Here is a 56,027-nt window from a genome sequence, read left to right on the forward strand (position 1 = left end):
CCAGCTGTCGCTGTAGCGGTGTTCTTGCAGGTTTGGCGTCGGGCCGATCCGGTCGATCACCGCAAACAATCCGGGGGCGTGCAGCGGGGTCAGCACCCCATGCCAGACGCCGCACCGCAGGTTGATGCCCTGCGCGCCATTGGTCAGGAAGGCGAGCGGCGTGGCATCGGGGCCATCGGCTACGATCACCAGAAACGGGTGCTGGGTCATCGGGACAAAGGCCTGCGAGCCGTCGGGGTGACGTTCGATCAGGTCGAACGTATAGGGCAGGGCGCGGGGGGTGGCCTGAAACACCGAGATCCCGGCGCGGCCTTCGGGTCCGAAATCGAGGCTGGCGCGGTCGTGGTGGCGTTGGCACATCCCTTCGTTGATCAGCCGGAAATCGCCGGTGGCGTCGAGGATGTCGCCATAGGGGGCGAAGGCCGTCGCGGTGAGGGGGGCCGGGGTGATGACCTGCATCGGGTGCGCCTTTTGGCTGATGGAGGCTGGGGGGCAGCCCCCTAGCCAGTGGTTTCTTGGACGGATGGCGTAACGACCGGCTGCCGCATCCTCCATCGGCGGGGTCAGCGCGGGCTGCCGAAGGCACCGGGGCCACGCAGTCTGGCGTGGCGGTTCACGTCCTTGTAAAGAAGATAGCGGAACGGGCCGGGGCCTGCGGCATAGCAGGCCTGCGGGCAATAGGCGCGCAGCCACATGAAATCGCCGGCTTCGACCTCGACCCAGTCCTGATTGAGTTTGTAGACCGCCTTGCCCTGCAACACGTAAAGCCCGTGTTCCATCACATGGGTTTCTTCAAACGGGATGGTGCCGCCGGGCTGGAAGGTCACGATATTGACATGGGCATCATGGCGCAGATCAGCGGGGTCGGCAAAGCGGGTGGTGCCCCAGACGTTGTTGGTGTCGGGCATGAAGGACACGGGCACATCGCGTTCGTTGATCAGGATCGGATCAGGCTTTGCGACGCCGGGGGCGGGTTCGTACAGCTTGCGCAGCCAGTGAAAGCGGGCGGGCGTATTGCCCTCGGCCAAGAGGGTCCAGCGGCGGCCTGCGGGGATATAGGCATAGCCGCCCGCGTCCAGCTCATGCCCCTGTCCGTCGATGGTCAGGGTGGCAAGGCCATCGGTGAAGAACAGCCAGTGCTCTGCGCCTTCCTCGGGGTCTGGTGCGTCAGAGCCGCCGCCGGGTGCGACCTCCATCACATATTGGCTGAAGGTTTCGGAAAATCCCGACATTGGCCGCGCGATCAGCCACAGCCGGGTGCGGGTCCAGCCGGGCAGCGCGCTGGTGACGATGTCGGAAAAGCACCCTTTTGGGATAAAAGCATAGGCCGGGGTGAACACCGCGCGCCCGGTCATCAGCTGGGTTTGCGGCGGCAGGCCACCGGGGGGGGAATAGTATTGGGTCATGGCAGGGTATCTTTCAGCCGCAGGAAAGCGATGCGTTCCACCTGTGCGCAGGCGGTGGTGAATTCGGTGGCGGTGTCATTGGCGATGCGCGCGGTGAAGGCCGCGAGGATGCTGTCCTTGTCATGATCGCGCACGGCGATGATGAAGGGAAAGCCGTGTTTTTCGACATAGTCGGTGTTCAGCTGCTGAAACGTCGCGCGCTCGGTATCGGTCAGCGCATCCAGCGCGGCACTGGCCTGTTCAGCGGTGGACTCCGGCGTCAGCCGCTTGGCGGCGGCAAGTTTGCCGGCCAGATCGGGGTGGGCGGTCAGCACCGCCAGCTTTTCCGTGGGGCTGGCGCTGCGGAACATCCGGGTCAGGGCAGAGTGAATGCCAATGGCGGAATCATGCGCCGGGCCGAGTTCGAGGTCATGGGCGCGTTCGGCGATCCATGGCGAATGTTCGAAGATCCCGCCGAAACGCGCGACAAAGCGCGCGCGGTCCATCTGGCTGGGCCGCTCGAAGCGCTGGTGCGGATGGGTCGCCGCCCAGTGCCGGGCGATGTCGATGCGGCGGGGGAACCAGACGCCCGCGTGCCCCTGAGCATAGTCGAGGAAGCGTTGCAGACCCGCGATCTTGCCCGGTCGCCCGACCAGGCGGTTGTGCAGCCCGATGGAAAACATCTTGGCCCGGCCCTCGGTGCCTTCGGCATAAAGGGTATCAAAGCTGTCCTTGAGATAGTCAAAGAACTGGCCGCCGGTGATATAGCCCGGCGCTGTGGCAAAGCGCATGTCATTGGCCTCCAGCGTGTAGGGAATGACCAGTTGGTCATGCTCGCCCACCTCGCGCCAGTAGGGCAGGTCGTCGTCATAGGTGTCGGAAATCCACGCCAGTTTGTGGGTCTCTGCCGTCAGGCGCACCGTGTTCATTGAGCAGCGCCCGGTGTACCAGCCTTGTGGCGGGGCTCCGGTCAATTCTTCATGCAGGCGGAAGGATTCGGCGATCTGGGCGCGCTCCTCATCCTCGGGCATGTCGCGGTGATCGACCCATTTCAAGCCGTGGCTGGCGATTTCCCAGCCCGCTGCCTGCATCGCCGCCACCTGCTCGGGGTTGCGCGCGAGCGCGCTGGTGACGCCGTACACGGTGACCGGCAGGTCGCGCCCGGTGAACAGGCGGTGCAGCCGCCAGAACCCGGCGCGTGCGCCATAGTCATAGATCGATTCCATGTTCCAGTGCCGCAGCCCCGGCCAGGGCGCGGCCCCGGCGATGTCGGACAGGAATGCCTCGGACTGGGCATCGCCGTGCAGCAGGTTGTTCTCGCCGCCCTCTTCATAGTTCAGCACCAGAGAGATGGCGATCTTTGCGCCGCCCGGCCACCTTGCATCGGGGGCGTCGGGGCCATGGCCGCGAAAATCTCGGGGGTAGCGGTTCACCGGGAAACCTCACTTTCAAGCATTGCCGCAGGATAGGCGGTAAATTACCCGCGTTTTATCAAGAAATTCGCGAAAGACATATTCTGTGATGACATGGTCGTATCGGCCCCCGTTTCGTGCTGTGATGCAAGCCGGAACCGATCAGGGAGTGGACGATGGGGCGGCTTTCAACACATGTGCTGGATACGGCATTGGGCAAACCGGCGGCAGGGGTGAAAATCTGGCTCTACCGGGTCAGTGGCAATGCGCACATGAAGATTGCCGAGGTTGTGACCAATGCTGACGGGCGCACCGATGGGCCACTTCTTGCCGGTGATGCGCTGAAGACCGGCACTTATGAGCTGGTGTTCTTTGCGGGGGATTATCTGCGCGCGTCCGGGCAATCGACGGGTGAGGTGTTGTTTTTAAACGAAATTCCGATCCGGTTTGGCGTGCCGGATGCCGATCAGCACTATCACGTGCCGCTGCTGATTTCGCCCTTTGCCTATTCCACCTACCGGGGCAGCTGACCCGGGTATCTGAAACCTGACCTTGCGCTCGGCGGTTAAAAGCGGTTTTGTCGCGCAATAACGACAGCAGTTTTCCGGGAGAGTTGGATGCTCAGGACCAATGTATTGATGACAGCGCCGGTGATGGCGTTTTTGATGTGTGGCACGGCGCAGGCGGCCTTGACCGTCGATCAGGTCTGGGCCGATCTGCAGGCCGCCGCCGTTTCCGGCGGGATGAAGATCACGGTGGCGACCGAAGTGCCGGGGGATGGTGAACTGACGCTGAATGGCGTGACCATCGCGCCCGACGGCAAGCCCGCCATTGCCACGATTTCCGAAGTGTCGATTGTCGAGCAGGACGACGGCAGCGTCGCCTTTTTCCCCGGCGAGATCAAATTGCAGAACACCGGACCGGCCAATGTGGTGATCAACCACGAAGAGCTGTCGGTCAGCGCGTTCGAGGATGCGGGCGGTCTGGGCTATGGCCTTGATGCCGACAGCCTGAACGTGGTGGTCAATGTCGTTGACGGCGACAGCACCTTTGACGGCGATTTCAGCCTGATCTCGGTCGGCGGGCGTTACACGCGCGGCGTTGACGCGCTTGGGATGGAAATGTCGGTCGATCAGCTGGTCTATGACATCAAGCAAAAAGACCCGGCGCTTGGCATCGACGGGGCGCAGACCAGCGACACCGCCGATCTGGTGATGACCGGCGAGCTGACGCTGCCCGAAGGCATCGACCTGATGTCGCTGCAAAACACCGAAGCCTTTGTTGCAGCGGTGCGGGCCGGTCTGGGGGTGACGCTGGAGGCGACGCAAGGTGTCTCCAAGGGCGACATGACCGACAACAACCCGATGCTGCCGATGAGCATGGTCTTTGTGGCAGAGCCGGGTGTTACCTCGGTCACCATGAATGCCGATGAATTCGATGTTGCCACCAGTGTCGAAGGCATGGAGCTGACCCTGCGCCCGCCAATGGTGCCGACCCCGGTGAATGCATCGACCGGGGCCTTTGTGCTGGGCCTTGGCATGCCGATTGTCACCGGCGACGAGGCCGGGGAGTATGGCCTTGAGCTGAAGCTTGAAAATCTGGTGGTGGATGAAGCCGGATGGGGCATGATTGACCCGACTTCCGTGCTGGAACATGGGCCGCTGGATCTGGCGCTCGATCTGGGCGGTGAGGCAAAGATCGACATGCTCGATCTGATCGTGGCCGGTGAGGCCGGCACCGAGCCAGCCGCGATGCCAGAGCTTCTGACGCTTGATATCCGCGCGCTGTCGCTCAAGGCGCTGGGGGCGGTCGCGACCGGCACCGGGGCGTTCACCTTTGACAACTCGATGGTCGCCGCAGGTGGCCCGCCGCTGCCAATCGGCACCGCCGATGTGCGGCTTGAAGGCGGCAACAAGGTGATCGACGCGATGATCAAACTGGGCGTCATCACCGAAGAGGATGCCATGGGCGCGCGGATGATGATGGCGATGTTCGGCAAGCCCGAAGGCGATGATGTGCTGACATCGAAGATCGAGGCGCGGGAAGGCGGGTCGATCTTTGTGAACGGCCAGCAGATCCAGTAACCGGCTCTTTGTGCTGAAACGCCCGCGCCAGATGGCGCGGGCGCTTTGCGTTTCTGCGGCCGCCCGGATCAGCCGTCAATCGCGCGGCGCAGCTCTTCCTTGATCTTGGCCGCCATGTAATCGGTGAACAGCCGCACCTTGGGGTCTTTCAGCCGGCGGTGCTGGCTGAGGCTCGACAGTTGCACCGCAATCGGCGGGGTGGCCACCGCCACCGGCACCAGCGTGCCCGCCCGCAGGTGGTCGGCCACTTCAAACTGCGGCTTCATCACGATCCCCCGCCCGCTGAGCGCCCATTGCGTCAGCACATCGCCATCATCGGATTCGTAGGGGCCGGAGATTTCAAACCGGCGCGGGCCTTCGGGGGTGGTCAGGGTCCACTGAAATTCCTTGGCCCCCGGATAGCGCAGGTTCAGGCAATCATGCCGGTCAGCGACCAGCGCCGCGCCATCGGTCGGCATCCCCCGCCGCGCGATGTACTCAGGGGCGGCGCACAGGATGCGGTGGCAATCGGCGATCAGGCGGACCTTGAGCGTGCTGTCCTCCAGTATCCCCAGATGAAACGCCACGTCGATGCCTTCGCTGACCACATCGACGCCGCGGTCCGACAGGCGCAACCGCACCTCGATCTGCGGATAGAGGTCCTTGAACGTCGGCACATGCGGCGCGATGAACCGCCGCCCGATGCCCAAGGGGGCCGCGACAAAGATCGTGCCGCGCGGGTTCTGCGTGACATCCATCACCGCAGATTCAGCATCCTCGATCGCCTCCAGTATCCGTACCGCGCCTTCGTAAAAGATGCGCCCGTTCTCGGTCGGTTGCAGGCTGCGCGTGGTGCGGTTGAACAACCGCACGCCGAGGTGCTTTTCCAGTTCCGAGATTCGGGCCGAAGCCACAGCGGGCGAGGTGCGCTGATCGCGCGCCGCCCCGCTCATGCTGCCCAATTCATAGACACGGACAAACATGCGGATGGTATTGACGTAGGACATCTGGGCACATCCCATTATATTGCCGGATTTGAAAGTGATCCGGCATTTCGCAGGATTAACAGAAGATGCCCGGGCGGTATAGCGTTTGTGCCAAAGGGCAGACGAGGGGACTGACGATGTATGATCTGGCGGTGATGTGGGAATGGGTCGAGATCGGCGTGCGCTGGCTGCATGTGATCACGGCCATCGCCTGGATCGGATCTTCGTTCTATTTCGTGGCGCTCGACCTGGGCCTGCGCAAGACCCCCAGCCTGCCGCCCTTGGCGCATGGCGAGGAATGGCAGGTCCATGGCGGCGGGTTCTACCACATCCAGAAATATCTGGTCGCCCCCGAGATGATGCCCGAGCATCTGACCTGGTTCAAATGGGAAAGCTACGCCACCTGGCTGTCGGGTTTTGCCATGCTGGTGCTGGTTTATTATCTGGGGGCCGAGATGTTCCTGATCGACCCGCAGGTGATGGAACTGGCCGTCTGGCAGGCGGTTCTGATCTCGCTGGCGTCGCTCGCCTTTGGCTGGCTGGTCTATAACACCCTGTGCCGGGTGTTCGTGAATGCCGATCAGACCGTGCTGATGGTGGCGCTGTTCGTGGTGCTGGTGGGCATGTCGTGGTTTTATACGCAGGTGTTTTCGGGCCGTGCCGCGCTGCTGCATCTGGGGGCGTTCACCGCCACGATCATGAGCGCGAATGTGTTCATGGTCATCATGCCCAATCAGCGGATCGTGGTGGCCGACCTGAAAGCCGGGCGCAAGCCGGACCCGAAGTACGGCAAGATTGCCAAGCAGCGCAGCACGCATAACAACTATCTGACGCTGCCGGTGATTTTCCTGATGCTTTCGAACCATTACCCGCTGATCTTTGCGACTGAGTATAACTGGATCATCGCGTCGCTGGTGTTCCTGATGGGGGTGACCATCCGGCACTGGTTCAACAGCCAGCATGCGCGCAAGGGCAATCCGCACTGGACATGGGGCGTCACCGCCATTCTGTTCCTGCTGATCGCATGGCTCTCGACCGCGCCGCTGCGCACGGTTCCGGAGCCAGAGGCCGCGCTGTCGGGGGCAGCGGTGCAGCATGCGGCGGCAGCGGGGTTTGACGATGTGGTGGGCATCGTGCAGGGCCGTTGCAGCATGTGCCACGCGGCGGAGCCGTCGTGGGACGGGATGCTCTGGCCGCCCAAGGGCGTGGTGCTGGAAACGCCGGCTCAGATCGCGCATGAGGCGCGGCGCATTTACATGCAGGCAGGGGTCAGCCACGCGATGCCGCCGGGCAACCTGAGCTATATGGAACCCGAGGAACGCCTTGCCATCATCCGCTGGTTCCGCGCGACGGGGCAGGGCGGGGTCGAGGGGTAAGTCCTTACCGATGGGGCCGGGTGCAGACCCGGCCCCTTTGCTCTCGGCAAGACGCGTGCGTCAACCGTTCAGGCAGGCCACGAGGTTGGTTGCCAGCGCCCGCATCAGGGCGTCGTAAGCCTTTGGGCCGGGCTCGATGGTGCTGCCCTCGGGGTCCAGCGCTGCGCCGATCCGGGCCGGGGTGCCATCGGCCATCTGCGTGACCAGCGCCGGGTCATGCTGGGTTTCGGGGAACAGACACAGCGCGCCATTGCCCGCAACGGTCTGCGACAATTCCCGCAGCCGCGCCGCACCGGGCGAGCTGGCATCGCCCAGTGCCACCGACCCGGCCACGGTCAGCCCGTAATGGCTGGCGAAATAGCCGTAGGCATCGTGATAGACGACAAAAGGTTTGTCCGCGATCGGGGCGAGGGTGGCCGCAAGCTCGCCGTCCAGTGCGGCAAACCGGGCTTTGGCGGCCTCGGCATTGGCTGCATAGGTCGCCGCGTTCTCCGGGTCCAGCCGCGACAGTTCGGCCGCGATTGTGCTGGCCCAGACCGAGGCATTCGCCGGGTCAAGCCAGGCATGCGGGTCAACCCCGGAGTGGGAATGGCCGTCGTGGTCGTCATGATCATGCCCGGCGTGGTCATCGGCCTTTGCCTCTTCGGCATGACCGTGGTCGTCTTCGCCATGGTCATGCCCGGCGTGATCGTCGGCGTCATGATCATGACCTTCGGCATGATCGTCCGCGTGGTCATCGTGTGCGTGATGATCTTCGCCGTGGGCTTCTTCGGCATGATCATGGTCATGACCTTCATCGCCATGATCATGGGCGCTGGTGTCGCCATAGTCCTGACGGTGCGTGCCCTTTGCCGCGAGCAGCCCAAGGCGCGGCACATCGGGTGACAGCCCGTCCAGTGCGCGCTCCATCCAGGGGGTCATCTCCGGCCCGATCCACACGACCAGCCCGGCATTGGCCAGACTCGCGGCCTGGCTGGGGCGCAGCTGATAGCTATGGGCGTTGGCGCCGCGATCCAGCAACAGCTCGGGCTGGCCCAGATCGCCCATGACCTGCGCCGTAATGGAATGCACCGGCGGGATGTCGGTCACCACCCGCGGCACCTCGGCCATGGCAGGCAGGATGGCGGCGGGCAGGGCGGTGCTGGCCAAGAGAAGGGATATGATATAACGCATCGGATAGGCCTTTCTGAACGTCTCTGTGCGCCTTATCTATGTTATATCATAACTGGTCAACCCGAGAGGAGTCCGCTGTGCCGCATGACCATGCAAAGGGCGATCATTCCCATGGACCTGCCGGGGATGACTGCCCCGGCTGCGCCACGCCCGATCTGGCCTTTGCCAGCCATGACCACGCGCATTGCGCGGCGGATGTGCTGGAGCGGGCCGAAGCTCTGGCCGTGGCCTCTGGCGCGCGGATGACCCCGGTGCGCCGCCGGGTGCTGGAGATTCTGCTGGAAAGCCACAAGGCGATGGGGGCCTATGACGTGCTGCAACGGCTGGCGGCTGACGGCTTTGGCAACCAGCCCCCGGTTGCCTACCGGGCGCTGGAGTTTCTGGTGGAACAGGGCTTTGCCCACCGCATCCGCCGCCTGAATGCTTTTGCCGCCTGCATGCATCCGGGCGAGGCCCATGCTCCGGCCTTTCTGATCTGCAAATCCTGCGACATGGTGGCCGAGGCCCCGGCGGCAGCGGTGCGGTCGGCGCTGGATGCCGCCGCCGCCGACATCGGGTTTGTGGTCGAGCGGTCGAACATCGAGGCGCTGGGGCTGTGCCCCGCCTGCCGCGTGGGGGCATGATGGGGCTGATCCGCGCTGACAATATCTGCGTGCGCTTTGGCGGGGCAGAAGTGCTGCATGATGTCACCATGGCGGTAAAGCCGGGCGAGATTGTCACCATCGTCGGCCCGAACGGCTCGGGCAAGTCCACGCTGTTGCGGGCGTTGCTGGGCATCGTGCCGGTGGCGCAGGGACGGGTGCAGCGCGCAGCGGGCCTGCGCATCGGCTATGTGCCGCAGCGTCTGGCGCTGGACCGCAGCCTGCCGATGACCGTCCGCCGCTTTCTGTCGCTGCCGGTCCGTGTCAGCGATGCGGCGGCGAGCCGGTCGCTTGCGCGGGTTGGCGTGCCCTCGGTTGAAGCGCTGCAGATGGCCAGCCTGTCAGGCGGCCAGTTGCAGCGCGTGTTGCTGGCCCGTGCCCTGCTGTCCGACCCGCAGCTGCTGGTGCTGGACGAACCGACGCAAGGGCTGGACCAGCCGGGCGAGGCCGGGTTCTACCAGCTGATCGAGGATGTGCGCGCCACCAGCGGCGTGGCGGTGCTGATGGTCAGCCATGACCTGCATGTGGTGATGGCGGCCAGCGACCGGGTGATCTGTCTGAATGGCCATGTCTGCTGCGAAGGCACGCCGCATGTGGTGTCATCAGCCCCGGAATACCGCGCGCTGTTCGGTCTGGGGACCAAGGGCGCGCTGGCGCTGTATCAACACGTCCATGACCATGATCACATGCACGATCATGACCACAGCCACGACCACAGCCACGACCATCCCCCTCACACACACGATCACAGCCATGTTTGACGATTTTCTGACCCGTGCCGCCCTTGCCGGGGTGGGCCTGTCGCTTGCCACCGGGCCTTTGGGATCATTCGTCGTGTGGCGACGGATGGCTTACTTCGGCGATGCAACGGCCCATGCGGCCATTCTGGGCGTGGCGATGGCGCTGGCCACCGATCTGCCGGTGGGCTTTGGCATCATGGTGGTATCGCTGGCCATGGCCGTCACCGTCGCCACGCTGGCGGCCAAGGGCTGGGCGATGGATACCACGCTGGGGGTGCTGGCGCATTCGGCGCTGGCCTTTGGTCTGGTGGCGGTGTCGTTCGTGCCGGGGGTGCGCACCGACCTGTCGGCTTGGCTGTTCGGTGATATTCTGGCCGTCAGCCGGGGCGATCTGGCCTTTGTCTGGGGCGGGGCGGTGGTGGTTCTGGCGCTGCTGGCCTGGCGCTGGCAAGCGCTGCTGACCGCCACTTTGAATGAGGATCTGGCGCATGCCAGCGGGCTGAACCCGGACCGCGAACGTTTGGTGCTGACCGTTGCATTGGCAATCGTGGTTGCAGTGGCGATCAAGGTGGTCGGTGCCTTGCTGATTGCCGCGATGCTGATCGTGCCCGCCGCTGCCGCCCGGGGGTTGTCGCGGACGCCCGAGATGATGGCGGGCCTTGCCATTCTGATCGGCGCGGTTTCGGCGCTTGGCGGGCTGCAACTGTCGCTCTGGCAGGATACGCCTGCCGGTCCGTCGGTGATTGTCGTCGCCGCCCTGATCTTTGCCGGCACCACAGCACGTGGGCGCAAGTTGACGGGCTGACGGTATGAAAAAGGGCGGGGTGGTTTTCACCACCCCGCCCGGCACTCTTAATCTACTAACCTGCAGCGGAGGATCAGCCCTGATATTCGGGCAGGGTTTCCAGCTGTTCCTGCGTCATCGTCACGCGGAAATAGTCGATCGTGCCACCAGCATTGCGCACAATGCTCAGGGCTTCGGAGCCGAGGGCAACACGACGTTCGCCGATCCCGAGGAAACCGCCAACATCGACCACGGCACCTTCGATGGCACCATCGGCAGCGATCGCAACGGCGCTGATTTCGCCGACATCCTCGTCATTCAGCCCGACCACACGCATACCGATCAGATCGGATTCGGTCATCGTGCTGAGATCAACCATCTCGCCATCGGCGACCATGCCATCGGTGGCCATCGTGCCGTCAGCAACGGTGCCGTCGGTCGCCATCGTGCCATCGGCAGCTGTGCCATCGGTGGCCATCGTGCCGTCAGCGGACGGGGTCAGCGCCGGATCGGTTGTTGCAGTACCATCGACAGCCATGCCATCGACCGGGGCCATCGGCGCGGTTCCGTCAGCCGGAGCCATGGTGGCGTCAACCGGCTCGGCTGCGAACACCATATCCGGGTTGAACTCTGGCGCACCTTCCAGTTCGGCACGGGAGCCGTGGAAGACGATGAAATAGTCATCTGCGCTGCTCGAGTCCGGTACCATCACCAGATCGTCCATCGACAGGGCAACGGTCTTTTGACCGATCCCGAGGAAGCCACCGAAATCTGCCAGCACGACCTGAGTTTCACCGTCGAGGGTGATGATCATGTCAGAAATCTCACCGGCGTTTTCCCACGCCGCATCCGCCGCAGCAAGCGCTTCAACCGGCATGGTCGAAGTGTCCTGTTCGGTCACGTAAATGGTCTTGCCGATGAAGTCAGAGGCACGGACACCATTGTTGACGCCTTCAAGGTAGGGCGAAGAGGTATCCATCGCGCCATCCGTTGGCATGGTTTCAGCCGGTGCAGTTTCCGCAGGCATGGTTTCGGCTGGCATGGTCTCAGCAGGCGGGGTTGTGGCGTCTTGCGCAAAGGCCGGCATGGCCATAGCCATCACGAGCGCGGATGTTCCAAAGAGCTTTTTCATGGTCGTCTCCTGTTCATGCGTAGACAGCAGCGGATTGGTCATTTGGGCGACCCTCTCTGCCGTCGGTATGAACAACAAACACCCCACACCGCGATGTGTTCCAGAAATGGTGCCGATTTTGTTTTTGTGCCCCGCACGGAACCCAAAGGGACCAATTGCGTTCGCGCCGGGTTTCAGAGTGCGGATCAGATCCGGACAGGGGGCTTGTCAGACTTCTGCAGCAGCCCCTGCGCGGATGCCAACCGTGCCCTGTCATCCACCAATGTCGTTTTCGTCTGTCAAAGGTCGGGGGATATTGCCCGCCCGCGCCGTGATCGGGCATTGATGGCTTGAAACGTCATTCCCGGAGTCGCCCAATGAAAACTCATGTCAAAGCGCTTGTTGTCGGTGGCGGTGCCGTCGGAAACGGCATCGCCTATCATCTGGCAAAGGCGGGTTGGGATACGATGCTGGTTGAACGCGACGAGCTGACGGCCGGGTCAACATGGCACGCGGCCGGGTTGCTGCCGCTGTTCAACATGTCTTATGCGACAACCCATATCCACAAATACTCGGTCGATCTGTACAAGGCGCTGGAGGCGGAAACCGGCCTGAACGCGGGTTTTGCCGTGGTCGGCAACCTGCGGATGGCGCAGCATCAGGCGCGGATGGACGAATACATGCTGTATTCCTCGGTGGCCGAAACCGCCGGGGTCTACCACGAATTTCTGACGCCCGCGCAGATGAAGGACCGCTGGCCGCTTTTGAATACCGAAGATCTGGTCGGCGCGCTCTATCATCCGCAGGACGGCTACATCAATCCGGCCGATGTGACGCAGGCCATGGCCAAAGGCGCGCGGCAGTTCGGGGCCACGATTGAGCGGAAGGTTCAGGTCAACGGCTATCGCTGGACCGGGTCGGAGTGGATCGTCACCTGTGCGCGCATGGTGGAACAGGGCGGCAATCTGGTCGCCAGCGATGAGACGTTTGAAATTCACGCCGAGCACGTCGTCACCGCCACCGGCAACCACGCGCAACGCACCGCCCGCCTGTTGGGCGTGAAACTGCCCGCGATCCCGGTGGAACACCAGTATATCGTCACCGAACCCGACCCGGCGCTGGTGGCCTGGCGCAAGGCGGGCAACCCCGAACACCCGGTCCTGCGCGACGCTGATGCCAAGTGGTACGTCCGCGAAGAGCGTGGCGGCTGGATTCTGGGGCCGTATGAGCGCAATGCGCCCGCCCGCTTCCTCTATGACGTGCCGCAATCGTTCCGCGCCGACCTGTTCCCGCTGGATCTGGAGCGGATCGAGGCGGAATACATGTCGATGATCCACCGGCTGCCGTCGTCGGAAACCGTGGGGCTGAAGGATGATTTCAACGGCCCGATCTGTTATACCCCCGATGGCAACCCGCTGGTCGGCCCGGTGCCCGGCCTGCGCAACATGTGGATCGCCGAAGGCTTCAGCTTTGGCATCACCGCCGCAGGCGGCACCGGCCACTACCTCGCGCAGCTGATGACCGAAGGTGAAGCCGAGATCGACATGGCCAGCCTTGACCCGCGCCGCTATGGCCAATGGATCACCACCGAGTATTCGGCCCGCAAGAATGAGGAATGCTATGAGCATGTCTTCATCCTGCACCACCCCGATGAAGAACGCGAAGCCGCCCGCCCGCTGCGCACCGCCCCGGTCTATGACCGGCAAAAGGCGCTTGGCGCGCAGTTCGGGCAAGTGAACGGCTGGGAACGCCCGATCTATTACGGCCCCAAGGACGCGCCGGAAGATTTCGACCACAACGCCCGGTCGTTCCGGCGTGGCGCGTGGTGGCAATATGCGGTGGACGAGGCCAGGGCGATCCGCGAAACCGCCGGTCTGATCGACGCCACCGCCTTTACCAAACATCTGGTGCGCGGGCCGGGGGCGACGCAGTTCCTTGACTGGTTCACCTGCAACAAACTGCCCGCCGTCGGTCGTATCAACCTGACCTATGCGCTGACTCCTACCGGCACCACCCGCACCGAATACACCATCGTGCGGCTGGCGCAGGATGAATACTATCTGGTGTCAGCGGGCGCATGGACCGATTACGACAGCGATTACCTGCGCAAATGCGCCGAGGATAAAGCGCCGGAGTTCGGCCATATCGACATCCACGATGTGACCACCCAATGGGGCGTGTTTGCGCTGGCCGGGCCAAACGCCCGCAAGATCCTGCAGGAGATTGTGAAGGACTCCGCCCCGGAAACCGTGCTGTCCAACAAGCGCTTCCCCTGGCTCACGATGCGCAATATCGAGCTCGGCATGGTCCCGGTCCGCGCCATTCGCGTGGCCTATACCGGTGAGCTGGGCTGGGAGCTGCACCATCCGATCGAGATGCAGCGCCACCTGTGGGAGCTGTTGCTGAAAGCGGGCGAAAAACACGGCATGAAACTGGTCGGCGCGCGGGCACAAAACTGGCTGCGGCAGGAAAAATCCTACCGCGCCTTTGGCAACGAGCTGGGCCGTGACGCCACGCCGCTGGAGGCCGCGCTCGACCGCTTTGTTGATCTGTCGAAAGAGTTTCAGGGCAAAACCGCCATGCTGGCCACCGGCATCCGCTCAAAATGCTGCACCCTGCTGATCGACGGCCCCGAAGACTGCGACCCATGGGGCAAAGAGGCGCTGCTGCTGAACGGCGAGAAGATCGGGCGTCTGACCTCGGGCGGCTATTCGGTGGCCTTTGGCAAGCAGATCGGCATGGGCTATGTCCGCCCCGATCTGGCCGAGGTCGGCACGAAGCTCAAGGTGAAAATGATGCTGCAGGAATGGGATGCCGTGGTGGTCGAGGACAGCCCCTTCGATCCCGCGAACGCCCGCATCCGGATTGATGGCTGAACCCGCCGGGGGCCAGCCCCCCAGCTCATCGGTTTCTCGGACCGATGGCGAAACCGATGAGCTACCCGGGATATTTGAACCAAGATAAAGGCCCGATCCGCTTTTATCTTGGCAAAAATATCCCGGGGTCTGGGGCAGAGCCCCAGGGGTTGGGCAGGGTTCAGCGATGGGCGCGCCGCGCCAGCCAGTCGCGCCACTCGGCGGCATTGCCTGAGAACACATTCAGGTCGCCATCGCCCGCTTTGCCGGGAATCTGGCCGGTGCCGGAATATTGCCAGAACGTCCAGCGCGTGCCCGGATAGACCTTTGACGGGTGGTTCGCGACCGAGCGGACCCAGAACTCCACCCCGCGCAGCCGCCACAATTCCCGCGCATGAAAGATGTCGGGGCTGACATAGACCAGCGGCATCTGGCCATAGTGCCGGGCCACGGTGTCGATGAACACCTGCGCCTCGGCCAGCAGTTCGGCCTGCGGCGGGCGGCGGGTGCAGGTCGGCGAAAACGGTGTCCATTCCAGATCGAGCACTGGCGGCAAGGCTCCTGCAGCCTTTGGTACCCGCCGGATGAAATTCTGCGCCTGCGCCCGGCCCGGTGCGCAGTGATACCAGAAGTGATAGGCCCCTGTCGCCACCCCGGCCGCGCGCGCGGCAGTCCAATGCTCGCGGAACATCGGGTCGGCATCGTCGGCCCCTTCGGTCGCTTTGACGAAGGTAAAGTTGACCCCGTTCGCCCGCGCCGTGCGCCAGTCCACCGGCGGCTGATAGCGGGAGGTGTCGGTGCCATGAACCGCATAGGCCGATGGCGCGCGCCCATCCCACGGATGCGGCTTGCGGTCGCCGAAATTGGGGGAAATGACCGCCCCGGCAGGCGGCGGCGGGCCCGCGTCACGCGGGGCAGAGCGGGGACCGCCACAGGCAGCGAGCGACAGGGCGAGGAGCAGGGCAAGGATTGGTTTCATCGGGCAAAGGTGCCGGAAATCCGGCGTGGTGTCACCAGAGGAAATGCGCGCAGGCCCGATCCGGTCTGGCAAAACTCCGCCGGGGCGTTTTGGCGCGTGACGGATCGCCCCGTTACGCGCCAAAACGCGCCGGCGACAGCGCTTGCACCAGATCTGCCGCCAGGTCAGGTGCGCGCCCGAGGATCAGGTCGGCTGCCAGCTGGCTGGCAGCGGGGCAGGACTGAAACCCCTGTCCGCCCTGTCCCCCCAGCCAGAAGAACGACGGCTCCCGCAGATCCGCCCCGATCACCAGACTGCGGTCGGGGGCAAAGGTGCGCAGGCCCGCCCAGCTGGACAACAGCCGCGTCACCGGCGCGGTCACCATCTGTTCATAGCGCGCCAGCCCTTCGGCCAGCACCATATCATCGGCCCAGGCGTCATGCGGCGCGGCCGCGTGCTCTTCGGCGGGGGACACGATCAGCGCCCCGGCATCGGGTTTGGCATACCAGCTTTCGCCCGCGCCAAAGATCATCGGCCAGCGGGCCACATTCATGCCATCCAGTGCCGGGATGCGCGCCATCGACCGGCGATAGGGCGTAAAGCCCAAGGGCCGCACCCCCGCCATCTGCGCCACCCGGTCCACCCAGGCCCCGGCGGCATTCACCAGCACGCGGCCCGTGACCGGACCCTGCGCCGTGGTCAGCTGCCACAGCCCGCCGCGACGGCCAATCGCTGTCACCGGAGCCCCCGTGCGCAGAACAGCCCCCGCTGACCGGGCGGTGCGGGCAAAGCCCTGCAACAGCCGGTCGGTGTCGATGTCCCAGGCATCGGGCGAAAAGGCCGCCAACGTCACCGCCGCCGGGTCCAGCACCGGCACCATGGCGCAGGCCTCCGTCACCGTCAGCGGTTCGAGCCCCATGGCTGCCGACTCGGTGGCAAAGGCAGCGGCATGGCCCGCGCCGCCCACCATCAGCAACCCGCGCGGCGACAGGATCCCCTCGGCCTCATGGAAAAACCCGCCTGAGGCCAGCGACAGCTCGACCACCGCCGGGCTGCCATAGCGCGGCTCGTACAGCGCCGCCGACCGGCCAGAGGCGTGGTGCGCCAGGACAGGTTCGGCCTCCAGCAGCAGCACCGAGGCGAAGGGCGCCAGCCGCGCCGCCAGCGACACCCCGGCAATGCCGCCGCCAATGATCACCACATCTGCATCCATCGCCCGTATCCCCCTAAAACCAGTCCAGTCGCACAGATACCGGGCACACGCGCCAAAGGGCATACCCCCGGCGACATTTTACCGGGGAAACCGGCCCGGATGCATCAAAACCCGGATGCACAGAAAAAGGCCCGCGCACAGCACGGGCCTTTTCAGCATCAGATCACAAGATCACTTCGGAATGTCGCCCGAAATGCCCTCGACAAAGAAGTTCATGCCCAGCAGGTCGCCATCCGGTGCAACCGCGCCTTCGGCCAGCCATGCGGTCCCGTCCTGCTTGTTGATCGGCCCGGTAAACGGGTGATAGGTGCCCGCTGCAATCGCATCGCGCATCGCCTCGGCCTCGGCCTTCAGCTCGGCGGGGATCGCATCGGTGATCTCGCCGATCTCGACCTCGCCTTCGGGAATGCCGGCCCAGCTGTCGACCTGTTCATAGGTGCCATCCAGCAATTGCCCAACCCGCTTCACGTAGTAAGGAGCCCAGTTGTCGATGATCGACGACACCCGCGGGCTTGGCTTGTAATCGGCCATGTCCGACGCCTGACCAAAGCCGATCACCGCGCCATTGGTCTTTGCAGCTTCGGCCAGCGGTGCGGTCGAATCGGTGTGCGACGCGATCACATCAACGCCCTGATCAATCAGCGCCTTGGCAGAATCGGCCTCTTTTGCCGGATCAAACCAGGTAAAGGCCCAGACCACCGACAGCTCGACATCGGGGTTCACCTTTTTGGCGTGCAGGTAATAGCTGTTGATGCCCATCACCACCTCGGGGATCGGGAACGAGCCGATGTAGCCGATCTTGTTGGTTTTGGTCATCTTACCCGCGATATGGCCCTGAATCGCGCGGCCCTCATAGAAGCGGGCGTTGTAGGTCGACACGTTGGCATGGTCGCGCTTGTAGCCGGTCGCATGTTCGAACTTGATGTCGGGGAATTTGGCCGCGACCGTGTTGGTCGGGTCCATATAGCCGAACGAGGTGGTGAAGATGATGTTGCAGCCTGACAGGGCCATCTGGGTCAGCACCCGTTCGGAATCGGCGCCTTCGGGCACGTTTTCCTGATAGGCAATCTCGACCTTGTCGCCATAGGTCTCGACCAGTTCCAGCGCGCCCTGATGGTGCTGATAAGTCCAGCCAAGATCGCCGATCGGCCCGACATAGACAAAGCAGGCCTTGACCTTGTCCATGCCCTGCGCGCTTGCGGCACCGCCAAAGGCAAGGCCAAGACCCAGCGCTGCCGTGGCGAGAAGTGTTCTGCGATTCATTGTCGTCTCCCTGAAGGGTGCCGTTGTCTGGCCCCGGTTTGATATGTGCCCCTAGCGTGAGGCGTGGAAATTCTTGCCCAGACTTGCGGGGGCACTCAACGCCGCCTTGCCACGACCGGATGACATGATGACCAACACCAGAATGGTTATCAGATACGGTGACATCGACAAGTATTCGACCGGAATACGCGCCCCAGCCGCCTGCAGATTAAGCTGAAGCACCGAGATTCCGCCAAAAAGATAGGCACCCACCAGCGCCCGCCACGGACGCCATGCGGCAAAGACCACAATCGCCAGCGCAATCCAGCCCGCCCCTGAGGTGATGCCATCGGTCCACTGCGGCACCCGGACCATGCTGATATAGGCCCCGCCCAGACCGGCCATCGCGCCACCAAACAGGATCGCCAGCATGCGGATCCGGCGCACCTTGTAGCCAAGCGCATGCGCCGCATCATGGCTCTCCCCAACCGCCCGCAGGATCAGCCCGGTGCGCGTGGTTTTCAGCACCCACCATGCCGCCGCGACCGAGGCGATGGAGGCATAGACCACCCAGTCATGGCTGAACAGCACCCGGCCAAAGAACGGGATATCCGCCAGCGGGCCCAGCGGCACCGCCCCGGTGGCGGGGGGGCGGATACCGACAAAGCTTTGCCCCATCAAGGACGACAGCCCCAGCCCGAACAGCGTCAGCGCAAGGCCCGAGGCCACCTGATTGGCCAGCAGAAACTGCGTCAGCAGCCCGAAGATCAGCGCCATCGCCGCCCCGCCCAGCGCGCCGCCGACAAAACCCAGCACCGCGCTGCCCGACTGGACCGAGACGATAAAGCCGCAGACTGCGCCCATGATCATCATGCCCTCGACCCCAAGGTTCAGCACCCCGGCGCGCTCCACGATCAGCTCGCCGATGGCGGCCAGTATGATCGGCACCGAAGCCACCATCAGCGCCGAGATCAGCAGCGCCGGATCAATCCCTCCGAACATCAGATAGCCTCCTTTTTCAGGGCAGGGCGAATGCGGTAATTGCTGAGCAGATCAACGGCCAGCAGGAAGAACAAGAGCATCCCCTGAAACGCCTGAATGGCCGCCGCAGGCAGACCCAGCATGAACTGCGCCAGCTCGCCGCCGATATAGGTCAGCGCCATCAAGAGCCCCGCCAGCAGAATGCCGATCGGGTTCAGCCGCCCCAGAAAGGCCACGATGATCGCGGTAAAGCCATAGCCCACGTTGAAATCAATGCTGATCTGCCCCGCAGGCCCTGCCACTTCGAACAGGCCCGCAAGCCCGGCCAGCGCCCCGGAAATACCCATGCACAGCAGCACCAGCCCGGTCGGGTTCACCCCGGCATAGCGCGCCGCCCGCGGGGCCTGCCCGGCCAGCTTGATGTGAAAGCCAAGGATATGGCGCTGCAGCAGGATATAGGCCGCGATCACCGCCATGAACGCCGCAATCACCCCCCAGTGCAGGCCGGTGCCGGCAATCAGCTCGGGGTTGGACGCGGCAGGGTACTGGCTCAGGTTCCGGCTGCCCGGAAAGCCGCCGCCCTCGGGGTTGCGCAGCAGGCCCAGCGACATCGACGACAGGAAGTTCTGCGCGATATAGACCATCAGCAGACTGACAAGGATTTCATTGGTGTTGAACTTCGTGCGCAAAATCGCCGGGATCATTGCCCAGATCCAGCCCCCGAACGCCCCCGCCACCACCATCAGCGGAAAGATGAACCAATGCTCGGCGGGGTAAAATGCCAGTCCCACACCCGCGCCAAACAGCGCGCCCATGATGTACTGACCCTCGGCCCCGATGTTCCAGATCCCGGCGCGGAAGCCCAGCGACAGGCCGATCGCGATCAGGATCAGTGGCCCGGCCTTGACCAGCAGCTGCGGCCGCGAATAGCTGGCGAACTGTGGATGAAACAACGGATCCCAAAAGATCGTGCGGATCGCCTCGAACGGGTTCTTGCCCAGCGCGGCGAACATCAGCCCGCCCGCGATCATCGTTAGCACCACCGCCAGCACCGGGGTCGCCCCTTGCCAGAACCGGCTGGGCGAGGGCCTCTTTTCAAGCCTCAGCATGGACCCGCCCTTTCATCTTGGCAAAAATACTCATCTTTCCTCCGACTGTGTCCGTGCTGTCACTGCCCATGATGCGCCACCTCCATGCCATGCGCGCCGCCCATCATCAGCCCGATCTCGTCAATGGTCAGACCGGCCACCGGGCGAGGGCTTGTCAGCCGCCCCTCGTTCAGCGCGGCAAAGCTGTCGGCAATCTCCAGCAGCTCATCCAGATCCTGAGAGATCACCACCACCGCCGCCCCCCCGGCGGCACGGTCCAGAATGGCCTGCCGGATGCTCGCCGCCGCCGCCGCATCCACGCCCCAGGTCGGCTGGTTGATCACGATGATCGTCGGCGTCTGGCTCAGCTCGCGCCCGACCACGAATTTCTGCAGGTTGCCGCCCGACAGGGCGCGGGCCGCTACATGCGTGCCCGGCGTGCGCACGTCGAAATCCTTCACGATTCCGGCGGCAAACGCCTCCGTCTTCCCCCAGTCGATGAACCCGTTCCGCGTCAGCCCCTTGCGCAAGGCTCCCGACAACAACGCATTCTCCACCAGAGACATATCGGGTGCCGCCGCATGGCCCAGCCGTTCCTCCGGCGCCGCTACCAGACCCAGCGACCGGCGCTCGTTCGGCCCGGTGTGTCCCACGCCCGCGCCGTCGATCTTCACCGCCGCCTGCGCCGCCCGCACCTCGCCCGACAGCGCCAGCAGCAATTCGTCCTGCCCGTTGCCCGCCACCCCGGCAATACCCAGCACCTCGCCCTTTGCCACCGTGAAGCTGACATTCTTCAACGAGGTGCCAAAAGGGATGGGTGAGGCCACCGACAGATCAACCACCTCCAGCGCCGTGGCACCTTTGGTCCCGCCCGCCCGTTCCGGCGGCGTCAGCGTGGCCCCGATCATCAGCTCCGCCATCTCGCGTGCTGACCTCTCGCGCGGGGTGCAGGTTGCCACCACCTTGCCACGCCGCAGGATCGTCGCCTCGTCACACAGGGTGCGGATCTCCTCCAGCTTGTGGCTGATGTACAGGATCGCGGTACCCTCGGCTGACAGCTGCCGCAGGGTGCGGAACAGGATATCCACCTCCTGCGGGGTCAGCACGCTGGTCGGCTCGTCCATGATCAACAGCTTGGGGTCCTGCAGCAGGCAGCGCACGATCTCCACCCGCTGCCGTTCGCCCGCCGACAGATCGCCCACCATGCGGGCCGGGTCCAGCGGCAGCCCGTATTCCTCGCTCACCGCCTTGATCCGGCTGGCCAGTTCTTTCATCGGCGGCGGGTTCTCCATCCCCAGCGCCACGTTCTCGGCGACATTCAGCGCCTCGAACAGGCTGAAGTGCTGGAACACCATCGCCACGCCAGAGGCCCGCGCCGCCCGTGGCTCGGCGGGGGTATAGGCCGCGCCGCGCAGGGTCATCCGCCCGGAATCCGGCTTCACCAGCCCATAGATCATCTTGACCAGCGTGGATTTGCCCGCGCCATTTTCGCCCAGCAGGGCGTGAATTTCCCCCTCGGAAATCGCAAAAGACACGTCAGAGTTGGCAACCACGCCCGGATAGGCCTTGGTCACCCCCTCGACACGCAGCAGTTCGGGGCGCAGCAGTTCGGGCCGTGTCATAGGGCTGTCTCCTTCAGCAAAGGGATGGCTTTGTGCGAAAGCACGGCCTGCGCCACGCCGATGGCAATGGCTTGCGGATGTTTGCCCAAGGCGGGGTCACCGATCGGGCAGGCGATGCGGGCAATCTCCGCCGGGCCATGGCCAAGGGCGGCCAGCCGCGACCGGAACCGCGCCCATTTCGTGACCGAGCCGATCACCCCGGCGCGGGCAAAGCCATGCGCCAGCAAGCGGTGACACAGGTCCAGATCCAGCGCGTGGCTATAGGTCAGCACCAGATGCTCGGCCCCCTTGGGCGCATGCGCCACCAGCCGCGCCGCATCGGCGCAGGGCAGGGCGGTCACGCCCGCGGGGATGGTATCGGGAAACCGGTCCGCCGCCACATCGACCCAAGTGATCCTCAGCCCCGGCACCGGGGCCAGCACCGCCACCAGCGCCCGACCGACATGGCCCGCGCCCCAGATCCACAGATCGCGCGCCGGGGCAGCCACCGGCTCGACAAACCACCCCTGAAGCAACTGAGGCGCCGGGCAAACGCCCTGACCCCGCGCCCGGTCCAGCAGGCGCTTCACCGCCAGCGGCATCTCGCGCCCGTCCACGCTGCGCGCCACCACCCCGGCCTCGGCCAGCGGCAGGCAGTCTGCGTCATACACCTCGGTCAACAGCGTGACGGCCCCGCCACAGCACTGGCCTAAGGCCGGACCAAGCGGCACGCGCCGCACGCGCCGACCGCCAGTCGCAAGCATCGCCCGCGCCTCGGCTGCCGCCTCATATTCCAGCGCACCGCCGCCGATGGTGCCCGATTGCCTATCCGGCCAGACCAGCATCGCCGCCCCCGCCTCGCGCGGGGAGGAGCCGTCGTGTGCCGCAATCACCACGCGCGCCACGGTCCCATGTGCGGCAACCGCTGCCGCCAACGCATCCAGATCAAACATCGCCGCGCACCCGGCCCACCGCTGCCAGCACCCGCTCGGCCGTTGCGGGCGCGTCCAGCGCCGGATACCCCGGTCCGCAGGCCGCCACCGCATCCGACAGCGCGTAGAGCGCCGAGATGCCCAGCATGAACGGCGGCTCGCCCACCGCCTTGGACCGGCCGACCGTGTCCTCGCGGTTGGGCCGCCCCCAGAGGGCGACGTTGAACACATCGGGCCGGTCCGAACAGGCCGGGATTTTGTAGGTGCTGGGCGCATGCGTGGTCAGCCGGCCCTTGCCATCCCAGACCAGTTCTTCCGTCGTCAGCCAGCCCGCGCCCTGCACATAGGCGCCCTCGATCTGGCCGATATCCAGCGCCGGGTTCAGGCTGTTGCCGGTGTCATGCAGCAGATCGGCGCGCAAGATCCGGTTCTCGCCGGTCAGCGTGTCGATCACCACCTCGGTCACCGCCGCCCCATAGGCAAAGTACAGAAACGGCCGCCCCTTGCCGGCCTTGCGGTCCCATTGCAGCTTGGGCGTGGCATAAAACCCGGTCGAAGACAGGCTGACCCGCGCCTGATAGGCCCACATTGCCACCCGCGCAAAGTCATAAACCTCACCCGCCACCTTCACCATGCCATCCGCAAACCGTACCGTCTCCGGCTTGACCTGATGCTTGCCAGCGACAAATGCCGCCATCCGGTCGCGGATGGTCACGCAGGCCGCCTGCGCGGCCATGCCGTTCAGGTCAGACCCGGAACTCGCCGCGGTCGCACTGGTGTTGGGCACCTTGGCGGTATCGGTCGCGGTGATCTTGACCATCGACGGATCGACGCCGAACACCCCCGCCGCCACCTGCGCCACCTTCTGGAACAGGCCTTGCCCCATCTCGGTGCCGCCATGGTTCAGGTGGATCGATCCATCCTGATACACATGCACCAAGGCCCCGGCCTGATTGAGATGCGTCAGCGTAAAGGAAATCCCGAACTTCACCGGCGTCAGTGCAATCCCGCGCTTCAACACCGGGCTGGTCGCATTCCACTCGGCAATCGCCGCCCGCCGCGCCGCGTAATCCGCAGACTCCACCAGCGCCGCGACCAGCTCATGCCCGATGAAATCCTCCACCGGCATGAAGAACGGCGTCGTCTGCTCTGCCGTATTCATCTTGGCAGAAGTACTCCGGGGGTCCGGGGGCTGGCCCCCGGGGGTTGCCGCAATCGCCCCGCGTGAGGTCAGGTCGATCTCATCATCCACCGGCGGGCGGTCCGGGGCCGTGTCGGCGGGTGCAGCGTCGCCCGCCGGCAAAGCCCCACCGACCATTGCGGTATAGAAATTCGCCCGCCGCACCTCCAGCGGATCGCGGCCCAGCACATGCGCCACATGGTCCATCACCCGCTCGATCCCGACCATGCCCTGCGGTCCGCCAAAGCCGCGAAAGGCGGTGGCGCTTTGGGTGTGGGTCTTCAGGCGGTGGCTTTCGATGCGGATGTCGGGCAGGTGATAGCAGTTGTCGGCATGCAGCATGGCGCGGTCGGCGACCGGCAGCGACAGGTCCTGCGCCCAGCCGCAGCGGAACAGATGGGTGAAGTCCACCCCGGTCAGCTTGCCCTGATCGTCGAACCCAGCGCGGTAGAGGATGCGCAGATCATGGCGCTTGCCGGTGATCATCATGTCATCATCGCGGTCATAACGCATTTTCGCGGGGCGCCCGGTGCGGGCCGCCACCACAGCGCAGGCGATGGCAAGCGCGTTGCCTTGGCTTTCCTTGCCGCCAAAGCCACCGCCCATGCGGCGCACCTCGACCCGCACCGCGCTCATCGGCAGATGCAGGGCGTGGGCGACCTTGTGCTGGATCTCGCTCGGGTGCTGGGTCGAGGAATGCACCAGAAGGTCGCCGCCTTCCAGCGGCAGGCAGGCCGCGACCTGACCTTCCAGATAGAAATGCTCCTGCCCGCCGACCTCAAACCTACCCTCGACCACATGGGGGGCGGTTTGAATCGCGCGGGCGGCATCGCCCTTGGACCAGATCACCGGCCCGTCCTCGAACCGGCTGTTGGCGGCGAGGGCGTCGTCCACCGTCAAAAGCGCAGGCTGTTCGGCATAGCTCACCTTGGCCAACCTTGCGGCCTTGCGCGCGGCCAGATGGCTGGTGGCCGCCACCAGAAACAGCGGCATGCCAAGGTAGAACACCGCGCCGGTCGAGATCAGCGGCTCGTCATGCGCCGAAGGGCTGCAATCGGGCACCTCGGTAAAATCGTCCGGCCCGTAGACCGCCACCACGCCGGGGGCGGCGCGCACGGCAGCCAGGTCAAGGCTGGTGACAGTGCCATGCGCAATGGTGGACAGGCCAAAAGCCAGATGCAGCGCATTGGCGGGCAGCGGGATGTCATCGACATAGCGCGCCTGTCCGGTCACATGCAGCGGGGCCGCGTCATGCGGCAGGGATTTGCCCATGCTCATGCCCGCACCTCCAGCACAGATACCGGCACGCCGGCCAGATCATGCACGTAGCGCCGCAGCATGTTCTGCGCGGTCTGCAGCCGGTACCCGGCTGAGGCCCGCATATCGGACAATGGCGTGAAATCCTGCGCCATCAGCGCCGCCGCCGCATCTGCCGTCTCGGGCGTCATCGGTTTGCCGATCAGCGCCGCCTCGACCGCCGCCGCCCGTTTCGGCGTGCCCGCCATGCCGCCAAAGGCGATGCGGGCCGAGGTGATGAGGCCGTCTTCAACCCCCAGATTGAAGCAGCCGCAGACCGCCGAGATATCCTGATCGAACCGTTTCGACAGCTTGTAACAGCGCAGGTCTGGCGCGTAAGCCGGGATCGTCACCGCCTCGACAAATTCCCCCGGCTGCCGGTCCTGCTTGCGGTATTCCAGAAAGAAATCCTCCAGCGCCATCCCGCGCCGCGCCTCGCCCCGGCGCAGGTGCAGCACGGCCCCCAACGCGATCAGCGCCGGTGGCCCGTCGCCGATCGGCGAGCCATTGGCGATGTTGCCGCCGATGGTGGCGGCATTGCGCACCTGTTCGCTGGAATAGCGCCGCAAGAGCTCACCCAGCGACGGAAAGCGCGGGGCCAGCGCATGGCGCAGGGCGGCAATGGTGACGCCCGCACCGATGCGGATGGTGTCGCCCTGATCCTCGATCTGCTGCAGATCGCTGACGCCTGACAGAAACGCCACCGGCGACAGCGCCCGCAGCTGCTTGGTCACCCAAAGCCCGACATCGGTCGCCCCGGCGATCAGCGTGGCGTCGGGGTTGGCCTGATACCACGCCGCCAGCTCATCGCTGGTGCGCGGGCGGAAGCCGGGCAGGGGGGGCTCCGCCCCCCATCGGCCTGCGGCCTCACCCCCCTGGAGTATTTTTGCCAAGATGAAATCCCGGTCGGTCTTCATCCACTCCGGCACCGGGGCGGCCTCAGCCGCTTTGGCCGCGCGGATGATGGGGGCGTAGCCCGTACAACGGCACAGGTTGCCCGCCAGCTGGTCATCGTGATCGGTCGCCCCGTTCAGATGCGCCGTCGCCATCGACACGATGAACCCCGGCGTGCAGAAGCCGCATTGCGCGCCGTGATGGTCGATCATCGCCTGCTGCACCGGATGCGGCTGACCCTCTGGCCCTGCGATCCCCTCGACCGTGCGCACCGCCTTGCCGTCCAGCTGCGGCAGGAACAGGATGCAGGCGTTCAGCGCGCGGCTGCCGGTGGCATCGGTGACCATCACCGTGCAGGCCCCGCAATCGCCCTCGTTGCAGCCTTCCTTGGTGCCGGTCAGGCCACGGGTTTCGCGCAGCCAGTCCAGAAGCGTCCGGTCAGGGGCTTCATCGGACACGCGGACAGGCGCTCCGTTCAGGTGAAACGCAATCTGCGACATTGTGTTCGTCCGCCGCCTTCTCCCCGTTCGAGGTTTTTCGCATACCCGCCCGATGCGGCGTAAAACGGGCATGCACCCCCAGATTTTTATCAGCTTGTCCCTGTCAGATCATCAAGCAAGGCGATGCGCCACAAGGCAAGACAAATATCCGGCCCCGCATTTGAAGCACCATCGGGATTTGCCGAAGAATGAGGCACCCTTTCCCCGGACCGGATGCTTCGCTAGGCTGGGACAATGTCAAAAGCACCGCGATTCATTCATCTGCGCGTTCACACCGAGCATTCCTTGCTGGAAGGCGCGGTGCCGGTCAAGTCATTGGTCAAGCTGGCAGAGGCAGCGCAGATGCCCGCCATCGCGGTGACCGATACCAACAACATGTTTGCCGCCCTCGAATTCTCGGTGACGGCGCAGGGCGCGGGGCTGCAGCCGATTGTCGGCTGCCAGATCAGCCTGGCACATGATCCGGCCCAGCCGGGCGAGCGTCCGCGCGCGCCCGCGCCCATTGTTCTGCTGGCGCAGAATGAAGCCGGCTACATGAACCTGATGAAGCTGAACTCTTGCCTGTACCTGCGCGGTGACGGGCAGTTGCCGCATGTGACGGTCGAAGACCTGACCCGCCATGCCGCCGGGCTGATCTGCCTGACCGGGGGCCCTGATGGCCCGCTCGGCCGGTTCCTGCAGGCCGGGCAGATGCCAAAGGCGCGCGCGCTGGTGACGCAGCTGGCGGCGGCGTTTCCGGACCGTCTTTACGTCGAGTTGCAGCGCCATCCGGGCGAGGGCGGCCGCCTGCCCCCGGCCGAGGCCGGGTCGGAGCGTGGCCATCTTGAGCTGGCCTATGACATGGGCCTGCCGTTGGTGGCGACCAATGATGTCTATTTCCCCAAGGCCGAGATGTACGAGGCGCATGACGCGCTGATCTGCATCGCCGAGGGCGCCTATGTCGATCAGCAGCAGCCCCGCCGCCGCCTGACCCCGCAGCACTATTTCAAGTCTGAATCCGAGATGTGCGCGCTGTTCGCCGATCTGCCCGAGGCGCTGGAGAATACGGTGGAAATCGCCCGCCGCTGTGCTTTTGCTGCCTACAAGCGCAAGCCGATCCTGCCGAAATTCGCCGATGACGAGGTGCAGGAACTGCGGCGTCAGGCCAATGCGGGGTTGCAGGCGCGGCTGGCGATCATCCCCCATGCGGTGACGCCGGAAGAGTATCAGGCCCGGCTGGATTTTGAGCTGAACGTGATCGAGGGCATGGGCTTTCCCGGCTACTTCCTGATCGTGTCCGACTTTATCAAATGGGCCAAGGACAATGGCATTCCGGTGGGGCCGGGGCGGGGGTCGGGGGCCGGGTCGCTGGTCGCCTATGCGCTGACCATCACCGACCTTGACCCGCTGCGCTATGCCCTGCTGTTTGAGCGGTTCCTGAACCCGGAACGGGTCAGCATGCCTGACTTCGACATCGACTTCTGCATGGACCGCCGCGAAGAGGTGATCCGCTACGTGCAGGACCGCTATGGCCGCGACAAGGTGGGGCAGATCATCACCTTTGGTGCCTTGCTGTCGAAAGCCGCCGTGCGCGATGTGGGCCGGGTGTTGCAGCTGTCTTATGGCCAGGTGGACCGGCTGTCGAAAATGATCCCGGTCGAGGGGGTAAAGCCGGTCAGCATCACCAAGGCGCTCGCCGATGAGCCGCGCCTGCGCGAAGCCGCCAAGGAGGAGGTGGTGGGTCGCCTGCTCGGCTTTGCCCAGCAGATCGAAGGGCTGTACCGCAACGCCTCGACCCATGCCGCCGGGGTGGTGATCGGCGACCGCCCGCTGGACGAGCTGGTGCCCTTGTATCAGGATCCGCGCTCTGACATGCCCGCCACCCAGTTCAACATGAAATGGGTCGAGGCGGCGGGGCTGGTCAAGTTCGACTTTCTGGGGCTGAAGACCCTGACCGTGATCCAGAACGCGATGGACCTTTTGGCCCTGCGCGGCATCTCTTTCGACATCAACCTGATCCCGCTGGACGACAAACCCAGCTATGAGCTGTACGCTGCCGCCAAGACAGTCGCGGTATTTCAGGTGGAATCCAGCGGCATGATGGATGCGCTGCGCCGGATGAAGCCGACCTGTATCGAGGATATCGTGGCACTGGTGGCGCTGTACCGTCCCGGCCCGATGGAGAATATCCCGGTCTATTGCGAGGTGAAAAACGGGCTGCGCGAGATTGAATCGCTGCATCCGACCATCGACCCGATCCTGAAAGAGACCCAAGGCATCATCGTCTATCAGGAACAGGTGATGCAGATCGCGCAGGTCATGGGCGGCTATTCGCTTGGCGGCGCCGACCTGTTGCGCCGCGCGATGGGAAAAAAGATCGCCGAGGAAATGGCGAAAGAACGGCCCAAATTCATCGACGGCGCCAAGAAGACCCACGGGATTGATGCGAAAAAGGCGGGTGAGGTTTTTGACCTGCTGGAGAAATTCGCCAACTACGGGTTCAACAAATCCCACGCGGCTGCCTATGCGGTGGTGTCGTATCAGACGGCCTATCTCAAGGCGAATTACCCGGCGGAATTCATGGCCGGGGTGATGAACTGCGATATCCACCTGACCGACAAGCTGGCTGTCTACAAACGCGAGGTCGACAAGCTGGGGATCGCGATGGTCGCGCCTTGCGTAAACCGCAGCCTTGCCACCTTTACCGTGCGCGAGGGCGCATTGATCTATGCCCTTGGCGCTTTGAAAAACGTCGGCGTCGAGGCGATGAAACTGATCGAGCAGGCGCGGGGGGACAAGCCCTTTGCCAGCCTGTTCGACTTTGCCCGCCGCGTCGATCTGAAACGGGTCGGCAAGCGCCCGATGGAGATGCTGGCCCGCGCCGGGGCCTTTGACCAGCTTGACCCCAACCGCGCCCGCGTGTTCGAAGGCCTTGACCCGCTGGTCGCCTTTTCGGCCGCGATCCATGAGGCGAAATCCAGCAATCAGGTGTCGCTGTTCGGCGAGGCCGGGGCCGACATTCCCGAACCGCGCCTGCCGTTCCGCGACGACTGGCAGCCGGTGGAACGGCTGGGGCATGAACATCAGGCGGTCGGCTTTTACCTGTCGGGCCATCCGCTGGATGACTATATGGGGCCGTTGAAGCGCAAGGATGTGAAGACGCTGACCGAGATCACGCAACTGGCCCAACGCGGCCCGCTGATTGCGAAAATCGCCGGATCGGTCGCGTCAAAGCAGGAGCGCAAATCGGCCCGTGGCAACCGCTTTGCCTTTGTCCAGCTGTCGGACCCCACGGGCCTTTATGAGGTCACCGTGTTCTCCGACGTGCTGGAAGCCGCGCGCGATTTCCTCGAACCGGGCCGCAATGTGGTGCTGACGGTCAAGGTTGACCCCGATGGTGATGGCGTCAAACTGCTGGCCAATGGCGTGCAGCCGATCGACGCGGTCGCGGCCGAGGCCGGGTCCGCCGACATGCGCATCCACCTGAACCGCGCCGAGGCGGTGCCCTCCCTCGCCGCCCTGTTGGCCAAGGTCGAAGGCCGCCACCGCGCCCAGATCACCCTCTGCGTGCCCGACGATCAGGGCCGCGAAATCGACCTGATCCTGCCGCAGCCCTATCCGATCACCCCGCAGATCAAGGGGGCAATCAAGGCGATGCAGGGGGTGGTGATGATTGAGGAGGTTTGAGGGAGACTGTATCAGTCCCCACATTCGCTCTTCGGAGAAGGAGAAGGTCATGGAAACGCTGGTCCGACGGGGCACCGAGGCAGATGCGCATTCAGCAATCGACACAATCCGTCGATCTATTTCCGAATTGTGCGTTGCCGACTACGAGGACGATCCGCAAAGGCTCACAAACTGGTTGCGCAATAAGACAGAGGCGACCTGGATGGCGTGGATTGATCGTCCTGACGCTGCGGTATTTGTTGCAGAACTGAAAGATCGCATTGCCGGTGTCGGGATGGTGGATCAGCTCGGCAATGTACTTTTGAACTATGTACACCCTGACGCGCGATTTTGTGGTGTCAGCAAGGCCGTGCTGGCCGCGCTTGAAAGCGAAGCGCGGATGCATCATGCGCAAAGGTGCCTGCTGGAGAGTACCAAAACGGCACGAGCATTCTATGAGCGGCGCGGCTATCAGCCGCTGGCGGGTAGTGCGACCCACCTATGGAAAGCTCTTTAGCTAAAAGCGCCCCCTCACCGCAACCCAAACTCCGCCATCGCCTCCGCCAGCCCCGGCGGCAGAGCCTCCTCGGCCTCCCGGCCCGGCAGCAGGTCGGGCGGGGCGTCTTTCGGGTCCAGATAGCGCCAGCCCTGAAACGGGCGGCGGGGGACGGCTTGCGTGCGGGTCACCTCGGCGTCGAGCACGATGGCACAGCGCGAGATGCCGTCTTCGCCCGTCACCGGCTCCAGCCCGACAATCCGCTGCCGCGCCAGCACCACGCCCTTGATCACCCAATAGAGTGAGCCACCGGCCAGCACCTCATCGGCGCGTTTGGGCCACATCCGGGTGACGTGCACGGCACGGTCCTTGGGCCAGCGCGCCCGCTGGCTGCGCTGCCAGTCCAGCAGATCCTCCACGCTTTCGGCGCCGACACAGAGTTTCAGGATGTGAATGTGATCTGCCACCGACTCGCTTCCTTGTTTCTGAAAGGCCACAATAGGGCGTGGCGCTGCAACGGCAAGGCGTCGCGCTCGGTTGACCCCCGCGCCATAGGGGCGTATTTTGTGCGTTCCGCTTCATTCCCCACAAATACAAGGCTGTCCCATGTCCCGATTCGCTGCGCCCATTGCCGAACAGATCTGGGACATGAAATACCGGTTCAAAGCGCAGGATGGCACAGCGATCGACGGTTCGGTCGAAGACACCTGGCGCCGGATCGCCCGCGCCATCGCCTCGGTCGAGAAGGATCCGGCCAAGTGGGAGGAAAAATTCTACCACGCGCTCGAAGATTTCAAATACCTGCCCGCCGGCCGCATCACCGCAGGCGCGGGCACCGGTCGGTCGGTCACGCTGTTCAACTGCTTTGTCATGGGCACGATCCCCGACAACATGGGCGGCATCTTTGACGGGCTCAAAGAGGCCGCGCTGACCATGCAGCAGGGTGGCGGCATCGGTTATGATTTCAGCACCATCCGCCCGCGCGGGGCCGAGGTGAAGGGCGTCGCCGCCGATGCCTCTGGTCCCTTGTCCTTCATGGATGTCTGGGATGCGATGTGCCGCACCATCATGTCGGCCGGCAGCCGCCGGGGCGCGATGATGGCCACCATGCGCTGCGACCACCCGGATATCGAGGCGTTCATCGAGGCCAAGAAAGACCCGGCCCGTCTGCGCATGTTCAACTTGTCGGTGCTGGTCACCGACCCGTTCATGGCGGCGGTCAAGGCCGATGGCCCGTGGGAGCTGGTGTTCGGCGACAAGGTCTACAAAACGCTGCAGGCGCGCGATCTGTGGAACAAGATCATGCGCAACACTTTTGATTTCGCCGAGCCGGGTGTGATCTTCATCGACCGTATCAACACGATGAACAACCTGTCCTATTGCGAGACCATCGCCGCCACCAACCCCTGCGGTGAACAGCCGCTGCCGCCTTATGGTGCCTGCCTTCTGGGCTCGATCAACATGGCCGCGCTGGTAAAAGATGCCTTTGCCGCCGGTGCCGCCCTTGATCTGGACGCGCTGGATGATCTGGTCCGCACCGCCGTGCGGATGATGGACAACGTGGTCGATGCCAGCCGCTTCCCGCTGCCGCAGCAAGAGGCCGAAGCGCGGGCAAAACGCCGGATCGGTCTTGGCGTCACCGGGCTTGCCGATGCGCTGCTGATGGTCGGCGCGCGTTATGGCAGCGTCGAGGCCGCGACGATCACCGACACCTGGATGCACGCCATCGCCCGCGCCTCCTACCTCGCGTCGGTCGACCTTGCCCGCGAAAAGGGCGCCTTCCCGCTGTTTGACGCCGACAAATTCCTCGCCTCCAGGTCGTTGACCCATATGGACGCCGATGTGAAGGACGCGATCCGCACCTACGGCATCCGCAATGCGCTTCTGACCTCGATTGCACCGACCGGCACCATCAGCCTCTATGCCGGCAACGTGTCGTCCGGCATCGAGCCGGTGTTCGCCTATGCCTACACCCGCAAGGTGCTGCAAAAAGACGGCTCGCGCACCGAGGAAGAGGTGGTCGATTACGCCGTCCGCCTGTGGCGCGAGAAAATGGGCGATGCGCCGCTGCCGGAGCATTTCGTGAATGCGCAAACCCTGCCGCCGCTGGATCATGTGCGCATGCAGGCAGCTGCACAGAAATGGGTCGACAGCAGCATCTCGAAAACCATCAACTGCCCGGAAGACATCAGCTTTGAAGATTTCCAGCAGGTCTACATGGCCGCCTGGGATCAGGGCTGCAAAGGCTGCACCACTTACCGCCCGAACGATGTGACCGGCTCGGTGCTGACCGTCTCCGAAGCGTCAGACAAAGCTCCGTCCGAGGCTCCGGCCAATGGCCAGCAGGATGGCGAGGTGATTTACCTGTCGGAACCGCTCGACCGCCCCGCCGCATTGGAGGGCGCGACCTACAAGCTGAAATGGCCGGGCTCCGAACACGCGCTCTATATCACCATCAACGACATCATCATCTCTGGCCACCGCCGCCCGTTCGAGGTGTTCATCAACTCCAAGAACATGGAGCATTTTGCCTGGACCGTGGCGCTGACCCGGATGATTTCGGCGGTGTTCCGCAGGGGCGGTGATATTTCCTTTGTGGTTGAAGAGCTTAAAGCCGTGTTCGACCCGCGCGGCGGGGCGTGGATGGAAGGCAAATACATCCCGTCGATCCTCGCCGCCATCGGTGGCGTGGTCGAACGCCACCTGATCGAGATCGGCTTTATCGAAGGCGAAGGCATGGGGCTGAAATCCGACCCCCATGCCGAAGTCGTCGCCATCGGCGCGCCGCGCGGCAAAAGCTGCTCCAGCTGCGGCAGCTTTGACATGCGCATGATCGAAGGCTGCATGACCTGCGCCAGCTGCGGTTATTCCAAATGCGGGTGAACTGAAAAAGGGCGGCACGCACCCCATTAAACATGGGGGATTACCATGGATCAGACCGATCGCACTCTTCCGCAGGATCTGACGCCGTGGCACTTGCAAGGGGGGCGTGACCTGATTTGTGCCGGCCCGGGGGGCCCCAGGGCCGGTACACTGCTCTCTCGGCCCGGCGCAAAATTCCACGTGCGAAAGCGTTGGCCTTGTGGCCAGCGCCGGACCGATTTATCGCCCTGCAGACCGACACAAGAGGCGCACTCGCGGGCCGAAAGATCGGCTGCGGCGCGCGACGTGACGGGCGGAAACCGGTCGGTTGCAGCAAGATAAAAATGTGTCCGGCTTGAAACTGGCGCAACAGGGGCTTGATCCGGTCGGAGCACGACGACGGTCACCAGCGCAAGAACTGATGCCCCAGCCACGCACCGGTCATGCCGACGATTCCGATGGCAAGCCCATACCACGTCACGAAGAAAAGCGGGGAATCCTCTGTGCAGTGCAGAGCATAGCCCGCTGTGACACCTGCTGCGGCCGCGATGCCCAACAGTGTGCCGGTCAGGACGGGGCGCGTCGGCGCCGCGCGTCGCAGCAGGCAGACGCCAGCCGCCAGAGGAAGCGCCGAGAGCAGTGTAATCGAGCCAAGGCAGACAAGCGCAGTCTGCCCCATCGTTTCCGACAGCAAGGAACCCTCAGCGCCGGCAAGGCGCCAGAGGACCAGCGCAATGGCCGGCGCGGCGGGAACAGCCAAGGGCCACAGTGCAAGTCGCGCCTCTGGTCTTGAAGACCGCAGAGCAAGCCAGATCGCCGAGATTGAAAGCAGCACCGGCAGAACTGTCTTGGCCTGCACCGGCAGCTGCTCCCATGCGGCGGCCAGATCGGGCCGCAGACCCGAGACCGCCAGAAACGGGACAAGTCCGATCACAAGCAAAGTCAGCATCCCGCCCGCCGTGGCGACGGGATTGAACGGCACGGGCGCGGGGGCTGCGGCAAGGTCGCGGATCAGATCCCGGGTGCTTTGCCTGTTCGTCATTTCATCATCCTTTCGGCAAGGTCCGACAGCCGCCGCATCGCCCGGTGCAGCGCAACACGCGCGGCACCTGCGGTCATGCCGACCGTCTCGCCCGCTTCTTCGGCGGTCTTTCCATCCAGCGCCACCGCCCTGATCAGCCGGGCTGATCGCGCGTCGATCATTTTCAACATGACTTCGGCATCCCGTCCGGACAAGGGAGCCGCGGCATTCTCTTCGGGCAGCACCTCGGCAAAGTCCTCGATCGGCAAGGTCACCGAGGCCCCACGCCGCCGGAAGGCATCCACCACCTTGTAGCGCGCCACTGCATAAAGCCACGGCCTGACCGGCGCATCCCGTCGCCACGTCTGCCGCTTCAGATGGATCGCCAGAAGCACCTCTTGCAGAATATCCTCGTGCTCGTCGGGGGGAAGCCCGTCGCCCCGCCGCCGGATCACGGCGCGCAGCGTGGGCGTGACGGCGTGCAGGAACCGCGCAAAGGCCGCGCCGTCGCCATCATTTGCGCGGGCCAGCAAGACTTCCCACGTCTCGTCCTGCTGCAACCGAACCTCCATGCCCACGGGCACCACCCTAACTGAAGCGGACCGCACAGAGCAATCACGGCTTGGTGAAAGGGTGTTGGTCGCCATCATCCGGCCGCCGCCAGCGCAGCATCGAAGAGCGTCCTGATTTCCGCCTGTCCCGTTCCGGCGACGATGCGGCCGATCTCTGCATGCCCTTTGAGCGCGACGAGGGTCGACCGCCGCGGAATCTTCAATGCCTGCGATAGCTTGCCCTTGCCATACTGGTCCCAGTCCACGACGATGAAACGGATCTTGCGGCCATAGGCCGGGGTTTCGGCCATCAGCCGCGCGATCACGCGTTCCTGTGCCGCGCAGGTGCTGCACCAGCTGGCCCAGAAGTCGAGGATGACCACTTCGCCCGCATCCATCGCTGCTTCGGCGAGGCCGGGAGAATAGAACGTCCGGTCATCGGCGCGCACGGGGCCGCCCAGCAGCAGGGCGGCGGTGGACAAAAGCAGCGTTCGGCGGTTCATGGGATACCTCGTGTTCAGATGCTGACGGAAAGATCGACGAGCCAAGTGGGCAGGATGCGCAGCGCGGTGGCCTCGAGCATGTGGTTCAGGCCAAGGAACAGCGCGGTGCCGACGGCGATGAAAACCCAGCCCATGACCGGCCGCGCCCGGACCGAAAGTGCCACCATCCGCGCCATGTTCTGCCTGAGCCACCCCCGCAAACCATAGGCAGCGGCGAGGATCAGGGTTGCCACCCCCGCGGCAAAGGCGGCCATGACGGCAGCGGCATGACCAAGGCTCTCGCCCGTGCTGGCCAGCGCGATGGCCGCGCCAAGCGTGGGGCCGATGCACGGGCTCCAGACCGCACCCAGAAGCGCGCCGCCCGCAAACTCGGCCCCGATCCCGCGCGGGGTGGCGGTGATGCGGGCATCCGCTGCGGCTGCAAGCCCCGCCGATGCCATGGAAAACCGTCGCCCCAGTGCTGGCACGGCGAGAACCAGACCGAAGCCGACCATCCCCAGCGCGGCGATGCGCGTGAGATCGTCAGAATGAATGCCAAACGCCGGGCCAATGGCTGCAACGCCCATGCCGAACACGACAAAGGACAGCCCCATCCCTGCGGCAAGGGCCAAGGGTGCGCGCCCGTCGGTCTGAAGGCTGCTCGCGACAACGATGGGCAACACCGGCAAGACGCAAAGGTTGATCAGCGTCAATACGCCCGCAAGATAGGCAAAGACGATTGCCATCTAGCGCCCCGCCGCGCGATCAAACCCGGCCAGATGATCGACCGCCCACCGCCCCGGCCCCCGCGCGACCACGGCCAGAAGCGGCGCGGCCCACAACCCATGTGTCATCCAGGCATCGGGATAGACAAAAATCTGGATAACGGCCGTCATGGCCAGCAGCCCAAGCGCGGAAAACCGGGTGAACAGACCAAGGATCAGGAGTGCGGGCAAAAGATGCTCGGCCAGAGTTGCCATGACTGCCGCCATCTCATGCGGGATCAGCGGCAGGGCATATTCATGTTCGAACAGGAACCATGTGGAGTCCTTGATCGAGAACCCGTCCACCTTGGTTCGCCCCGACTGCCAGAACACCAGCGCAGGAAACACCCGCAGCATCAGGAAAACCGGTGCGTCGGGAATGGCCGATAAAGTCAGGTTCAGCCTTGTGATCATGCTCTTTCACTCCCGCGCATCGACGATTGCTCCCGCCCGCATCAGCGACACGAGCAAGGGGTGTGGGTCATGCCCTGCCTCGGCACCCCTCGCCGTTGCGGCTGCCACCGAGAGTGTGTCGCCGCACACCACCGACCGCAGCAGGGCGGCATCGCCGGGTCCGACGGAATGCACCGGCACCTGAAAGCCAGCGTCGCGCAGGATCAGGGCGGTCTCTGGGCCTGATGCCAGCGGCACCTCATTTCCCCCCGGCTGGTTGCGCGCCCAGATCGAAACGGCAGGATGGGCAAACCCCAGAACAGTGACCGACGCGTGCAGCACAAGGCGAACCCTGTCAGGATCGACAGAGACAAGGATGGCAGGATCGACAGGCCGCGCGTCCGCTGCATGAAACGCCCGCCCGCGTGCGTATTCGATCCGGGCGACATCGCCCAGATAGGGATAAGCCGCCAAGGGCGGGAACTGCGCCAGAAACGCGGCAAAGCTGTCACCCCATTCGGCGAGGATGGGCGATTTCGGGCGATCCCTGTCGATATAAAGCCGCGCGAGGGCGGCAAAGAACTCTTCTCCCACCAGCCGCTTGATCACCGGAAATCGCGTCGCCAGCGCCTGGGTCAGGCTGACGGCCCCGTTGTTGCGATAGACCGCGAAGCGGCGTTCAACTTCGGTAGGGTCTCGGGCCACAAGTCCCGCAGGAAGTGGCCCGCCGCGAAGCGCGCCATCGAACCCGGCAACGAAGTCAGGATGCGCGTTCAAGGCCGGTCCTCCCCGCCGCCAGGATGTCTCCGGCCCGTGCCGCCTCGGCGGCAAGGACCGGCCACTCGGGCAGGTCATTGTCCCATTCGACCAGCGTTGGCATCGGCCCGACCTTTGCGATCACTTCGGCGAATAACGCCCAGACCGGATCGGCAACAGCCGTGCCATGGCTGTCGATCAGCAGCGGGCCAGACGGCAACTCTTCGGCATCATGGCCGCCCAGATGGATTTCCCCCACCAGATGCAGCGGGAACCCTGCCAGCCAGGCGCGCGGGTCGGTGCCGTGATTGGTGCAGGAGACGAAAACATTGTTCACGTCGAGCAGCAGCCCGCATCCCGTGCGCTGGGCCACCTCGGTCAGGAACTCGGTTTCGGGAATCGTGGATTGCGCGAAGCACAGATAGGTGGCGGGGTTTTCCAGCAGCATCTGTCGCCCAAGCGCCTCTTGCACCTGATCGACATGGCCGCAGACCACACCCAGCGTTTCTGCTGTATAGGGCAAGGGCAGAAGGTCGTTCAGATACTCCGCCCCGTGACTGGACCACGCCAGATGTTCGGAAAAGCTCTCGGGCTGATACCTGTCGCACAGGCGGCGCAGGCGCGCCAGATGATCGCGGTTCAACCCATCAGGCCCGCCGATCGACAGCCCCACCCCATGGATCGACACTGCATGGTCCGCCCGGAGCGCCGCAAGTTGCGCATGCGGCAGGCCACCGGCGCCCATGTAATTCTCGGCATGAACCTCGAAGAACCCGATGCCCTGCGCATCGGCGCGGATGGCGGCGAAATGTTCAGGTTTGAAGCCCACACCGGGCAGTTTGGGAAGCAAAGGTGGCACCATGGCGCATCCGTCCAAATGAAGTGTGGCGCGCGGAAATCCGCGCGCCCCGGTGGGATCAGGCCTTTGGCACGTCACGCTCCAGCGCCTCAAGCGAGCCGGACCGTGCCATGCCGTCTGCGGCTGCGGGCAGTTCCATCGTCAGGCAGGTGCCGGCCGGCACCAGCTTCCAGGCATTGCCCTGATAGTCAGCCTTTGAGGTGCCGGCGCAGGTCGTGCCCGGACCCGCAGCGCAGTCATTCTGCCCGGCCAGCGCCACTCCAAAGCACTTCTCCATTTCCTGAGCCATCACGGGCGTCGTGGCCATCGCGCCAAGCGCGCAGGCCAGAGAAGCCCCCAGAACGAGGCGGGACGTCATCGCAGTCATGTCAATCTCCCTGTAAAGCCGAAAGGTCATCTGCCCTTCACCAGACAGTTCGGCGGGCGGCGGGCAGTCATTACAGGGATCGCGGTTTCGTGATCATGCGCAGGTTCGCCGCCGCGCAAGGGCGACACGTGAACTGGATTGACGGGCGGGCATGGGCCGGGAACGCCACAGGCGCAGGTCTGGGTATCGACCCCGCCGTCAGTCAAACCCGGCTGACAGCGCCGCGAACCAAGACGCCAAAGGGCCCTTCAATCGTCAGCGTCTCGGCGCCACACAGAAACTGCGGGTCGAGATCGGGTTGTGCCAGCAGCGATCATCCGCTTGGGTCACCGGATCATCGGTCCTGATCTCGTTCAGGCGCCAGATGCCGTCCTGCACGTAAGTGACGCTGCGGTCGCCATCCGGCCAGACATAGACGTTCAGCGCGATCTGGCTGCGCAGCTTTTGCATCTCATCCGAGGCCTGATAAAAGATGAGGCCACGACAGGGTTTGGTCGAGGTCACCTCCCCACTCACGGCCCTGACCTGGCAGGTGAACGGGTCAGAGGGCAGATCGCCCCGGCTCCAGTCCTCAAGCAGCTGCGCATTGGCCGCACAAGCCTGCGCGATCGTGTCCATGCAGCCCATGTCGAACGCCCGCGACGCTTCGGCCAGCACCCGGGGGGGCAGGGGGTCTTCGCCCTCCTCGTGATGCGCGAAGGCGAGGGGGTGTGTCACCGTCTCACCCCGGCGGACGGCATCAATCAGCATGGTGCCATAAATCAGGCAGGCCTCGCCATCGGTGGTGTCCACGCGATGATGGAAGCAGCCGCGCTGATAGGCGGCCAGCGCAAGTGCCGGATCGGCGGGCCGGGCGCTTGCGTCGGAGAGCAGATGGCCTGCCAGCTTGCACCCATAGGGGGCCACCGAAGCATCGGTGCCATTGCAGGTGAACCCGGCCCACCGCAGGGCCTCGGGCAGGCGCACCTGTTGGTCCAGCGCCAGCTTTGCGGCATCATAGCAGGCCCAGCCGTCCTGCTCGGCTCCACGGGCAATCATCGCCTCGCAGGCCATGGCGCGGACCTGCAGCGCGCCTTCTTCATCCCCACGGGCTGCCACCGCATCGGCAAGCAGGCTGCAGGTGTTGTCCGCTTCCGTCATGTCGCGCGCGTCCCGGCACCCCATGCGCAGGGCTGCAAGATAGGCCTCGGGGTCGTCGCGGCCGGGGATCGTCACGCCTTGCGCCTCATACCCGGTCTTGCCGTACATCTCGGCCAGCGACGCGCAACCCTTTGTACTGGCGGGTGAGCAAGCCTCTTTCAGCATCGCCTCGACCGTGTTCAGACCATCCGGTGCTTTCAGCGCGGCATAGAGAGAAAGGGCCTGACGGCAATCCTGAGACGATGCGCCCTCCGGCGACAGGCAGGATTGCGCGAGCGCGTCATATCTTGCACGCAAGGCCGGGCGGGCCTCGGGCAGGGTCGCGTCGATGGCTGCGCCAAGGCTTTCGCAGAGGCTGTCCTTGCTCTCCTGCGCGTCGCAGAGCGCAATCGCGCGTGCGGTGGCGGCCTGACGCTCGGCCGCTGGCCAGATGTCCGGCAGATTTGACAGGGTGGCGCAGGCCGCCGGATCGCCTGCGGCGCAGCCGCTGGTCAGGAAGGCACGGGCCTGCGACACCCGCGCCGGATCGCGTGCGGCAGGATCGCCATAGGTCAGAAAATCACGGTAGAGATAATAGGCGGACTTGCAGCTGCGCTGATTTGGGTCGCGCGGCCCTTGGGTGCAGAGCCCCGCCTCGATGCCCGCAAGTGCAAAACGTTCATCCATGGTCGGGCCCGTGCCGCGCGCCGCTGTCACCGCGCCGAACCCCTCTTCCAACGCCTCGCAGATCCAGCCGATCCCTTGCTGGCAGGCAGTCAGATTGGCCGCGAACTTCGACGCAGCCTCAGCCAGCGTCGGGCTGCGATCCGCCGCCGTGTTCCGCGCCAGCAAAAGACAGCCGACGCCGTCCTGCGCATCGCACAGCCGTTTCGCCAGTTCCGTCGTCAAGCGGTCGTCCGCCGCCCCACCCGCAAGTGCCTGATCCCGCGCAAGTTCTGTCGTGTTGTCCTGCCGGTTGATCGCCAGCTTGCACCCCTCCGCATCTCCGGCCATGCAGCCCAGCAGGGCATAACGTGTGACCACAGCCGGCCCCCGGTCCGGCCCGTCCGGCGCGTCATAGATCAGGCTGGCAAAGGCGGTGCAGGCCGCGCCGAGACCCAGATCGCAGGCCCGTTTCATCCCTGCCGGATCACGGGCCTGACGGGCCTCTGCCAGCAAGGCGGCCGCATCCTGAAGCCCGTCGCGCCCCGCTTCGACAAATCCGGCGCCTTGGGGGATCAAGGCCTCGCTGAAATCAGCACCGGAGGCGCAGGAACTGCCCTCGGGCAGCTGATCGGAAAGCCGGAGGATCCGCTCGCTGACCCCGGTGCTGAGGAGGCCCAGAACCAGCGCATAGCCCCCCGACTGCAGCCGATACGCCGAAGCCGAGCGGCCAAAGGCAGGCAGGGATGCCGCAAGGGCGTTCAGCACCCGCAGCGTATCGGCATGGCCCGCGACAAGATGGCAGGTGTTCGGCGGGGCACGATAGGTCTGACCGCGACCATCAGCGGTCAGGCTGGCCGAGGGAGGACAGAAATGGCTGACGGCAGCAATCTGCAGATACCCGACCGCCCGCTCCAGCCCTTTGCCGGTTGCATACTCCAACGCGAACCACGCCGCGCCGCCCGGACCGAAGGTCAGGTCGCGCAACGTGACCACTTCCCCCGCCGTCAGAACGCGCGCTTCTGCCCCGCCCGGCGCGGCGTAAATGGGCTGCGCCGTGCAGATATGGCGGGTGTCTGCCGGCTGGTGTGGCGAAAGCTCCTGCCCCAGAGCGGGAAGGCCGAACCCGAACGAGAGCAGGGCGAGGGCAGACAGCGTGAACCTTATCATCAAAACCCGCCCATGAATACGTCTTGGCCCCGGATCAGAGGCCTCCTTCGGATGCTGGGCAGGATGGACCGGAAGGCGGCCGGTTCCAAGCAGGGAAACCCGTCATCAGGCACAATCCTGCCGACCGGCAGAGGGCAGCGCCGTACCAGGATCCGGGGTGACTGTCCGGGCCGGACATCTGTGCTACAGGGGGCGACAAAACCCGGAACAGGAATGCCCTATGAAGAAACTTTTGCTGGTTATCATCGGCTTGGCGCTGTTGGGCCTGGGTGGCTATCGCCAGTTTACCGGGGCGGGCGTCAGCGCAGCAGACCAGATGCGGTGCGAACAGCAGGTGCGAGCGCAAAGCGGCACCGACGCCGAAGCGTTGGCGCTTTTGCTGCCGAACTGCAGCGATGTCGGTATTGTGGCAATGATGGAGGCGCAGGCATCGGGCGATGATCCGCAGGCAACAGCGCGCCGGATCTCGGAGGCAAATCAGGGCGATCTGACAGCACATGTCCTTGACTGGGCGATGATCGGCGCGGGTCTGGCCGCATTGGCTGCGGCTGCGGCTGCGGCGATGAGCCGCCGCCGCGCAGCAGCCTGATTTGAAGATCGTTGTCGGGAGCGCGCTACGCGTTTCGGTGGCCCCCGCCGGGCCGATGGCCGAAGGGACGGCTGCGGAGGGCGGGGGCTTTCCGGGCGTGTTGAGGTCAGGTCAGGCGGGGGCTGTTCAGAACACGTCGATCAGGTAGAGAATGATGATGATGGGGATCGGAATGCCGATCAGCCAAGCCAATGCGCCTTTCATGGTGCCGTCCTTTCATATGTCTGAATGGAAAACGCCGAACTGAGGGGAAGGTTCCATTGGCAGGCGGGAAAGCCGTAGTGGTTTGAAAACGTGTCGTTTCTCGGGTATGCTTTGGGTCTGATCCGGGTCTGGCGGGCGTATGGTTTACGTCATGACGTTTATGCGCGGGCAGGGGGCGGTAACGGTTGATTAACCGTGATCGGTCAGGGTTGCGGGATGCCACAGGTTCAGCGCCCCATATCGACCGGCTGCCGGGTGTTCTTTACCCTTTGCCTTGCCACGCGCGGCAGCGACCTTTTGCTGCGCGAGGTTGACCTGTTGCGCCGTGCGGTGGCGCAGACGCGGGCGGAGCGGCCGTTTGGCATTGAGGCCTGGGTGGTGCTGCCCGACCATCTGCATTGTGTGTGGCAGATGCCGGCGGGGGACGGGGCGTATGCGGTGCGGTGGGGGGCGATCAAGGCGCGGTTCTCGATGGAGATGGGCAAGGCGGGGTTTGTGCCGCCTTTGCCGGTGGGGCCTCGGCATGGCGGGGTGAACCCCGCCCTACGGCGCAAGGGAGAGGTCGGGGTTTGGCAGCCGCGGTTTTGGGAGCATCATATTCGCGATGAGGCGGATTATCAGGCCCACGTCCGGTATTGTTGGGGCAACCCGGTCAAGCATGGGTTGGTTGCGCGGCCCGTCGATTGGCCGCATTCGTCGATCCACCGGGATATCCGGTTGGGGTTGGTGGAGCCGGAATGGGGTGGGTCGTGTGAGGCAGGTGAATTTGGGGAGTAGGGCGGGGTTCACCCCGCCACGGTTGGTTGAAAGAAAGGCGGGGTGAACCCCGCCCTACGGAAAGTCGTTGAAGTGCGGATTGGTACAGCAGCCCGTCGGTTAGTCGTATGTATCGTTCCGACGGGATATCCGGTTGGTTTATAGCGTAGGGCGGGGTTCACCCCGCCGCCCCGGGTGGTCGAAAAAGGCGGGGTGAACCCCGCCTTACACGTTTATCGGCTGAACCGCTTGTACTTCACCCGCTTCGGCTCCAGCGCATCCGGCCCCAACCTACGGATCTTGTCTTCCTCATAGGCCTGGAAATTGCCCTCGAACCATTCGACATGGGCGTCGCCTTCAAACGCCAGAATATGGGTGCAGAGGCGGTCGAGGAAGAAGCGGTCGTGGCTGATGATCACGGCGCAGCCGGCGAAGTCTTCGATGGCGGATTCCAGTGCTTGCAGGGTTTCCACGTCCAGATCGTTGGTCGGTTCGTCAAGGAGCAGCACGTTGCCGCCCGAGCGCAGGAGTTTGGCCATGTGGACGCGGTTACGCTCGCCGCCCGACAGCAGGCCGACTTTCTTCTGCTGGTCGGTGCCTTTGAAGTTGAACGCCCCGGTGTAGACGCGGCTGTTCATCTGCATGTCGCCGAGCTGGATGATTTCCGAGCCGCCCGAGATTTCCTCCCACACGTTTTTGTTCGGGTCCAGCGCGTCGCGGGACTGGTCGACGTAGGACAGCTTCACGGTGTCACCCAGCGTGACCGTGCCCTCATCGGGCTGTTCCTGCCCGGTGAGCATGCGGAACAGGGTGGATTTGCCGGCACCATTGGGGCCGATAACGCCGACGATGGCCCCCGGCGGGATGGTGAAGGTCAGATCCTCGATCAACAGCTTGTCGCCCATGGCCTTTTTCAGCCCGACAACCTCGATCACCTTGTTGCCGAGGCGCTCGCCGTTGGGGATGATGATATGCGCGTTGGACGAGCGTTCCAGCACGGTCTGACCCGCCATCTCGTTGTAGCGCGCGATCCGGGCCTTGCCCTTGGCCTGACGCGCCTTGGCACCGGAGCGGATCCATTCCAGTTCTTTTTCCAGCGCTTTTTGCTTGGATTTGTCCTCGCGCGCTTCCTGCTGCATGCGCTTGGCCTTTTGGTCCAGCCAGGCGGAATAGTTGCCCTCGTACGGGATGCCGCGGCCGCGATCGAGTTCGAGAATCCAGCTGGTGATGTCGTCGAGGAAATAGCGGTCGTGGGTGACGATCAGGATCGTGCCCTTGTAGGCGATCAGGTGCTTTTGCAGCCAGGCGATGGATTCGGCGTCAAGGTGGTTGGTCGGCTCGTCCAGCAGCAGCATGTCGGGCGCTTCGAGCAGCAGTTTGCACAAAGCCACGCGGCGGCGTTCGCCGCCCGACAGGTCATCGACATTGGCCTCATCCGGCGGGCAGCGCAGGGCGTCCATTGCCACGCCGACGGTGGCTTCCAGCTCCCACAGGTTGCCGGCGTCGATCTGGTCTTGCAGGGCGGCCATCTCATCCGCCGTCTCGTCCGAGTAGTTCATGGCGAGTTCGTTGTAGCGTTCCAGAATGGCGGTCTGCTTGGCCACGCCGAGCATGACGTTTTCTTTCACGTTCAGGCTTGGGTCGAGGTAGGGTTCCTGCGCGAGGTAGCCGACTTTGGCGCCTTTGGCGGCCCAGGCTTCGCCTTTGAAATCGGTGTCCATGCCGGCCATGATCTTCAGCAGGGTGGATTTACCCGCGCCGTTGACGCCGACGACGCCGATCTTGACGCCGGGCAGGAAGTTCAGGTGGATGTTTTCAAAGCATTTCTTGCCACCGGGATAGGTCTTTGAGACGCCTTCCATGTGGTAAACGTATTGATAGCTGGCCATGTGTACTCTCCGGTGTCGCGGGGCGACTGATGCGCGCGTGTGCTTGGGTTGCCCCTGATGTAGCGATATTGCTGGACAAGGGCAACGCGGCAGGGGCACTTTGGCCCGCCAAATGGGGGCCAAGGGGAACATCGGATGCGGATCGGCTTTCCGGTTGCGGGAAAAGGGCAGGTTGTGGGGTTGCTGGGCGGGTCGTTTGACCCGGCGCATGAGGGGCATGCCCATATCACGCGCGAGGCGATCAAACGGCTGGGGCTGGATCAGGTCTGGTGGCTGGTGTCGCCCGGCAACCCGCTGAAGGCGCGGCAACCGGCGCCGATGGCCGACCGGATCGCGCGGGGGCGGGCGGTGATGCGGCACCCGAAGGTGACGGTGACCGATCTGGAGGCGCGGCTGGGCACGCGGTTTACCTATGAAACGGTGGTGCGGTTGCAGGCGCTGTATCCGGGGGTGCGGTTTGTCTGGCTGATGGGGGCGGACAATCTGGTGCAGTTTCATCGCTGGGACCGCTGGCGCGATATCCTGCGCGCCGTGCCGGTGGCGGTGCTGGCGCGGCCGGGCTTGGGCGTCAAGGCGCGGTTGAGCCGTGCGGCGCAGGCGTTTCGCGGCAAGCAGCTGGACCGGGGGGAGTGGCTGGGCGGATCACGGCGGCCGCCGGTCTGGGCGTTCATCAACCTGCCGATGAACGGGGCCAGCAGCACGGCCATTCGCGCGCGGGGCGACTGGCGCTCTGGCGCGGGAACGTGATGGCCGCGCGGTTGCTTGCCCATGGGCAGATCGCCTAGGATGCGGCGACAGGAATGGGGCGGACGATGATTTCCAAGGGTATTTCCCGGCGGCAGATTTTGGGCGGGTTGCTGGCGGGCGCGGCGTTTAGCGCATCGCCGGGCTTTGCCGAAGCGCCTGCCCGGTCGCCCCGCCCGGTGCCGCGCGGCGGGCAGACCCCCGCGCTGGCTGCCACATCGGCTGAGGCGTTGATCGCAGAGGCAAAGCTGGGGGCGGCGGCGGTTGCCAGCTATGTGGTGATGGATGCCGCCACGGGCACGGTGCTGGAGCAGCGCGAGGCGCAGGTGGCGATGCCGCCCGCAAGCGTGGCCAAGGCGGTGACGGCGCTGTATGCGCTGACGCGGCTCGGCCCCGATTTCCGCTTTCGCACCCGGGTTCTGGCAACCGGGCCGGTGGTGGCTGGCGTGGTGCAGGGCGATATTCTGCTGGTGGGGTCGGGCGATCCGACCTTGCAGACCGATCAGCTGGGCGATCTGGCGGCAGGCCTTGCGGCGCGTGGGGTCAGATCGGCGACCGGGCGCTTTCTGACCTGGGACCGCGCCTTGCCGCCGGTGCTGCGGATCAGCGACGAGCAGCCGGTGCAGGTCGGCTATAACCCGTCGATCAGTGGGCTGAACCTGAATTTCAACCGCGTGCATTTTGAATGGAAGCGCGCGAATGACGGCTGGTCTACCGCGATGGATGCGCGCGGCACAAGGTTCGTGCCTGCCGTGCGCATGGCGCGGATGCAGGTGGTGGCGCGCGAGACGCCGGTGTTTACCTATCAGACCGCTGACGCGGCGGATGACTGGACGGTTGCGGCAGGCGCGCTGGGCAAGGGTGGCAGCCGCTGGCTGCCGGTGCGCCACCCGGCGGTGTATGTCGGCGAGGTGTTCCAGACGCTGGCAAAGGCGCAGGGCATCACCCTGTCCGCGCCGCAACCCTTGCAGGCCGAGCCATCGGGGCAGGAGCTGGCGGCGGTCGACAGTGAGGCGCTGACCGAGATCCTGCGCGACATGCTGCGGTTTTCCACCAATATCACCGCCGAGGCGGTGGGCCTGCGCGCGTCAGGTGCGGCTGATCTGGCAGGCTCGGGTGCAGCGATGTCGGATTGGGCGCGGGCAACCTATGGCGTGGGCTGCCGCTTTGTCGATCATTCGGGGCTGGGGTCTGCGTCGCGCGTGACAGCGCAGGATATGGCGCAGATCATCCACCAGGCCCGTGCCTCGGGCCTGCAACCGCTGTTGCGCGACATGGGGCTGCGCGATGCAAAGGGCAAAGAGATTGCCAACCACCCCACCCGCGTCACCGCCAAAAGCGGCACGCTGAACTTTGTATCGGCGCTGGCGGGCCATATCAGGCCGCCACAGGGGCGCGAGCTGATCTTTGCCATCTTCCTTGGCGACACCGCGCGCCGTGACGCGCTGCCCGAGGCGGAGCGCGAAAGCCCGCCCGGCGGTGCGGCCTGGCTGGGGCGCGCGCGCCACCTGCAATGGCAGTTGCTGGCGCGCTGGTCGCAATCCTACGTCTGAGAAGCGTGTTGGCTGCGTTCAGCAGGGGTAGGGCGGGGTTCACCCCGCCTTATGTGGCAGGCAAGGCGGGGTGAACCCCGCCCTACCCAAGTGGATACGCTTCGCAAATCGCATCGGGTTGCGCGTCGGCATTCAGGGCTTCAGATGCCGCACCCGGGCGCCCCATTCGATGGCGGCGGCGTGCAGCCGGTCAATCGCCAGCTCTTCGCGCACCTCTTCCAGCATCCGCAGTTCCATATCCGGCAGCTTGCCATCGGCGGCGACCACATCGCAGGCCAGCGCATAGGCGGTTTCGCGCAACCGTTCCGGCAGGGCATCGCGGATCAGTCCGAACAGGGCGTCCAGCCCGTCTTCAACCTCGAACAGGTCGAACACGGTCTGGCTGACGGTGCGGATGCGGTCGCTGTCATAGCCGGAGAACACCGGCATATGGTTGACCATGCGCTGGATCGCCACCAGTTCCGACGTGCGCATCTGTTCATCCGCGGCCGAAACGGCCACCATGACGGCCACCAGCGCATCGGGTGCAGACAGGGACGGGGGCGTATCGGGCATGGCGCATTCCTTTTTGGTTTTGGGCGCACAATATTGACGCGCCGGGGTTCCGGCAATAGAGGAAGGGGCTTTCCCGCGCATGGGGTGCGGGGGCGGTTCAAGGATGAAAGCAATGTCTGCTTTGCGTGATGCGGCGATGAAATCGAAGGCCTGGCCCTTTGAAGAGGCCCGCGCCATTCTGAAACGCTATGAAAAAAAGGCCCCGGAAAAGGGATATGTGCTGTTCGAGACCGGCTATGGCCCATCGGGCCTGCCGCATATCGGCACGTTTGGCGAGGTGGCTCGGACAACGATGATCCGCCGCGCGTTCGAGGTGATCAGCGACATTCCGACGCGGCTGATCTGCTTCTCGGATGATGTGGACGGCATGCGCAAAGTGCCGGAAAACGTTCCGCAGCAGGACATGCTGCGTCAGCATATGCAAAAACCGCTGACATCGGTGCCGGACCCGTATGGCGAATTCGACAGCTTTGGCGCGCATAACAACGCCATGCTGCGGCGCTTTCTGGACACCTTCGGCTTCGAGTATGAGTTCATCTCGGCCACCGAGTTCTACAAATCGGGCCGGTTTGACGACACCCTGCGCCTGTGCGCGGAACGCTATGATGCGATCATGGCAATCATGCTCAAAAGCTTGCGCGAAGAGCGGCAGCAGACCTATTCGGCGTTTCTGCCGATCCACCCGGAAACGGGCCGCGTGCTCTATGTGCCGATGAAGAACGTCGATGCGGTGCGCGGCGAGATCACCTTTGATGATGAGACCGGGCGCGAATGGACGCTGCCGGTGACCGGCGGCAACGTAAAGCTGCAGTGGAAGCCCGATTTCGGCGCGCGCTGGGCGGCGCTGGGCGTCGATTTCGAGATGTATGGCAAGGACCATTCGACCAACACCCCTATCTATGACGGCATCTGTGAGGTTCTGGGCGGCCGCAAGCCCAACCACATGAGCTATGAGCTGTTTCTGGACGAGTCCGGCCAGAAGATCTCGAAATCAAAGGGCAATGGCCTGACCATCGACGAATGGCTGACCTATGCCGCGACCGAGTCGCTGTCGTATTTCATGTACCAAAAGCCAAAGACCGCCAAGCGGATGCACTTCGACGTGATCCCGCGGGCGGTGGATGAATATCATCAGCAGTTGCGCGCCTATCCGGAGCAAGAGGTCGAGGCCCAGGTCAACAACCCGGTCTGGCACATCCATGGCGGCCAGCCGCCGGAGTCGAAGATGGTGGTGCCGTTCTCGATGCTGCTCAATCTGGCAAGCGTGGCCGGGGCCAAGGATGCCAAGGGTCTCTGGGGCTATATCCGCGCCTATGCGCCGGATGCCTCGCCCGAAACGCATCCCGATCTGGATGCCGCTGCCGGATTTGCCGTGCGCTACTTTGCCGACAAGATCGCGCCTTCGCGCGTGTTCCGCCTGCCGACCGATCAGGAACGGGCGGCGATGGAAGACCTGCGCGCCCGGCTGGCGGCATGGGACGGCGGCAATGATGCCGATGCGCTGCAAACCATGGTCTTTGCCGTCGGCAAGGAGCACGGGTTCGAGCCGCTGCGCGACTGGTTCAAGGCGCTGTACGAAGTGCTGCTCGGTGCCTCCGACGGCCCGCGCTTTGGCGGATTCGTGGCGCTTTACGGGGTGCCGGAAAGCATCGCGCTGATCGACAAGGGGCTGGCGGGCGATTTCGTCAAAGCCTGAGGGCTGGTCTGACAGTGAGACGAGGCATTGACCGGGCCCGCGCCCGGTCTATCCTTTTCGCAGGGACGCTTTTGCGAAAGGACTACGGCCATGCGTTTGCCTGCCGCCTTGCTGACCACCGCCTTGCTGACCACCGCCTTGCTGACCTCTGCCTTGTTTGCCCTGCCCGTCGCCGCGCAGGAAGACCCGATCCAGACCACCATCCGCAATCAGCTGACCGCTCTGGGGCAGGATGATTTCATCACCGCCTTCAGCTTTGCCAGCCCGACCATAAAGGGCCTTTTCGGCACCGCCGACAATTTCGGCAGCATGGTCCGCCAAGGCTATCCGATGGTCCACCGCCCGGGCAGTGTAAAAATGCTGGAGTTGCGCGAGGTGGCGGGCAACCTGTGGCAACGGGTGATGATCACTGACCTTGAGGGCCGCACCCATCTGCTCGATTACCAGATGGTCGAGACGGCGGATGGCTGGCAGATCAACGGTGTGCAACTCTTGCCCTCGGTGGGCGTGGGGACGTAGCCATGGGGGCTCTGCCCCCAAACCCCCGGAGTATTTTTACCAAGATGAACCCGCTTGCGCTTTCATCTTGGTAAAAAATACTCCCGCCGGAGGCTCCTGCCATGTCCGAACCCCCGCGATGTCCGAAAGACGCCATGGCAATGCCGTCTGCGGGGGCTCGATGCCCCCGCGGACGGCCCCTTTGCTCAGGTCAGGCCGCGCAGCACGCGGTTGATGTGGCCCATCTTGCGGCCGGGTTTGATTTCGGCCTTGCCGTAGAGGTGGATCTGGGTGCCGCGTTCGCGGGCGAGGGCGGGGATGCGGTCCACGTCGTCGCCGATCAGGTTTTCCATCACCACATCGGCATAGCGGGTGCCGTCGCCCAGCGGCCAGCCCGCGATGGCGCGGATGTGTTGTTCAAACTGGTCCACGGTGCAACCGGCCTGGGTCCAGTGGCCCGAGTTGTGGACGCGCGGCGCGATTTCGTTGACGATCAGGCCGCCGGCCTGACCCGGTGGAGTCACGAACAGCTCCACCCCCAGCACACCGACATAATCGAGCGCGTTCAGGATGCGGGCGGCGATCAGCACCGCGTCGGTGCGCTGGCTGGGCGACAGGCGGGCGGGCAGGGTGGTGGTGTGCAGGATGCCGGCGCGGTGCACATTCTCGCCCGGGTCATAGCAGGCGACCGAGCCGTCAAGGCCGCGCGCGGCGATCACGCTGACCTCATGGCTGAAGTCGATGAAGCCTTCCAGCACCGCCTCGGCGCCGTTCATCGCCTCCCATGCGGCGGGGGCGTCTGCTGGCGTCATGATCCGGGCCTGACCCTTGCCATCATAGCCCAGCCGGGTGGTTTTCAGGATCGCCGGGGTGCCGATCTGCCCCAGGGCTTCCTGGAGCGTCGCCAGATCCGTCACCCGCGCATAGGGCGCGGTGCTGAGGCCAAGGCCGGTCAGGAAGTCCTTTTCCGCGATACGCTCCTGCGACACCGCCAGCGCCCGGCGGTTGGGGCGGATGGGGCGGATCGCCTCCAGCGTATCAAGCGATGCGGCGGGGACGTTTTCGAATTCATAGGTGATGACATCGACGCTTTGGGCAAAGGCCCGCAGCGCATCGAGGTCGTCATAAGGGGCGGTGGTCACCCGGGCGGCGACATGGCCTGCGGGGGGCGCGGCCCCCGGCTCATAGATGTGGCACTGAAAGCCAAGGCGGCTGGCGGCAACCGACAGCATGCGGCCCAGTTGGCCGCCGCCAAGAATGCCGATGGTGGAACCCGGTGCCAGCGGGGGGTGATGCGCGTCAGTCATCTTTAGGCTCCTCGGGGATGCTGGCCGACAGCGCGGCGCGCCAGGCGTCGAGCCGTTCGGCAAGGGCAGGGTCCATCAGCGCGAGGATCCCCGCCGCCATCAGCCCGGCATTGGCCGCGCCGGCCGCGCCGATGGCCATGGTGGCAACCGGATAGCCCTTTGGCATCTGCAGGATGGAATAGAGGCTGTCGACCCCCGACAGCGCGCGGGTCTGCACCGGCACGCCGATCACCGGCACCCGCGTCTTGCTGGCCATCATGCCGGGCAAATGCGCCGCCCCGCCCGCCCCGGCAATAATCACCTTGAGCCCGCGGCCTGCCGCCTCGCGCCCGTAGGACCAGAGCCGGTCCGGCGTGCGGTGCGCGCTGACGATCTTGGCCTCATAGGGGATGCCCAACTCGTCCAGGATCAGGGCGGCCTCTTTCATCGTGGGCCAGTCGCTTTGCGATCCCATGATGAGTCCCACGTCAACGGCCATGCGCGTTCCCCCAGTGCCTTGGTGCCAAGTGCTCTGGGCGCGATTACGACAGGATGGGCGTCAGGGCAAGGGTTTGACGGTGCTGGCGGCAGGCCTGTGGCGGATCAGGCGATGATGTCGGGGATCAGCTGATCTTCAATCTTGACGATCTGATCCTTGAACGACAGCTTTTGCTTTTTCAACCGGCGCAGGGTCAGCTGATCGGGGCGGCCCGTCTCTTCCAGCGCGTGAATCGCGGCATCCAGATCGCGATGCTCACGGCGCAGCACCTCCAGCCGGATGCGGAGCATGTCTTCGAAGTTGAGTTCGCTGGGCGCGTTCATGGGGTTCGCTTACTGGCTGGTGTTCTGCTGGGTGTGGCGCTTGGGTTGAGTCGGCTTTTGGTCCTGTCACAGAATATAGTGATTCTTTGACCGTTCGGCAAAGTTTATGGCGTGGAACCGGGCATCAATTGCACAATTGGTGGTTTGGACCCGGGGGCAAGGCGGGCCGGTGCCACAGGCTGCCCTTGCAGGCGGTGCCTGCCCGCCCCATATTTCAACAGGTGCGGGTGCCTGTCGCGGGGCCTGCGCGTGGAAATGTCGCTTTTGCAAAAGGGCATAAGACAGATGACGAAACTGAGTTTTGGGGCGCACCCGTTTTTGCTGGGGTTTGAACAGCTGGAACGTCTGGTCGAGCGGACCGCGAAATCTTCGGGCGAGGGGTATCCGCCGTTCAACATCGAAGCGACGGCGGACAATGCCTATCGCATCACGCTGGCGGTGGCCGGGTTCCGCGAGGAAGATCTGGCAATCACGGTCGAGGACCGGCAGCTGGTGGTGCGCGGACGCCAGCCCGATGAGACACAAGACCGTGTGTTCCTGCACCGGGGCATTGCCGCGCGCGCGTTTCAGCGCAGCTTTGTGCTGGCAGATGGAGTCGAAGTGGCCGGGGCCAGCATGGACCATGGACTGCTGCATATTGATCTGAAACGATCGGTGCCGGATGCGGTGGTGCAGACCATCCGTATCGGGCGTGGATAAGGAGTTTTTCTGATGAACAGTCCCTTCAAACCCGTTGCCGGGGTCGAAAGCCAGATCGTTTATGTACGTCCGGTCACAGTGGCAGACCTGCCTGACGAGCTGCGCGCGCAGATCGGTGATGTCGAGACGGTGTATTCAGTGAACCGCCCCGATGGCGAGCGGGTGGCGCTGGTGCGCGACCGCAGCCTTGCGTTTTCGCTGGCGCGCCAGCACGATCTGGCCCCGGTCAGCACGCATTAAGGCGGGCCCGCGTTTCATTGCCCGGTCCTCCGGATGCGATTGCAAGGGCAATCGCTGTGCAGGTGGGGCAAAGTGACGATCTGACACCACTCAGACGCTCTGAACAAATCAGCGCCGCCCGGGGGACCGGACGGCGCTGTTTCAAGTTCTGAAGTGCGGATCAGCCCCGGATCAGGCCCATCGATTCCAGCTTCAGGATCACCTGATGCGCGCAATGGTCGACATCGACATCCTGGGTGTCGACCACCAGTTCGGCCTTGGTCGGGGCCTCGTACGGGTCGGAGATGCCGGTGAATTCCTTGATCTTGCCTTCGCGCGCCAGTTTGTACAGGCCCTTGCGGTCGCGTTTTTCGCATTCCTCGATGCTGGTCGCGACATGCACCTCGATAAAGGCGCCAAACGCCTCGATCATCTCGCGCACGGCGCGACGGGTCGAGGTATAGGGCGCGATCGGCGCGCAGATCGCGATGCCGCCGTTCTTGGTGATCTCTGACGCCACATAGCCGATGCGCTTGATGTTGATGTCACGATGCTCTTTCGAGAACCCCAGTTCGGACGACAGGTGTTTGCGCACCACATCGCCATCCAGAAGCGTGACCGGGCGACCGCCCATTTCCATCAGCTTGACCATGAGCGCATTGGCGATGGTCGATTTGCCCGAACCGGACAGGCCGGTGAAGAACACGGTAAAGCCCTGCTTGGCGCGCGGCGGCGAGGTGCGGCGCAATTCGGTGACGACTTCGGGGAAGCTGAACCATTCGGGGATGTCGATGCCCTCGCGCAGACGGCGGCGCAGTTCGGTGCCCGAGATATCCAGAACGGTCGTGCCTTCAGGCACTTCGTTTGCGGGGTAATACTGTGCCTTTTCCTGCACATAGACCATGTGCTTGAAATCGACCATCTCGATGCCGATTTCCTCGGCATGCTGCGCGAACAGGGTCTGCGCGTCATAGGGGCCGTAGAAATCCTGACCGGCTGAGTTCTTGCCCGGTCCGGCATGGTCGCGCCCGACGATGAAATGGGTGCAGCCGTGGTTCTTGCGGATGATGCCGTGCCACACCGCCTCACGCGGGCCGGCCATGCGCATCGCCAGATTGAGCAACGACATGGTGGTGGTGGATTGCGGGTATTTGTCCAGCACTGCCTCGTAGCAGCGCACCCGGGTGAAATGGTCAACATCGCCTGGCTTGGTCATGCCGACAACCGGGTGGATCAGCAGGTTGGCCTGTGCTTCGCGCGCGGCGCGGAAGGTCAGTTCCTGATGCGCGCGGTGCAGCGGGTTGCGGGTCTGGAAGGCGACGACCTTGCTCCAGCCCATCTTGCGGAAGAAGGCGCGGAGTTCATTGGGCGTGTCGCGGCGGCCTTTGAAATCGTAATGAACCGGCTGCTGGATGCCGGTGACCGGGCCGCCCAGATAGATCTTGCCCGCCTGATTGTGCAGGTAGTTCACCGCCGGGTGGGCCAGATCGTCGGCGCCAAACACCTTTTCCGCCTCCAGCGCCTTGTTCGGCACCCATTTGTCGGTGACCGACAGGATGGCAAGGATCACACCCTCCTGATCGCGCAGCGCGATATCCTGCCCCGGCTCGATGCCTTCGGCAAATTTCTCGTTTACGTCCAGCGTGATCGGGATCGGGAACAGCGCGCCGCTTGCCGTGCGCATGTTTTCTACCACGCCGTCATAATCGGCTTCGGACATAAAGCCCTTGAGCGGGTTGAAGCCGCCGTTCATCAAGAGTTCCAGATCGCAGATCTGACGCGGGGTCATATCCCAGGACGGCAGATTGCCCGCCTCGGCTTTCAGCTTTTGGGCAGAATCATATGAGACATAAAGCTCCGGAACCGGAGCGAGCTGGGGAAGCGACATCGTATACTGGCCTTTCAAATGCACTGCCGGGCAAGGGATCACCCTCGTCTTTCGCGTGGGGCTGTAGCCTGCCCTTGCGGCAAAATTCAAGTGAAACAGGCAATGACGGTGCAAACAAGGGCGGAAATGCTGCATCAAGGTCGCAAAGCGGGAGTGTTTCCGCGCAAGCGTGCAGGGTGTGAGATTTCTTTCAGCGCTGAGGGCGGTGGCGCTGCGTCAACTGCGCGAGGGGCCGTGGTTTTGCCGGGGGGAACCGGCGGGGTGGTTGTGCGTTCTTTCTGACACCATGGATTTCAGAAGGAGACGCAAGATGACCGCACAAGACACCCCCAGATTCACGGCGGATGATCTGCGTCTGCTGGATCAGGAAGAGGCCAAGCTGGTTGAAACCGCCCATCGCGGCGATCTGGATCAGATCGGCCAGACCGAGCTGAATGACACGCTGCAACGGTTGCGCGACCGGCGTGACCGGGCGCGCGATCTGGCCAACCGGCAGCGCCGCGAGGCGCGGGGCAAGGCCGATCCGTCGGGCGTGACACCGGCGAGCCAGAACGCGGGGACTGAGGGCAAGGCCCGGGTGCTGGGTCTTGCGCTGGATCTGGTCACGCAGGAACGGCAGCGCCGTTCCGGGCAGGATGGGCCAGATCAAGGGGCTGACTCCGCCGCCCCGAGCCAGCGGGAGCTGGCGGAGCGCGCGATGGAGATGAAGCAGGCGGGGGCAGAGGCCAGTGCGATGCTGGAAGACGGCAGCCCGCTGCACCCGCAAGACCCGGAGGCTGACCCCGGCAAGGGTGCGATGGCGGACACCGCCCGCAATATCGCGCCATCGGGCGCGCTGGATCACGGCGGCGAATTGCCCTCGCGTGAGCGGTCGCGCACCCGATTTTGATCGGGCGCGCTGGTGGTGAGGGCGTTACTCTGCGGCTTTCAGGACGGAGTCTTGCGCCGCGATGAAACGTTCGGCATCCAGCGCCGCCATGCAGCCCATGCCGGCGCTGGTGACGGCCTGACGGTAGATATGATCGGTCAGGTCGCCCGCCGCAAACACACCGGGAATGGTAGTGCGGGTG

The 56,027-nt window shown here is 64.5% G+C and carries 51 protein-coding genes (2 of these 51 running past the window's edge); 19 read left to right on the forward strand and 32 right to left on the reverse strand.

Going from position 1 to position 56,027, the window contains the following annotated elements; translation table 11 throughout:
• The 3 genes from J2X53_RS01400 to puuE all read right to left on the reverse strand — a co-directional run.
• Positions 1-459, reverse strand: the 5' portion of a protein-coding gene (locus J2X53_RS01400) for an ureidoglycolate lyase (RefSeq protein ID WP_349035697.1). Its footprint begins 18 nt before the window's first position; 459 of the gene's 477 nt are visible here — the first part of the coding sequence; the start codon lies at positions 457-459; the stop codon falls past the left edge of the window.
• Positions 460-563: 104 nt separating this feature from the next.
• Positions 564-1,406 (reverse strand): bifunctional allantoicase/(S)-ureidoglycine aminohydrolase, encoded by an 843-nt coding sequence (locus tag J2X53_RS01405; RefSeq protein WP_349035698.1) that lies wholly within the window; start codon positions 1,404-1,406, stop codon positions 564-566.
• Positions 1,403-2,818, reverse strand: a complete 1,416-nt coding sequence (gene puuE, locus J2X53_RS01410; RefSeq protein WP_349035699.1) for an allantoinase PuuE — start codon at positions 2,816-2,818, stop codon at positions 1,403-1,405. Before puuE ends, J2X53_RS01405 begins: the two co-directional genes overlap by 4 nt.
• A gap of 155 nt (positions 2,819-2,973) precedes the next feature.
• Between puuE and uraH the strand changes: the two genes are divergently transcribed.
• Both uraH and J2X53_RS01420 read left to right on the forward strand, forming a co-directional pair.
• Entirely contained in the window at positions 2,974-3,327 is a 354-nt protein-coding gene (gene uraH, locus J2X53_RS01415; protein WP_349035700.1) for a hydroxyisourate hydrolase, read from the forward strand.
• 87 nt (positions 3,328-3,414) lie between these two features.
• Positions 3,415-4,881 (forward strand): hypothetical protein, encoded by a 1,467-nt coding sequence (locus J2X53_RS01420; protein ID WP_349035701.1) that lies wholly within the window; start codon positions 3,415-3,417, stop codon positions 4,879-4,881.
• A gap of 68 nt (positions 4,882-4,949) precedes the next feature.
• On the opposite strand, the gene J2X53_RS01425 is transcribed toward J2X53_RS01420, so the two are convergent.
• On the reverse strand, positions 4,950-5,867 hold the full coding sequence (locus J2X53_RS01425) for a LysR family transcriptional regulator (RefSeq protein WP_349035702.1): 918 nt from the start codon (positions 5,865-5,867) through the stop codon (positions 4,950-4,952).
• Positions 5,868-5,983: 116 nt separating this feature from the next.
• Here J2X53_RS01425 and J2X53_RS01430 point away from each other — a divergent pair, with 116 nt between their 5' ends.
• Complete coding sequence (locus J2X53_RS01430) at positions 5,984-7,222, forward strand: urate hydroxylase PuuD (RefSeq protein WP_349035703.1); 1,239 nt, start codon at positions 5,984-5,986, stop codon at positions 7,220-7,222.
• Positions 7,223-7,282: 60 nt separating this feature from the next.
• On the opposite strand, the gene J2X53_RS01435 is transcribed toward J2X53_RS01430, so the two are convergent.
• Positions 7,283-8,395, reverse strand: coding sequence for a zinc ABC transporter substrate-binding protein (locus J2X53_RS01435; protein WP_349035704.1), 1,113 nt, complete (start codon positions 8,393-8,395; stop codon positions 7,283-7,285).
• A gap of 155 nt (positions 8,396-8,550) precedes the next feature.
• Here J2X53_RS01435 and J2X53_RS01440 point away from each other — a divergent pair, with 155 nt between their 5' ends.
• The 3 genes from J2X53_RS01440 to J2X53_RS01450 are packed head-to-tail and all read left to right on the forward strand — an operon-like array spanning position 8,551 to position 10,581.
• Positions 8,551-9,018 carry a transcriptional repressor gene (locus J2X53_RS01440; RefSeq protein WP_349036274.1) on the forward strand — a complete coding sequence of 156 codons (468 nt, stop codon included), beginning with the start codon at positions 8,551-8,553 and terminating at the stop codon, positions 9,016-9,018.
• On the forward strand, positions 9,018-9,797 hold the full coding sequence (locus tag J2X53_RS01445; protein ID WP_349036275.1) for a metal ABC transporter ATP-binding protein: 780 nt from the start codon (positions 9,018-9,020) through the stop codon (positions 9,795-9,797). The genes J2X53_RS01440 and J2X53_RS01445 overlap by 1 nt, the downstream gene beginning before the upstream one ends.
• On the forward strand, positions 9,790-10,581 hold the full coding sequence (locus J2X53_RS01450) for an iron chelate uptake ABC transporter family permease subunit (protein WP_349036276.1): 792 nt from the start codon (positions 9,790-9,792) through the stop codon (positions 10,579-10,581). Before J2X53_RS01445 ends, J2X53_RS01450 begins: the two co-directional genes overlap by 8 nt.
• 73 nt (positions 10,582-10,654) lie before the next feature.
• On the opposite strand, the gene J2X53_RS01455 is transcribed toward J2X53_RS01450, so the two are convergent.
• Entirely contained in the window at positions 10,655-11,692 is a 1,038-nt protein-coding gene (locus tag J2X53_RS01455) for a PRC-barrel domain-containing protein (RefSeq protein WP_349035705.1), read from the reverse strand.
• 356 nt (positions 11,693-12,048) lie between these two features.
• On the opposite strand from J2X53_RS01455, the gene J2X53_RS01460 reads away from it, so the two are divergent.
• Positions 12,049-14,547, forward strand: a complete 2,499-nt coding sequence (locus J2X53_RS01460) for an FAD-dependent oxidoreductase (RefSeq protein ID WP_349035706.1) — start codon at positions 12,049-12,051, stop codon at positions 14,545-14,547.
• 160 nt (positions 14,548-14,707) lie between these two features.
• Here the strand turns inward: J2X53_RS01460 and J2X53_RS01465 are convergent, their stop codons facing one another.
• The 9 genes from J2X53_RS01465 to xdhA form a co-directional block, all read right to left on the reverse strand.
• Positions 14,708-15,505 (reverse strand): GH25 family lysozyme, encoded by a 798-nt coding sequence (locus J2X53_RS01465; protein ID WP_349035707.1) that lies wholly within the window; start codon positions 15,503-15,505, stop codon positions 14,708-14,710.
• A 112-nt stretch (positions 15,506-15,617) separates the two neighbouring features.
• Entirely contained in the window at positions 15,618-16,697 is a 1,080-nt protein-coding gene (locus J2X53_RS01470; RefSeq protein WP_349035708.1) for an FAD-binding oxidoreductase, read from the reverse strand.
• 171 nt (positions 16,698-16,868) lie between these two features.
• Positions 16,869-17,960, reverse strand: coding sequence for a BMP family ABC transporter substrate-binding protein (locus tag J2X53_RS01475; protein ID WP_349035709.1), 1,092 nt, complete (start codon positions 17,958-17,960; stop codon positions 16,869-16,871).
• 51 nt (positions 17,961-18,011) lie between these two features.
• Positions 18,012-18,941 (reverse strand): ABC transporter permease, encoded by a 930-nt coding sequence (locus J2X53_RS01480; protein ID WP_349035710.1) that lies wholly within the window; start codon positions 18,939-18,941, stop codon positions 18,012-18,014.
• Positions 18,941-20,029, reverse strand: a complete 1,089-nt coding sequence (locus tag J2X53_RS01485) for an ABC transporter permease (protein WP_349035711.1) — start codon at positions 20,027-20,029, stop codon at positions 18,941-18,943. Before J2X53_RS01485 ends, J2X53_RS01480 begins: the two co-directional genes overlap by 1 nt.
• A 59-nt stretch (positions 20,030-20,088) precedes the next feature.
• Entirely contained in the window at positions 20,089-21,630 is a 1,542-nt protein-coding gene (locus tag J2X53_RS01490) for an ABC transporter ATP-binding protein (RefSeq protein WP_349035712.1), read from the reverse strand.
• Positions 21,627-22,562: a xanthine dehydrogenase accessory protein XdhC gene (gene xdhC / locus J2X53_RS01495; RefSeq protein WP_349035713.1), complete on the reverse strand. Its 936-nt coding sequence runs from the start codon at positions 22,560-22,562 to the stop codon at positions 21,627-21,629. The genes J2X53_RS01490 and xdhC overlap by 4 nt, the downstream gene beginning before the upstream one ends.
• Positions 22,555-24,999, reverse strand: coding sequence for a xanthine dehydrogenase molybdopterin binding subunit (gene xdhB, locus J2X53_RS01500; RefSeq protein WP_349035714.1), 2,445 nt, complete (start codon positions 24,997-24,999; stop codon positions 22,555-22,557). The genes xdhC and xdhB overlap by 8 nt, the downstream gene beginning before the upstream one ends.
• Positions 24,996-26,411, reverse strand: a complete 1,416-nt coding sequence (xdhA, locus tag J2X53_RS01505) for a xanthine dehydrogenase small subunit (RefSeq protein ID WP_349035715.1) — start codon at positions 26,409-26,411, stop codon at positions 24,996-24,998. The genes xdhB and xdhA overlap by 4 nt, the downstream gene beginning before the upstream one ends.
• A 234-nt stretch (positions 26,412-26,645) precedes the next feature.
• On the opposite strand from xdhA, the gene dnaE reads away from it, so the two are divergent.
• On the forward strand, positions 26,646-30,077 hold the full coding sequence (dnaE, locus tag J2X53_RS01510) for a DNA polymerase III subunit alpha (RefSeq protein ID WP_349035716.1): 3,432 nt from the start codon (positions 26,646-26,648) through the stop codon (positions 30,075-30,077).
• A gap of 49 nt (positions 30,078-30,126) precedes the next feature.
• The gene (locus J2X53_RS01515) at positions 30,127-30,573 is read left to right on the forward strand and encodes a GNAT family N-acetyltransferase (RefSeq protein ID WP_349035717.1); all 447 of its coding nucleotides are present in this window, start codon (positions 30,127-30,129) and stop codon (positions 30,571-30,573) included.
• 14 nt (positions 30,574-30,587) lie between these two features.
• On the opposite strand, the gene J2X53_RS01520 is transcribed toward J2X53_RS01515, so the two are convergent.
• Positions 30,588-31,019: a DUF1489 domain-containing protein gene (locus tag J2X53_RS01520; RefSeq protein WP_349035718.1), complete on the reverse strand. Its 432-nt coding sequence runs from the start codon at positions 31,017-31,019 to the stop codon at positions 30,588-30,590.
• 139 nt (positions 31,020-31,158) lie between these two features.
• Here J2X53_RS01520 and J2X53_RS01525 point away from each other — a divergent pair, with 139 nt between their 5' ends.
• Complete coding sequence (locus J2X53_RS01525) at positions 31,159-33,435, forward strand: adenosylcobalamin-dependent ribonucleoside-diphosphate reductase (RefSeq protein ID WP_349035719.1); 2,277 nt, start codon at positions 31,159-31,161, stop codon at positions 33,433-33,435.
• A gap of 382 nt (positions 33,436-33,817) precedes the next feature.
• On the opposite strand, the gene J2X53_RS01530 is transcribed toward J2X53_RS01525, so the two are convergent.
• From J2X53_RS01530 to J2X53_RS01570, 9 genes are all read right to left on the reverse strand, one after another.
• Entirely contained in the window at positions 33,818-34,456 is a 639-nt protein-coding gene (locus J2X53_RS01530) for a DUF1109 domain-containing protein (RefSeq protein WP_349035720.1), read from the reverse strand.
• Complete coding sequence (locus J2X53_RS01535; protein WP_349036277.1) at positions 34,453-35,007, reverse strand: sigma-70 family RNA polymerase sigma factor; 555 nt, start codon at positions 35,005-35,007, stop codon at positions 34,453-34,455. Before J2X53_RS01535 ends, J2X53_RS01530 begins: the two co-directional genes overlap by 4 nt.
• Before the next feature lie 74 nt (positions 35,008-35,081).
• Complete coding sequence (locus J2X53_RS01540) at positions 35,082-35,489, reverse strand: thioredoxin family protein (RefSeq protein WP_349035721.1); 408 nt, start codon at positions 35,487-35,489, stop codon at positions 35,082-35,084.
• Positions 35,490-35,503: 14 nt separating this feature from the next.
• On the reverse strand, positions 35,504-36,214 hold the full coding sequence (locus J2X53_RS01545; RefSeq protein WP_349035722.1) for a cytochrome c biogenesis protein CcdA: 711 nt from the start codon (positions 36,212-36,214) through the stop codon (positions 35,504-35,506).
• A complete protein-coding gene (locus tag J2X53_RS01550; RefSeq protein WP_349035723.1) occupies positions 36,215-36,646 on the reverse strand; it encodes a DoxX family protein in 432 nt (143 codons plus the stop codon).
• A gap of 6 nt (positions 36,647-36,652) precedes the next feature.
• A complete protein-coding gene (locus J2X53_RS01555; protein WP_349035724.1) occupies positions 36,653-37,402 on the reverse strand; it encodes a DNA-binding domain-containing protein in 750 nt (249 codons plus the stop codon).
• A complete protein-coding gene (locus J2X53_RS01560; protein WP_349035725.1) occupies positions 37,386-38,243 on the reverse strand; it encodes a DUF692 domain-containing protein in 858 nt (285 codons plus the stop codon). The genes J2X53_RS01555 and J2X53_RS01560 overlap by 17 nt, the downstream gene beginning before the upstream one ends.
• Positions 38,244-38,298: 55 nt before the next feature.
• Positions 38,299-38,607: a DUF2282 domain-containing protein gene (locus tag J2X53_RS01565; protein WP_349035726.1), complete on the reverse strand. Its 309-nt coding sequence runs from the start codon at positions 38,605-38,607 to the stop codon at positions 38,299-38,301.
• A gap of 255 nt (positions 38,608-38,862) precedes the next feature.
• Positions 38,863-41,559 (reverse strand): hypothetical protein, encoded by a 2,697-nt coding sequence (locus tag J2X53_RS01570; RefSeq protein ID WP_349035727.1) that lies wholly within the window; start codon positions 41,557-41,559, stop codon positions 38,863-38,865.
• A gap of 220 nt (positions 41,560-41,779) precedes the next feature.
• Between J2X53_RS01570 and J2X53_RS01575 the strand changes: the two genes are divergently transcribed.
• Together J2X53_RS01575 and J2X53_RS01580 are read left to right on the forward strand one after the other, a co-directional pair.
• On the forward strand, positions 41,780-42,148 hold the full coding sequence (locus tag J2X53_RS01575) for a hypothetical protein (RefSeq protein WP_349035728.1): 369 nt from the start codon (positions 41,780-41,782) through the stop codon (positions 42,146-42,148).
• Between the two features lie 420 nt (positions 42,149-42,568).
• Positions 42,569-43,129, forward strand: coding sequence for a transposase (locus J2X53_RS01580; RefSeq protein WP_349035729.1), 561 nt, complete (start codon positions 42,569-42,571; stop codon positions 43,127-43,129).
• 212 nt (positions 43,130-43,341) lie between these two features.
• Here the strand turns inward: J2X53_RS01580 and ettA are convergent, their stop codons facing one another.
• On the reverse strand, positions 43,342-44,997 hold the full coding sequence (gene ettA, locus J2X53_RS01585) for an energy-dependent translational throttle protein EttA (protein WP_349035730.1): 1,656 nt from the start codon (positions 44,995-44,997) through the stop codon (positions 43,342-43,344).
• 135 nt (positions 44,998-45,132) lie between these two features.
• Here ettA and J2X53_RS01590 point away from each other — a divergent pair, with 135 nt between their 5' ends.
• A complete protein-coding gene (locus tag J2X53_RS01590; protein WP_349035731.1) occupies positions 45,133-45,744 on the forward strand; it encodes a nicotinate-nucleotide adenylyltransferase in 612 nt (203 codons plus the stop codon).
• Positions 45,745-45,809: 65 nt separating this feature from the next.
• Complete coding sequence (gene dacB / locus J2X53_RS01595) at positions 45,810-47,294, forward strand: D-alanyl-D-alanine carboxypeptidase/D-alanyl-D-alanine-endopeptidase (RefSeq protein ID WP_349035732.1); 1,485 nt, start codon at positions 45,810-45,812, stop codon at positions 47,292-47,294.
• A gap of 132 nt (positions 47,295-47,426) precedes the next feature.
• On the opposite strand, the gene J2X53_RS01600 is transcribed toward dacB, so the two are convergent.
• Positions 47,427-47,849 carry a tellurite resistance TerB family protein gene (locus tag J2X53_RS01600; RefSeq protein WP_349035733.1) on the reverse strand — a complete coding sequence of 141 codons (423 nt, stop codon included), beginning with the start codon at positions 47,847-47,849 and terminating at the stop codon, positions 47,427-47,429.
• 112 nt (positions 47,850-47,961) lie between these two features.
• On the opposite strand from J2X53_RS01600, the gene J2X53_RS01605 reads away from it, so the two are divergent.
• Positions 47,962-49,545: a lysine--tRNA ligase gene (locus tag J2X53_RS01605; protein WP_349035734.1), complete on the forward strand. Its 1,584-nt coding sequence runs from the start codon at positions 47,962-47,964 to the stop codon at positions 49,543-49,545.
• Positions 49,546-49,635: 90 nt separating this feature from the next.
• Complete coding sequence (locus J2X53_RS01610; protein WP_349035735.1) at positions 49,636-50,064, forward strand: DUF4864 domain-containing protein; 429 nt, start codon at positions 49,636-49,638, stop codon at positions 50,062-50,064.
• 185 nt (positions 50,065-50,249) lie between these two features.
• Here J2X53_RS01610 and J2X53_RS01615 read toward each other — a convergent pair whose 3' ends face one another.
• From J2X53_RS01615 to J2X53_RS01625, 3 genes are all read right to left on the reverse strand, one after another.
• Positions 50,250-51,350 (reverse strand): 5-(carboxyamino)imidazole ribonucleotide synthase, encoded by a 1,101-nt coding sequence (locus tag J2X53_RS01615; protein WP_349035736.1) that lies wholly within the window; start codon positions 51,348-51,350, stop codon positions 50,250-50,252.
• Positions 51,343-51,828 (reverse strand): 5-(carboxyamino)imidazole ribonucleotide mutase, encoded by a 486-nt coding sequence (gene purE, locus J2X53_RS01620; RefSeq protein ID WP_349035737.1) that lies wholly within the window; start codon positions 51,826-51,828, stop codon positions 51,343-51,345. Before purE ends, J2X53_RS01615 begins: the two co-directional genes overlap by 8 nt.
• A 104-nt stretch (positions 51,829-51,932) precedes the next feature.
• Positions 51,933-52,151 (reverse strand): DUF465 domain-containing protein, encoded by a 219-nt coding sequence (locus tag J2X53_RS01625; RefSeq protein WP_118150398.1) that lies wholly within the window; start codon positions 52,149-52,151, stop codon positions 51,933-51,935.
• Between the two features lie 285 nt (positions 52,152-52,436).
• On the opposite strand from J2X53_RS01625, the gene J2X53_RS01630 reads away from it, so the two are divergent.
• Both J2X53_RS01630 and J2X53_RS01635 read left to right on the forward strand, forming a co-directional pair.
• Positions 52,437-52,850 carry an Hsp20 family protein gene (locus tag J2X53_RS01630; protein WP_118150587.1) on the forward strand — a complete coding sequence of 138 codons (414 nt, stop codon included), beginning with the start codon at positions 52,437-52,439 and terminating at the stop codon, positions 52,848-52,850.
• A 12-nt stretch (positions 52,851-52,862) separates the two neighbouring features.
• Positions 52,863-53,090, forward strand: coding sequence for a DUF1150 family protein (locus J2X53_RS01635; protein WP_349035738.1), 228 nt, complete (start codon positions 52,863-52,865; stop codon positions 53,088-53,090).
• 160 nt (positions 53,091-53,250) lie between these two features.
• On the opposite strand, the gene J2X53_RS01640 is transcribed toward J2X53_RS01635, so the two are convergent.
• Positions 53,251-54,957, reverse strand: a complete 1,707-nt coding sequence (locus J2X53_RS01640; protein WP_349035739.1) for a bifunctional sulfate adenylyltransferase/adenylylsulfate kinase — start codon at positions 54,955-54,957, stop codon at positions 53,251-53,253.
• Positions 54,958-55,267: 310 nt separating this feature from the next.
• Here J2X53_RS01640 and J2X53_RS01645 point away from each other — a divergent pair, with 310 nt between their 5' ends.
• Positions 55,268-55,846, forward strand: a complete 579-nt coding sequence (locus J2X53_RS01645) for a hypothetical protein (RefSeq protein ID WP_349035740.1) — start codon at positions 55,268-55,270, stop codon at positions 55,844-55,846.
• Positions 55,847-55,870: 24 nt separating this feature from the next.
• Here J2X53_RS01645 and trxB read toward each other — a convergent pair whose 3' ends face one another.
• On the reverse strand, positions 55,871-56,027 hold the 3' end of the coding sequence (gene trxB / locus J2X53_RS01650) for a thioredoxin-disulfide reductase (RefSeq protein WP_349035741.1). Its footprint extends 806 nt past the window's final position; 157 of the gene's 963 nt are visible here — the last part of the coding sequence; the start codon falls outside the window, past its right edge; the stop codon is at positions 55,871-55,873.

Source organism: Pseudotabrizicola sp. 4114, from assembly GCF_031457365.1.
Classification (GTDB): domain Bacteria; phylum Pseudomonadota; class Alphaproteobacteria; order Rhodobacterales; family Rhodobacteraceae; genus Pseudotabrizicola.

What these genes read in the sequence shown, in the direction of transcription:
- J2X53_RS01405 (WP_349035698.1), bottom strand. Translation starts at nt 1,406, where the DNA reads ATGACCCAATACTATTCCCCCCCCGGTGGCCTGCCGCCGCAAACCCAG.
- uraH (WP_349035700.1), top strand. Translation starts at nt 2,974, where the DNA reads ATGGGGCGGCTTTCAACACATGTGCTGGATACGGCATTGGGCAAACCG.
- J2X53_RS01420 (WP_349035701.1), top strand. Translation starts at nt 3,415, where the DNA reads ATGCTCAGGACCAATGTATTGATGACAGCGCCGGTGATGGCGTTTTTG.
- J2X53_RS01425 (WP_349035702.1), bottom strand. Translation starts at nt 5,867, where the DNA reads ATGTCCTACGTCAATACCATCCGCATGTTTGTCCGTGTCTATGAATTG.
- J2X53_RS01430 (WP_349035703.1), top strand. Translation starts at nt 5,984, where the DNA reads ATGTATGATCTGGCGGTGATGTGGGAATGGGTCGAGATCGGCGTGCGC.
- J2X53_RS01435 (WP_349035704.1), bottom strand. Translation starts at nt 8,395, where the DNA reads ATGCGTTATATCATATCCCTTCTCTTGGCCAGCACCGCCCTGCCCGCC.
- J2X53_RS01445 (WP_349036275.1), top strand. Translation starts at nt 9,018, where the DNA reads ATGGGGCTGATCCGCGCTGACAATATCTGCGTGCGCTTTGGCGGGGCA.
- J2X53_RS01450 (WP_349036276.1), top strand. Translation starts at nt 9,790, where the DNA reads ATGTTTGACGATTTTCTGACCCGTGCCGCCCTTGCCGGGGTGGGCCTG.
- J2X53_RS01455 (WP_349035705.1), bottom strand. Translation starts at nt 11,692, where the DNA reads ATGAAAAAGCTCTTTGGAACATCCGCGCTCGTGATGGCTATGGCCATG.
- J2X53_RS01460 (WP_349035706.1), top strand. Translation starts at nt 12,049, where the DNA reads ATGAAAACTCATGTCAAAGCGCTTGTTGTCGGTGGCGGTGCCGTCGGA.
- J2X53_RS01465 (WP_349035707.1), bottom strand. Translation starts at nt 15,505, where the DNA reads ATGAAACCAATCCTTGCCCTGCTCCTCGCCCTGTCGCTCGCTGCCTGT.
- J2X53_RS01470 (WP_349035708.1), bottom strand. Translation starts at nt 16,697, where the DNA reads ATGGATGCAGATGTGGTGATCATTGGCGGCGGCATTGCCGGGGTGTCG.
- J2X53_RS01475 (WP_349035709.1), bottom strand. Translation starts at nt 17,960, where the DNA reads ATGAATCGCAGAACACTTCTCGCCACGGCAGCGCTGGGTCTTGGCCTT.
- J2X53_RS01480 (WP_349035710.1), bottom strand. Translation starts at nt 18,941, where the DNA reads ATGTTCGGAGGGATTGATCCGGCGCTGCTGATCTCGGCGCTGATGGTG.
- J2X53_RS01485 (WP_349035711.1), bottom strand. Translation starts at nt 20,029, where the DNA reads ATGCTGAGGCTTGAAAAGAGGCCCTCGCCCAGCCGGTTCTGGCAAGGG.
- J2X53_RS01490 (WP_349035712.1), bottom strand. Translation starts at nt 21,630, where the DNA reads ATGACACGGCCCGAACTGCTGCGCCCCGAACTGCTGCGTGTCGAGGGG.
- xdhC (WP_349035713.1), bottom strand. Translation starts at nt 22,562, where the DNA reads ATGTTTGATCTGGATGCGTTGGCGGCAGCGGTTGCCGCACATGGGACC.
- xdhB (WP_349035714.1), bottom strand. Translation starts at nt 24,999, where the DNA reads ATGAGCATGGGCAAATCCCTGCCGCATGACGCGGCCCCGCTGCATGTG.
- xdhA (WP_349035715.1), bottom strand. Translation starts at nt 26,411, where the DNA reads ATGTCGCAGATTGCGTTTCACCTGAACGGAGCGCCTGTCCGCGTGTCC.
- dnaE (WP_349035716.1), top strand. Translation starts at nt 26,646, where the DNA reads ATGTCAAAAGCACCGCGATTCATTCATCTGCGCGTTCACACCGAGCAT.
- J2X53_RS01515 (WP_349035717.1), top strand. Translation starts at nt 30,127, where the DNA reads ATGGAAACGCTGGTCCGACGGGGCACCGAGGCAGATGCGCATTCAGCA.
- J2X53_RS01525 (WP_349035719.1), top strand. Translation starts at nt 31,159, where the DNA reads ATGTCCCGATTCGCTGCGCCCATTGCCGAACAGATCTGGGACATGAAA.
- J2X53_RS01530 (WP_349035720.1), bottom strand. Translation starts at nt 34,456, where the DNA reads ATGACGAACAGGCAAAGCACCCGGGATCTGATCCGCGACCTTGCCGCA.
- J2X53_RS01535 (WP_349036277.1), bottom strand. Translation starts at nt 35,007, where the DNA reads ATGGAGGTTCGGTTGCAGCAGGACGAGACGTGGGAAGTCTTGCTGGCC.
- J2X53_RS01540 (WP_349035721.1), bottom strand. Translation starts at nt 35,489, where the DNA reads ATGAACCGCCGAACGCTGCTTTTGTCCACCGCCGCCCTGCTGCTGGGC.
- J2X53_RS01545 (WP_349035722.1), bottom strand. Translation starts at nt 36,214, where the DNA reads ATGGCAATCGTCTTTGCCTATCTTGCGGGCGTATTGACGCTGATCAAC.
- J2X53_RS01550 (WP_349035723.1), bottom strand. Translation starts at nt 36,646, where the DNA reads ATGATCACAAGGCTGAACCTGACTTTATCGGCCATTCCCGACGCACCG.
- J2X53_RS01560 (WP_349035725.1), bottom strand. Translation starts at nt 38,243, where the DNA reads ATGGTGCCACCTTTGCTTCCCAAACTGCCCGGTGTGGGCTTCAAACCT.
- J2X53_RS01565 (WP_349035726.1), bottom strand. Translation starts at nt 38,607, where the DNA reads ATGACTGCGATGACGTCCCGCCTCGTTCTGGGGGCTTCTCTGGCCTGC.
- J2X53_RS01570 (WP_349035727.1), bottom strand. Translation starts at nt 41,559, where the DNA reads ATGATAAGGTTCACGCTGTCTGCCCTCGCCCTGCTCTCGTTCGGGTTC.
- J2X53_RS01575 (WP_349035728.1), top strand. Translation starts at nt 41,780, where the DNA reads ATGAAGAAACTTTTGCTGGTTATCATCGGCTTGGCGCTGTTGGGCCTG.
- J2X53_RS01580 (WP_349035729.1), top strand. Translation starts at nt 42,569, where the DNA reads ATGCCACAGGTTCAGCGCCCCATATCGACCGGCTGCCGGGTGTTCTTT.
- ettA (WP_349035730.1), bottom strand. Translation starts at nt 44,997, where the DNA reads ATGGCCAGCTATCAATACGTTTACCACATGGAAGGCGTCTCAAAGACC.
- J2X53_RS01590 (WP_349035731.1), top strand. Translation starts at nt 45,133, where the DNA reads ATGCGGATCGGCTTTCCGGTTGCGGGAAAAGGGCAGGTTGTGGGGTTG.
- dacB (WP_349035732.1), top strand. Translation starts at nt 45,810, where the DNA reads ATGATTTCCAAGGGTATTTCCCGGCGGCAGATTTTGGGCGGGTTGCTG.
- J2X53_RS01600 (WP_349035733.1), bottom strand. Translation starts at nt 47,849, where the DNA reads ATGCCCGATACGCCCCCGTCCCTGTCTGCACCCGATGCGCTGGTGGCC.
- J2X53_RS01605 (WP_349035734.1), top strand. Translation starts at nt 47,962, where the DNA reads ATGTCTGCTTTGCGTGATGCGGCGATGAAATCGAAGGCCTGGCCCTTT.
- J2X53_RS01610 (WP_349035735.1), top strand. Translation starts at nt 49,636, where the DNA reads ATGCGTTTGCCTGCCGCCTTGCTGACCACCGCCTTGCTGACCACCGCC.
- J2X53_RS01615 (WP_349035736.1), bottom strand. Translation starts at nt 51,350, where the DNA reads ATGACTGACGCGCATCACCCCCCGCTGGCACCGGGTTCCACCATCGGC.
- purE (WP_349035737.1), bottom strand. Translation starts at nt 51,828, where the DNA reads ATGGCCGTTGACGTGGGACTCATCATGGGATCGCAAAGCGACTGGCCC.
- J2X53_RS01625 (WP_118150398.1), bottom strand. Translation starts at nt 52,151, where the DNA reads ATGAACGCGCCCAGCGAACTCAACTTCGAAGACATGCTCCGCATCCGG.
- J2X53_RS01630 (WP_118150587.1), top strand. Translation starts at nt 52,437, where the DNA reads ATGACGAAACTGAGTTTTGGGGCGCACCCGTTTTTGCTGGGGTTTGAA.
- J2X53_RS01635 (WP_349035738.1), top strand. Translation starts at nt 52,863, where the DNA reads ATGAACAGTCCCTTCAAACCCGTTGCCGGGGTCGAAAGCCAGATCGTT.
- J2X53_RS01640 (WP_349035739.1), bottom strand. Translation starts at nt 54,957, where the DNA reads ATGTCGCTTCCCCAGCTCGCTCCGGTTCCGGAGCTTTATGTCTCATAT.
- J2X53_RS01645 (WP_349035740.1), top strand. Translation starts at nt 55,268, where the DNA reads ATGACCGCACAAGACACCCCCAGATTCACGGCGGATGATCTGCGTCTG.